General features: G+C 70.9%; 59 protein-coding genes, 1 tRNA gene, 2 pseudogenes and 1 riboswitch (2 of these 63 running past the window's edge). Of the genes and pseudogenes, 45 read left to right on the top strand and 17 right to left on the bottom strand.

Annotation, left to right across the window (positions count from 1 at the left end; translation table 11 throughout):
* The 10 genes from LRS14_RS20715 to LRS14_RS20670 form a co-directional block, all read left to right on the top strand.
* Positions 1–575 carry the 3' portion of a MurR/RpiR family transcriptional regulator gene (locus LRS14_RS20715; protein WP_046115124.1) on the top strand. It extends 358 nt beyond the left edge of the window, so the window shows 575 of its 933 coding nt (coding positions 359–933); its start codon lies beyond the left edge, outside the window; the stop codon is at positions 573–575.
* Complete coding sequence (locus LRS14_RS20710; RefSeq protein ID WP_257800893.1) at positions 572–1,576, top strand: isoaspartyl peptidase/L-asparaginase family protein; 1,005 nt, start codon at positions 572–574, stop codon at positions 1,574–1,576. The genes LRS14_RS20715 and LRS14_RS20710 overlap by 4 nt, the downstream gene beginning before the upstream one ends.
* Entirely contained in the window at positions 1,573–3,444 is a 1,872-nt protein-coding gene (locus tag LRS14_RS20705) for a dipeptide ABC transporter ATP-binding protein (protein ID WP_257800892.1), read from the top strand. Before LRS14_RS20710 ends, LRS14_RS20705 begins: the two co-directional genes overlap by 4 nt.
* 68 nt (positions 3,445–3,512) lie before the next feature.
* Positions 3,513–5,051 (top strand): glutathione ABC transporter substrate-binding protein GsiB, encoded by a 1,539-nt coding sequence (gene gsiB, locus LRS14_RS20700; RefSeq protein WP_257800891.1) that lies wholly within the window; start codon positions 3,513–3,515, stop codon positions 5,049–5,051.
* A 1-nt stretch (position 5,052) separates the two neighbouring features.
* Positions 5,053–5,973 carry a glutathione ABC transporter permease GsiC gene (gsiC, locus tag LRS14_RS20695; protein ID WP_046115121.1) on the top strand — a complete coding sequence of 307 codons (921 nt, stop codon included), beginning with the start codon at positions 5,053–5,055 and terminating at the stop codon, positions 5,971–5,973.
* Positions 5,970–6,851, top strand: a complete 882-nt coding sequence (gene gsiD, locus LRS14_RS20690; protein ID WP_404977599.1) for a glutathione ABC transporter permease GsiD — start codon at positions 5,970–5,972, stop codon at positions 6,849–6,851. The genes gsiC and gsiD overlap by 4 nt, the downstream gene beginning before the upstream one ends.
* Positions 6,820–7,935: a P1 family peptidase gene (locus tag LRS14_RS20685; protein WP_257800890.1), complete on the top strand. Its 1,116-nt coding sequence runs from the start codon at positions 6,820–6,822 to the stop codon at positions 7,933–7,935. Before gsiD ends, LRS14_RS20685 begins: the two co-directional genes overlap by 32 nt.
* The gene (locus tag LRS14_RS20680; RefSeq protein ID WP_257800889.1) at positions 7,932–8,777 is read left to right on the top strand and encodes a M55 family metallopeptidase; all 846 of its coding nucleotides are present in this window, start codon (positions 7,932–7,934) and stop codon (positions 8,775–8,777) included. Before LRS14_RS20685 ends, LRS14_RS20680 begins: the two co-directional genes overlap by 4 nt.
* An 11-nt stretch (positions 8,778–8,788) precedes the next feature.
* Complete coding sequence (locus LRS14_RS20675) at positions 8,789–9,421, top strand: hypothetical protein (protein ID WP_046115118.1); 633 nt, start codon at positions 8,789–8,791, stop codon at positions 9,419–9,421.
* Positions 9,421–10,053 (top strand): flavin reductase family protein, encoded by a 633-nt coding sequence (locus LRS14_RS20670; RefSeq protein ID WP_257800888.1) that lies wholly within the window; start codon positions 9,421–9,423, stop codon positions 10,051–10,053. Before LRS14_RS20675 ends, LRS14_RS20670 begins: the two co-directional genes overlap by 1 nt.
* A gap of 27 nt (positions 10,054–10,080) precedes the next feature.
* Here the strand turns inward: LRS14_RS20670 and LRS14_RS20665 are convergent, their stop codons facing one another.
* The 3 genes from LRS14_RS20665 to hpaR form a co-directional block, all read right to left on the bottom strand.
* Positions 10,081–11,841, bottom strand: a complete 1,761-nt coding sequence (locus LRS14_RS20665) for a diguanylate cyclase (protein ID WP_046115116.1) — start codon at positions 11,839–11,841, stop codon at positions 10,081–10,083.
* A gap of 277 nt (positions 11,842–12,118) precedes the next feature.
* On the bottom strand, positions 12,119–12,658 hold the full coding sequence (locus LRS14_RS20660) for a type 1 glutamine amidotransferase domain-containing protein (protein ID WP_257800887.1): 540 nt from the start codon (positions 12,656–12,658) through the stop codon (positions 12,119–12,121).
* Between the two features lie 106 nt (positions 12,659–12,764).
* The gene (gene hpaR / locus LRS14_RS20655; protein ID WP_257800886.1) at positions 12,765–13,274 is read right to left on the bottom strand and encodes a homoprotocatechuate degradation operon regulator HpaR; all 510 of its coding nucleotides are present in this window, start codon (positions 13,272–13,274) and stop codon (positions 12,765–12,767) included.
* Positions 13,275–13,332: 58 nt separating this feature from the next.
* Here hpaR and LRS14_RS20650 point away from each other — a divergent pair, with 58 nt between their 5' ends.
* From LRS14_RS20650 to LRS14_RS20600, 11 genes are all read left to right on the top strand, one after another.
* Complete coding sequence (locus LRS14_RS20650; RefSeq protein WP_257800885.1) at positions 13,333–14,022, top strand: fumarylacetoacetate hydrolase family protein; 690 nt, start codon at positions 13,333–13,335, stop codon at positions 14,020–14,022.
* Positions 14,019–14,786: a fumarylacetoacetate hydrolase family protein gene (locus LRS14_RS20645; RefSeq protein WP_257800883.1), complete on the top strand. Its 768-nt coding sequence runs from the start codon at positions 14,019–14,021 to the stop codon at positions 14,784–14,786. The genes LRS14_RS20650 and LRS14_RS20645 overlap by 4 nt, the downstream gene beginning before the upstream one ends.
* Before the next feature lie 29 nt (positions 14,787–14,815).
* The gene (hpaE, locus tag LRS14_RS20640; protein ID WP_257800881.1) at positions 14,816–16,276 is read left to right on the top strand and encodes a 5-carboxymethyl-2-hydroxymuconate semialdehyde dehydrogenase; all 1,461 of its coding nucleotides are present in this window, start codon (positions 14,816–14,818) and stop codon (positions 16,274–16,276) included.
* Between the two features lie 20 nt (positions 16,277–16,296).
* Positions 16,297–17,214 carry a 3,4-dihydroxyphenylacetate 2,3-dioxygenase gene (hpaD, locus tag LRS14_RS20635; RefSeq protein WP_257800880.1) on the top strand — a complete coding sequence of 306 codons (918 nt, stop codon included), beginning with the start codon at positions 16,297–16,299 and terminating at the stop codon, positions 17,212–17,214.
* 13 nt (positions 17,215–17,227) lie between these two features.
* A complete protein-coding gene (locus tag LRS14_RS20630; RefSeq protein ID WP_257800879.1) occupies positions 17,228–17,656 on the top strand; it encodes a 5-carboxymethyl-2-hydroxymuconate Delta-isomerase in 429 nt (142 codons plus the stop codon).
* Positions 17,657–17,658: 2 nt separating this feature from the next.
* The gene (gene hpaH, locus LRS14_RS20625; RefSeq protein WP_257800878.1) at positions 17,659–18,462 is read left to right on the top strand and encodes a 2-oxo-hept-4-ene-1,7-dioate hydratase; all 804 of its coding nucleotides are present in this window, start codon (positions 17,659–17,661) and stop codon (positions 18,460–18,462) included.
* Between the two features lie 12 nt (positions 18,463–18,474).
* A complete protein-coding gene (hpaI, locus tag LRS14_RS20620) occupies positions 18,475–19,296 on the top strand; it encodes a 4-hydroxy-2-oxoheptanedioate aldolase (RefSeq protein ID WP_257800877.1) in 822 nt (273 codons plus the stop codon).
* Between the two features lie 72 nt (positions 19,297–19,368).
* Positions 19,369–20,346, top strand: a complete 978-nt coding sequence (locus LRS14_RS20615; RefSeq protein WP_257800876.1) for a tripartite tricarboxylate transporter substrate binding protein — start codon at positions 19,369–19,371, stop codon at positions 20,344–20,346.
* 66 nt (positions 20,347–20,412) lie between these two features.
* Positions 20,413–20,991, top strand: a complete 579-nt coding sequence (locus LRS14_RS20610) for a TspO/MBR family protein (protein WP_257800875.1) — start codon at positions 20,413–20,415, stop codon at positions 20,989–20,991.
* 52 nt (positions 20,992–21,043) lie between these two features.
* Positions 21,044–21,388, top strand: coding sequence for a cupin domain-containing protein (locus LRS14_RS20605; RefSeq protein WP_046115106.1), 345 nt, complete (start codon positions 21,044–21,046; stop codon positions 21,386–21,388).
* Between the two features lie 5 nt (positions 21,389–21,393).
* Positions 21,394–21,537 (top strand): hypothetical protein, encoded by a 144-nt coding sequence (locus LRS14_RS20600; RefSeq protein WP_157039700.1) that lies wholly within the window; start codon positions 21,394–21,396, stop codon positions 21,535–21,537.
* A gap of 53 nt (positions 21,538–21,590) precedes the next feature.
* Here the strand turns inward: LRS14_RS20600 and LRS14_RS20595 are convergent, their stop codons facing one another.
* A complete protein-coding gene (locus tag LRS14_RS20595) occupies positions 21,591–21,812 on the bottom strand; it encodes a hypothetical protein (RefSeq protein ID WP_046115105.1) in 222 nt (73 codons plus the stop codon).
* Between the two features lie 230 nt (positions 21,813–22,042).
* Between LRS14_RS20595 and ctaD the strand changes: the two genes are divergently transcribed.
* The 18 genes and pseudogenes from ctaD to LRS14_RS20505 all read left to right on the top strand — a co-directional run bounded on the left by ctaD (position 22,043) and on the right by LRS14_RS20505 (position 38,102).
* Positions 22,043–23,695 (top strand): cytochrome c oxidase subunit I, encoded by a 1,653-nt coding sequence (ctaD, locus tag LRS14_RS20590; RefSeq protein WP_404977598.1) that lies wholly within the window; start codon positions 22,043–22,045, stop codon positions 23,693–23,695.
* 11 nt (positions 23,696–23,706) lie between these two features.
* On the top strand, positions 23,707–24,207 hold the full coding sequence (locus tag LRS14_RS20585) for a DUF2244 domain-containing protein (RefSeq protein ID WP_257800874.1): 501 nt from the start codon (positions 23,707–23,709) through the stop codon (positions 24,205–24,207).
* A gap of 1,209 nt (positions 24,208–25,416) precedes the next feature.
* Positions 25,417–25,656: riboswitch (cobalamin riboswitch) on the top strand.
* A 127-nt stretch (positions 25,657–25,783) separates the two neighbouring features.
* Positions 25,784–27,067 carry a cobyrinate a,c-diamide synthase gene (locus LRS14_RS20580; RefSeq protein ID WP_257800873.1) on the top strand — a complete coding sequence of 428 codons (1,284 nt, stop codon included), beginning with the start codon at positions 25,784–25,786 and terminating at the stop codon, positions 27,065–27,067.
* An 18-nt stretch (positions 27,068–27,085) separates the two neighbouring features.
* The gene (locus LRS14_RS20575) at positions 27,086–27,721 is read left to right on the top strand and encodes an energy-coupling factor ABC transporter permease (protein ID WP_046115888.1); all 636 of its coding nucleotides are present in this window, start codon (positions 27,086–27,088) and stop codon (positions 27,719–27,721) included.
* A complete protein-coding gene (gene cobM / locus LRS14_RS20570) occupies positions 27,718–28,500 on the top strand; it encodes a precorrin-4 C(11)-methyltransferase (protein WP_046115887.1) in 783 nt (260 codons plus the stop codon). The genes LRS14_RS20575 and cobM overlap by 4 nt, the downstream gene beginning before the upstream one ends.
* Positions 28,497–29,402 carry a sirohydrochlorin chelatase gene (locus LRS14_RS20565; RefSeq protein WP_257800872.1) on the top strand — a complete coding sequence of 302 codons (906 nt, stop codon included), beginning with the start codon at positions 28,497–28,499 and terminating at the stop codon, positions 29,400–29,402. Before cobM ends, LRS14_RS20565 begins: the two co-directional genes overlap by 4 nt.
* Entirely contained in the window at positions 29,386–30,078 is a 693-nt protein-coding gene (locus LRS14_RS20560; protein WP_257800871.1) for a precorrin-8X methylmutase, read from the top strand. Before LRS14_RS20565 ends, LRS14_RS20560 begins: the two co-directional genes overlap by 17 nt.
* 2 nt (positions 30,079–30,080) lie before the next feature.
* Positions 30,081–31,199 carry a cobalt-precorrin-5B (C(1))-methyltransferase gene (locus tag LRS14_RS20555; RefSeq protein ID WP_046115885.1) on the top strand — a complete coding sequence of 373 codons (1,119 nt, stop codon included), beginning with the start codon at positions 30,081–30,083 and terminating at the stop codon, positions 31,197–31,199.
* Positions 31,196–32,485 (top strand): annotated as a pseudogene (cbiE, locus tag LRS14_RS20550) (precorrin-6y C5,15-methyltransferase (decarboxylating) subunit CbiE); the annotation flags it as partial. The gene LRS14_RS20555 and the pseudogene cbiE, both read left to right, overlap by 4 nt.
* Before the next feature lie 6 nt (positions 32,486–32,491).
* Positions 32,492–33,268 (top strand): precorrin-2 C(20)-methyltransferase, encoded by a 777-nt coding sequence (gene cobI, locus LRS14_RS20545; RefSeq protein WP_257802187.1) that lies wholly within the window; start codon positions 32,492–32,494, stop codon positions 33,266–33,268.
* Complete coding sequence (locus tag LRS14_RS20540; protein WP_257800870.1) at positions 33,265–34,020, top strand: cobalamin biosynthesis central domain-containing protein; 756 nt, start codon at positions 33,265–33,267, stop codon at positions 34,018–34,020. Before cobI ends, LRS14_RS20540 begins: the two co-directional genes overlap by 4 nt.
* A complete protein-coding gene (locus LRS14_RS20535; RefSeq protein ID WP_257802186.1) occupies positions 34,020–34,421 on the top strand; it encodes a cobalamin biosynthesis protein in 402 nt (133 codons plus the stop codon). Before LRS14_RS20540 ends, LRS14_RS20535 begins: the two co-directional genes overlap by 1 nt.
* A gap of 8 nt (positions 34,422–34,429) precedes the next feature.
* Positions 34,430–35,386, top strand: a complete 957-nt coding sequence (cobJ, locus tag LRS14_RS20530; protein ID WP_257800869.1) for a precorrin-3B C(17)-methyltransferase — start codon at positions 34,430–34,432, stop codon at positions 35,384–35,386.
* The gene (locus LRS14_RS20525) at positions 35,379–35,726 is read left to right on the top strand and encodes a ferredoxin (RefSeq protein ID WP_046115881.1); all 348 of its coding nucleotides are present in this window, start codon (positions 35,379–35,381) and stop codon (positions 35,724–35,726) included. The genes cobJ and LRS14_RS20525 overlap by 8 nt, the downstream gene beginning before the upstream one ends.
* Position 35,727: 1 nt before the next feature.
* A complete protein-coding gene (cobO, locus tag LRS14_RS20520) occupies positions 35,728–36,294 on the top strand; it encodes a cob(I)yrinic acid a,c-diamide adenosyltransferase (RefSeq protein ID WP_257800868.1) in 567 nt (188 codons plus the stop codon).
* A 5-nt stretch (positions 36,295–36,299) separates the two neighbouring features.
* On the top strand, positions 36,300–37,277 hold the full coding sequence (locus tag LRS14_RS20515) for an aminotransferase class I/II-fold pyridoxal phosphate-dependent enzyme (protein WP_257800867.1): 978 nt from the start codon (positions 36,300–36,302) through the stop codon (positions 37,275–37,277).
* Positions 37,278–37,373: 96 nt separating this feature from the next.
* Positions 37,374–37,592 (top strand): hypothetical protein, encoded by a 219-nt coding sequence (locus LRS14_RS20510; RefSeq protein WP_257800866.1) that lies wholly within the window; start codon positions 37,374–37,376, stop codon positions 37,590–37,592.
* A gap of 3 nt (positions 37,593–37,595) precedes the next feature.
* On the top strand, positions 37,596–38,102 hold the full coding sequence (locus tag LRS14_RS20505) for a hypothetical protein (protein ID WP_257800865.1): 507 nt from the start codon (positions 37,596–37,598) through the stop codon (positions 38,100–38,102).
* Here the strand turns inward: LRS14_RS20505 and LRS14_RS20500 are convergent.
* From LRS14_RS20500 to LRS14_RS20480, 5 genes and pseudogenes are all read right to left on the bottom strand, one after another.
* Positions 38,035–39,334: pseudogene (locus LRS14_RS20500) on the bottom strand (MFS transporter). The gene LRS14_RS20505 and the pseudogene LRS14_RS20500 overlap by 68 nt on opposite strands.
* A gap of 16 nt (positions 39,335–39,350) precedes the next feature.
* Complete coding sequence (locus tag LRS14_RS20495; RefSeq protein WP_257800864.1) at positions 39,351–39,620, bottom strand: hypothetical protein; 270 nt, start codon at positions 39,618–39,620, stop codon at positions 39,351–39,353.
* Between the two features lie 169 nt (positions 39,621–39,789).
* Positions 39,790–39,863, bottom strand: a tRNA-Arg gene (locus LRS14_RS20490).
* A 17-nt stretch (positions 39,864–39,880) separates the two neighbouring features.
* A complete protein-coding gene (locus LRS14_RS20485) occupies positions 39,881–40,168 on the bottom strand; it encodes a hypothetical protein (RefSeq protein WP_046115876.1) in 288 nt (95 codons plus the stop codon).
* 79 nt (positions 40,169–40,247) lie between these two features.
* On the bottom strand, positions 40,248–40,943 hold the full coding sequence (locus LRS14_RS20480; protein ID WP_257800863.1) for a glutathione S-transferase family protein: 696 nt from the start codon (positions 40,941–40,943) through the stop codon (positions 40,248–40,250).
* A gap of 65 nt (positions 40,944–41,008) precedes the next feature.
* Here LRS14_RS20480 and LRS14_RS20475 point away from each other — a divergent pair, with 65 nt between their 5' ends.
* Entirely contained in the window at positions 41,009–41,752 is a 744-nt protein-coding gene (locus LRS14_RS20475) for a hypothetical protein (protein ID WP_157039791.1), read from the top strand.
* 15 nt (positions 41,753–41,767) lie between these two features.
* Here the strand turns inward: LRS14_RS20475 and LRS14_RS20470 are convergent, their stop codons facing one another.
* On the bottom strand, positions 41,768–42,856 hold the full coding sequence (locus tag LRS14_RS20470) for a phosphotransferase (RefSeq protein ID WP_257800862.1): 1,089 nt from the start codon (positions 42,854–42,856) through the stop codon (positions 41,768–41,770).
* A 3-nt stretch (positions 42,857–42,859) separates the two neighbouring features.
* On the bottom strand, positions 42,860–43,564 hold the full coding sequence (locus tag LRS14_RS20465; protein WP_046115873.1) for a Crp/Fnr family transcriptional regulator: 705 nt from the start codon (positions 43,562–43,564) through the stop codon (positions 42,860–42,862).
* Between the two features lie 87 nt (positions 43,565–43,651).
* Between LRS14_RS20465 and LRS14_RS20460 the strand changes: the two genes are divergently transcribed.
* A complete protein-coding gene (locus LRS14_RS20460) occupies positions 43,652–44,422 on the top strand; it encodes a class II aldolase/adducin family protein (protein WP_046115872.1) in 771 nt (256 codons plus the stop codon).
* On the opposite strand, the gene LRS14_RS20455 is transcribed toward LRS14_RS20460, so the two are convergent.
* Positions 44,419–45,042, bottom strand: coding sequence for an enoyl-CoA hydratase-related protein (locus LRS14_RS20455; protein WP_257800861.1), 624 nt, complete (start codon positions 45,040–45,042; stop codon positions 44,419–44,421). The two genes, LRS14_RS20460 and LRS14_RS20455, sit on opposite strands and share 4 nt — an antisense overlap.
* A 137-nt stretch (positions 45,043–45,179) precedes the next feature.
* On the opposite strand from LRS14_RS20455, the gene LRS14_RS20450 reads away from it, so the two are divergent.
* On the top strand, positions 45,180–46,484 hold the full coding sequence (locus LRS14_RS20450) for a hypothetical protein (RefSeq protein WP_257800860.1): 1,305 nt from the start codon (positions 45,180–45,182) through the stop codon (positions 46,482–46,484).
* A gap of 16 nt (positions 46,485–46,500) precedes the next feature.
* On the opposite strand, the gene LRS14_RS20445 is transcribed toward LRS14_RS20450, so the two are convergent.
* Genes LRS14_RS20445 through lptF form a run of 5 tightly spaced genes read right to left on the bottom strand, consistent with a single transcriptional unit; the run spans position 46,501 to position 51,227 of the window.
* Entirely contained in the window at positions 46,501–47,667 is a 1,167-nt protein-coding gene (locus LRS14_RS20445) for a pyridoxal phosphate-dependent aminotransferase (protein ID WP_257800859.1), read from the bottom strand.
* A gap of 7 nt (positions 47,668–47,674) precedes the next feature.
* Positions 47,675–48,625 carry a CysB family HTH-type transcriptional regulator gene (locus LRS14_RS20440; protein WP_046115869.1) on the bottom strand — a complete coding sequence of 317 codons (951 nt, stop codon included), beginning with the start codon at positions 48,623–48,625 and terminating at the stop codon, positions 47,675–47,677.
* Positions 48,626–48,649: 24 nt separating this feature from the next.
* Positions 48,650–49,033 carry a sirohydrochlorin chelatase gene (locus LRS14_RS20435; RefSeq protein WP_257800858.1) on the bottom strand — a complete coding sequence of 128 codons (384 nt, stop codon included), beginning with the start codon at positions 49,031–49,033 and terminating at the stop codon, positions 48,650–48,652.
* Positions 49,030–50,136: an LPS export ABC transporter permease LptG gene (gene lptG / locus LRS14_RS20430; RefSeq protein WP_257800857.1), complete on the bottom strand. Its 1,107-nt coding sequence runs from the start codon at positions 50,134–50,136 to the stop codon at positions 49,030–49,032. Before lptG ends, LRS14_RS20435 begins: the two co-directional genes overlap by 4 nt.
* Entirely contained in the window at positions 50,133–51,227 is a 1,095-nt protein-coding gene (lptF, locus tag LRS14_RS20425) for an LPS export ABC transporter permease LptF (RefSeq protein ID WP_257800856.1), read from the bottom strand. Before lptF ends, lptG begins: the two co-directional genes overlap by 4 nt.
* Before the next feature lie 27 nt (positions 51,228–51,254).
* Here lptF and LRS14_RS20420 point away from each other — a divergent pair, with 27 nt between their 5' ends.
* The 3 genes in view from LRS14_RS20420 to LRS14_RS20410 are tightly spaced (at most 28 nt apart) and all read left to right on the top strand, a layout consistent with a single transcriptional unit that may run on beyond the window.
* Positions 51,255–52,712: a leucyl aminopeptidase gene (locus LRS14_RS20420; protein WP_257800855.1), complete on the top strand. Its 1,458-nt coding sequence runs from the start codon at positions 51,255–51,257 to the stop codon at positions 52,710–52,712.
* Between the two features lie 28 nt (positions 52,713–52,740).
* Positions 52,741–53,202 carry a DNA polymerase III subunit chi gene (locus LRS14_RS20415; RefSeq protein WP_257800854.1) on the top strand — a complete coding sequence of 154 codons (462 nt, stop codon included), beginning with the start codon at positions 52,741–52,743 and terminating at the stop codon, positions 53,200–53,202.
* Positions 53,203–53,226: 24 nt separating this feature from the next.
* On the top strand, positions 53,227–53,542 hold the 5' portion of the coding sequence (locus LRS14_RS20410; RefSeq protein WP_052736638.1) for a hypothetical protein. The gene runs 23 nt beyond the window's last position; only the first 316 of its 339 coding nucleotides appear in the window; the start codon lies at positions 53,227–53,229; its stop codon lies beyond the right edge, outside the window.

Raw genomic sequence — 53,542 nt, 5'->3', positions numbered from 1 at the left:
AGACCCTGGGCAACCTGGAGCACACGCTGCAGGCGCTGCAGCAGCAGCCTTGCGAAGCCGCGGTGCGGCTGATCGCCGAGGCCGAGCAGGTGCTCACGCTGGGCTGGGGCAGCAGCGCCTACCTGGCCGGGCTGCTGCAGCATGAGCTGGAGCCGTACTGCTCCCGCGTCAGCAGCCTGGCCCAGGCCGGCGGGCCTTCCCATGCGGCGCGGCAACTGGTCAAGCGCGGGCCGGCCGACGTGCTTATCGCACTGGCCTTCCCGCGGTACGTGGAAGACACCATCCTGCTCACCCGGCTGGCGCGCGAGCGCGGCGTCAAGGTGCTGGCGCTGACCGACGAGCCCACTTCGCCGCTGGTGCCGCTGGCCGACGTGGTGCTGTATGCCCGCGTCAACCGCCAGATCGCCTCCACCAGCAATGCCACGGTGCTGGCGCTGCTGGAAGCGCTGGTGGCGGCCCTGGTGCACAACACGACCGGCGCGGTGCAGCGCGCCGAGGAGATGGCCAGTGGCGTGCTGCCCTGGCTGCAGATCGGGCCGGGCCGCAGGCCCTCGGCCCGCAAGGAATCGCCATGAGTTCTTCGAGTTCCCGTCCCGTGCCGGTCATCGCGCTCCATGGCGGCGCCGGCACCCTGTCGCGCGCCACCATCTCCGCCGAGCAGCAGGCCGCCTACCGCGATGCGCTGGGCACCATCCTGCGTGCCGGCCAGGCCATGCTGGCCGAGGGCGCGGATGCGCTCGACGTGGTCACCGAAGCGGTGCGCCAGCTGGAGGAATGCCCGCTGTTCAATGCCGGGCGCGGCGCGGTGTACACCGCCGAGGCACGGCATGAGCTCGATGCCTGCGTGATGCGCGGCAGCGACCTGGCCGCCGGCGCGGTGGCCGGCGTGCGCACGCTGCGCAATCCGGTGCTGGCCGCGCGGGCGCTGCTGGAAGAAGGCGGCGCGGTGATGCTGATCGGCGAGGGCGCCGAGCGCTTCGCGGTGCGGCAGGGCTGCGAGACGGTGTCGCCCGACTGGTTCGGCACGCCGGCGCGGCTGCAGCAACTGCGCACGATGCAGGCCGCCCAGGCCGGCGACACGATGGCGCTGGACCACGACGGCGCCGCGGCGCAGGCGGCGCAGGCCGCCCCCTTGGACGAGCGCGCCAAGTTCGGCACCGTCGGCGCGGTGGCGCTCGATGCCCAGGGCCACCTGGCCGCCGCCACCTCCACCGGCGGCATGACCAACAAGCGGCCCGGTCGCGTCGGTGATTCACCGCTGATCGGCGCCGGCTGCTATGCCAACGACCGCACCGTCGCCGTGTCCTGCACCGGCGCGGGCGAGGCCTTCATGCGCGCGCTGGCCGCGCACGACATCTCCGCATTGATGGCCTACGCCGGCCTGCCGCTGGAAGAGGCCGCGCGCCGCGTGGTGATGGACACCCTGCCGCCGCTGGGCGGCCGCGGCGGGCTGATCGCGGTGGATGCGCAGGGCCATGTCACGCTGCCCTTCAACACCGAAGGCATGTACCGCGGCTGGGCCCGCGTGGGCCAGCCAGTGCGGGTGGCCATCTATGCCGACGAGGAGGGCGCATGAACAACAAGCCCGCCGTGCCGGCGGCGCTGCGCCGCGTGCTGGAGGTGGAAGACCTCAGCGTCAGCTTCAAGACCGAGCAGGGCCGCTTCCAGGCGGTGCGGTCCCTGGGCTTCCACGTGGACGCCGGCGAGACGCTGGCCATCGTGGGGGAGTCGGGCTCGGGCAAGTCGGTTTCGTCACTCGCGTTGATGCGGCTGGTGGAGCATGGCGGTGGCCGCATCGACAGCGGCCGCATGTGGCTCACCCGCCGCGATGGCGAGCGCATCGACCTCGCCCAGGCGAGCCCGGCACAGATGCGCTCGCTGCGCGGTGCCGACGTGGCCATGGTGTTCCAGGAGCCGATGACCTCGCTGAACCCGGTGTTCACCGTCGGCCAGCAGGTGGCCGAGAGCATCGTGCTGCACCAGGGCCGCAGCCAGGCCGAGGCACTGGCCGAAGCGCTGCGCCTGTTCGACCTGGTGCGCATTCCGGAATCGCGCGAGGTGCTGGGCCGGCACCCCCACCAGCTGTCGGGCGGCATGCGGCAGCGGGTGATGATCGCGATGGCGCTGGCCTGCCGGCCCACGCTGCTGATCGCCGACGAGCCCACCACCGCGCTCGACGTCACCATCCAGGCGCAGATCCTGGCGCTGATCCGCCAGCTGCAGCAGGAGCTGGCGATGGGCGTGATCTTCATCACCCACGACATGGGCGTGGTGGCCGAGATCGCCGACCGCGTGCTGGTGATGAAGCGCGGCGACAAGATCGAGGAGGGCGATTGCCGCTCGCTGTTCGCGCAGCCGCGGCAGCCCTACACCCAGGCCTTGCTGGCTGCGGTGCCGCAGCTGGGCGCGATGCAGGGCCAGGACCTGCCGGCCCGCTTCGCGCTGCCGGGCGAGGCATTGGTCGATGCGGCCCGCGAGCAGATCCTGATGCCCGACAGCGTGCGCCGCGACCTGCCTCCGGTGCTCAAGGTCGACAAGCTCGTCACCCGCTTCCCGCTGCGCAGCGGCGTGTTCGGCCGCGTCAAGCGCCAGGTGCATGCGGTGGAGCAGATCAGCTTCGAGCTGCAGGCCGGCGAGACGCTGGCCCTGGTGGGCGAATCGGGCTGCGGCAAGAGCACCACCGGCCGCTCGCTGGCGCGCCTGATCGCGCACCAGGGCGGCCACGTGGAAGTGGCCGGCCGCGACATCGCGCCGCTGGAAGGCGCGGCGCTGCAGGCGCTGCGGCGGGACATCCAGTTCGTGTTCCAGGACCCGTATGCCTCGCTCGACCCGCGGCTGACGGTGGGCTATTCGGTGATGGAGCCGCTGCTCATCCACAAGCTGATGCCGGCCGACAAGGCGCAGGAGCGGGTGCGCTGGCTGCTGGAGAAGGTGGGCCTGCCGGCCGAGGCCGCGCACCGTTATCCGCACGAGTTCTCGGGCGGGCAGCGGCAGCGCATCGCCATCGCCCGCGCGCTGGCGCTCAACCCCAAGGTGGTGATCGCCGACGAGGCGGTGTCGGCGTTGGACGTGTCCATCCGCGCGCAGATCATCAACCTGCTGCTCGACCTGCAGCAGGAGTTCGGCATGGCCTACCTCTTCATCTCGCACGACATGGCGGTGGTGGAGCGCATCAGCCACCGGGTGGCGGTGATGTACCTGGGCCAGATCGTGGAGATCGGCCCGCGCCGCGCGGTGTTCGAGAACCCGCAGCATCCCTACACCCGCCGGCTGATGTCGGCGGTACCGGTGGCCGACCCCACCCGGCGCAAGCAGCGCGAGCTGCTGTCCGACGAGATCGCCAGCCCGGTGCGTGCACTGGGCGACCCGCCCACCGTCGCGCCGCTGGCGCAGGTGGCGCCGGGGCATTTTGTCGCCCGCCATCCGGTGGGCGGCGCGTATTGAAAGCAAGGCCGGCTTCGGCCCGGACCCGTTTCTGAAGTAGCAGTAGCAGTCGTAGTAAGGAGTACCAGATGTATAGACAACAGCTCACCCGCCTGGCCGCCGCGCTGGCCATCGCCGGCACCGCCGTGGCCGCGCACGCCGCCAAGGACGTGGTGGTGGCCGTGCCGTCCACCTTCACCACCACCGACCCGTACGACGCCAACGACACCCTGTCGCAGGCCGTGGCCAAGTCCTTCTACCAGGGCCTGTTCGGCTTCGACAAGGACATGAAGATGGTGCCCGTGCTGGCCGACAGCTACACCGCCAGCAAGGACGGCCTGGTGTTCACCGTCAAGTTGAAGACCGGCATCCAGTTCCATGACGGCACGCCCTTCAATGCCGAGGCAGTCAAGGCCACGTTCGACCGGGTGACCAACCCCGAGAACAAGCTCAAGCGCTACAACCTCTACAAGAACATCGCCAAGACCGAGGCGGTGGACGCGGCGACGGTGCGCTTCACGCTGAAGGAGCCGTTCTCGCCCTTCATCAACTCGCTGGCGCATCCGTCGGGCGTCATCATCTCGCCGGCCGCGCTGGCCAAGTACGGCAACAAGGGCATCGCGCAGAACCCGGTGGGCACCGGCCCCTTCAAGTTCGTGGAATGGAAGGCCACCGACTACCTGAAGGTGGAGAAGTTCGACAACTACTGGCGCAAGGGCTACCCGAAGGTGGACTCCATCACCTGGCGCCCGGTGGTGGACAACAACACCCGCGCCGCGGTGATGCAGACCAACGAGGCGCACTTCGCCTTCCCGGTGCCGCCGGAGGCCGTGGCCACGCTGCAGAAGAAGCCCAGCCTGGAGGTGACGGCCGCGCCGTCCATCATCCACCGCTACCTGTCGATGAACACGCAGCACAAGCCGTTCAGCGACCCGCGGGTGCGCGAGGCCATCAACTACGCCATCAACAAGGAAGCGCTGATCAAGGTCGCCTTCTCGGGTTACGCCATCCCCGCCGAAGGCGTGCTGCCGCAGGGCGTGGAATACGCGGCCAAGCTGGGCCCGTGGCCCTACGACCCGGCCAAGGCGCGCGAGCTGCTGAAGCAGGCGGGCTATCCCAACGGCTTCGAGAGCACGCTGTGGTCGGCCTACAACCACACCACCGCGCAGAAGGTGATCCAGTTCGTGCAGCAGCAGCTGGCCCAGGTGGGCATCAAGGTGCAGGTGCAGGCGCTGGAAGCCGGCCAGCGGGTGGAGCGCGTGGAAAGCGCGCAGGACCCGGCCACCGCCCCGGTGCGCATGTACTACGTGGGCTGGTCGTCCTCCACCGGCGAGGCCGACTGGGCCATGCGCCCGCTGCTGGCCTCGGAATCCTTCCCGCCCAAGCTGTTCAACACCGCGTACTACAAGAACGATGTGGTGGACCAGGCCATTGCCAAGTCGCTGGTGACCACCGACAAGGCGGAGAAGGCCAGGCTGTATGCCGATGCACAGAAGCAGATCTGGAAGGACGCGCCCTGGGCCTTCCTGGTGACCGAGCGGCTGGTGTCGGTGCGTGCGCGCAACCTGGCCGGCTTCTACGTCATCCCCGACGGCAGCTTCAATTTCGACGACGTCGAGCTGAAGTGACATGCTGAGCTATCTGCTGAAGCGGCTGCTGGGCCTGGTGCCCACGCTGCTGCTGGTGGCGGTGTTCGTGTTCGGCTTCGTGCACCTGCTGCCCGGCGACCCCGCGCGGCTGGCCGCGGGGGTGGACGCGGGCCCGGAGACGGTGGAACTGGTGCGCCGCGACCTGGGCCTGGACCAGCCGCTGCACATCCAGTTCGTGCGCTTCTTCAGCCATGCGCTGCAGGGCGACTTCGGCAAGTCCATCCGCACGCAGCGGCCGGTGTCGGCCGAGATCGCAGAGCGCTTCGCGCCCACCTTCTGGCTCACCGTCGCGGCCATGGGCTGGTCGGTGCTGCTGGGGCTGGTGCTGGGCATCGCCTCGGCGGTGTGGCGCAACCGCTGGCCTGACCGGGCCGGCATGTCGCTGGCCATCTCGGGCATCTCGTTCCCGCCGTTCGCACTCGGCATGCTGCTGATGCAGCTGTTCTCGGTGCAGCTGGGCTGGCTGCCCACGGTGGGCGCGGACACCTGGCAGCACTACATCCTGCCTTCGCTCACGCTGGGTGCCGGCGTGGCCGCGGTGATGGCGCGCTTCACCCGCAGCTCGTTCATCGACATCCTGAAGGAAGACTACGTGCGCACCGCCCGGGCCAAGGGCCTGGATGAGGCGCGGGTGATCTTCAAGCACGGTCTGCGCAATGCGCTGATCCCGGTCGTCACCATGATGGGCCTGCAGTTCGGCTTCCTGCTGGGCGGCTCCATCGTGGTGGAGGTGGTGTTCAACTGGCCCGGCATGGGCCGGCTGCTGATCGACTCGGTGGAGATGCGCGACTACCCCGTGATGCAGGCGCTGGTGCTGCTGTTCTCGCTCGAATTCATCCTCATCAACCTGGTGGTCGACGTGCTGTATGCCGTGATCAACCCGACCATCCGATACCAGTGAATACCCCATCTGTTGCCACGGCCACGCCGGTGCGCACGCCGGCCGCCGAGTTCTGGCGCAAGTTCAGGAAGCAGCGCGTGGCGCTGGTGGCCGGCGGCTTCGTGCTGCTGCTGGTGCTCGTCGCCGCGCTGGCGCCCTGGCTGGCGCCGTATGACGCCGAGAACTTCTTCGACTACGACGCGCTCAATTCGCCGCCTTCGGTCACCCACTGGTTCGGCGTCGATCCGCTGGGCCGCGACATCTTCAGCCGCATCCTGATGGGCGCGCGCGTCTCGCTGGCCGCGGGCTTCATCTCGGTGGCGGTGGGCGCGGTGGTGGGCACGCTGCTGGGCCTGCTGGCCGGCTACTACCAGGGCTGGTGGGACCGCATCGTCATGCGCATGAGCGACGTGCTGTTCGCCTTCCCGGGCATCCTGCTGGCCATCGGCATCGTGGCCATCCTGGGCAGCGGCATGATCAACGTGATCCTGGCGGTGGCGGTGTTCAGCGTGCCGGCCTTCGCGCGGCTGGTGCGGGGCAACGTGCTGTCGCTCAAGCACCAGACCTACATCGAGGCGGTGCGCTCCATCGGCGCGCCCGACTCGGTCATCATGCTGCGCCACCTGCTGCCGGGCACCGTGGCCTCGGTGGTGGTGTATCTCACCATGCGCATCGGCACCTCCATCATCACCGCGGCCAGCCTGAGCTTCCTCGGCCTGGGCGCGCAGCCGCCCACGCCGGAGTGGGGCGCGATGCTGAACGAGGCCCGGGCCGACATGCTCAACGCGCCGCACGTGGCGCTGTTTCCCAGCCTGGCGATCTTCGTCACCGTGCTGGCCTTCAACCTGCTGGGCGACGGCCTGCGCGATGCACTCGACCCCAAGCTCGACCGCGCCTGAGGCCGGCGGCGCCGCGGCCCGCAGCCGGCTGGGCGCGCCGCAGGTGGGCACGCTGCCCAGCGGCCCGCGGGATGCCATCACCGACGTGGCAGGGGTCTCTGTGGCCCATTGCACGCTGGCCGACGGCCCGGTGCAGACCGGCGCCACCGTGCTGCTGCCGCAGCCGGGCAACCTGTTCCTGCAACAGCTGCCGGCCGGCGTGGCGGTGATCAACGGCTTCGGCAAGAGCGCGGGCCTGGTGCAGGTGCAGGAGCTGGGCACGCTGGAGTCGCCCATCGCGCTGGTGAGCACCCTGGCCGTAGGCACCGCCTTCACCGCCCTGGTGCGCGATGCCATTGCCCACACGCCCGAGCTGGCGCGCAGCCTGCCGACGGTGAATCCGCTGGTCTTCGAATGCAACGACGGCTGGCTCAACGATGCGCAGGCGCTGCCGCTGCAGGAGGCCCATGTGCTGCAGGCGCTGGCCGCCGCGCGGCAGGGCGGCGGCAGCTTCGACGAAGGCAGCGTGGGCGCGGGGCGGGGCATGTCCTGCCACGGGCTGAAGGGTGGCATCGGCAGCGCCTCGCGCTGCGTGCGCTGGCAGGGCCGCGGCTACACGCTGGGTGCGCTGGTGCTGGCCAACCAGGGGCGGCCGGGCGCGCTGACGGTGGCCGGGCAGCGCATCGCGGTGCCGATGCAGCTGCCGGGCAGGCCGCCGCAGGCGCCCGCCGCCGAGCGCGGCTCCATCATCATGTTGCTGGCCACCGATGCACCGCTGGATGCCCGCCAGCTCACCCGCGTGGCACGTCGTGCGGCGGCCGGGCTGGCCCGCACCGGCAGCGACTATGGCCACGGCAGCGGCGACATCGCGCTGGCCTTCAGCACCGCGATGCGGCTGCCCCAGCGGCCCACCGAACCCATGCCGGCGCTGCCGCTGCTGCACGAGGCGGCGCTGGACGGCCTGTTCCAGGCCGCGGCCGAGGCCACCGAGCAGGCCATCCTGCATGCGCTGTTCGCGGCCACCGCCGTCACCGGCCGCGAAGGCCACCACCGGCTGTCGCTGCGCGACGTGGCGCCTCACCTGTTCCCCAAGGATTCCGCATGAAGCAGCAGCCCACCGTCCTGGTCGCCGTGGACATCGAAGGCGTGGCCGGCGTCTGGCGGCCCGAGCAGACGCAGGCCGGCAACGGCGACTACGAACGCGCGCGCCGCTGGATGACGCTGGAGGCCGATGCCGCGGTGCGCGGTGCCTTCGCCGGCGGCGCCGGCACGGTGCTGGTCAACGATTCGCACGGCCACTTCGGCAACCTGCTGGCCGACGAGATCGACCCGCGGGCCCAGCTCATCCAGGGCAAGCCGCGGCAGCTGGGCATGATGGCCGGTGTCGACCAGCAGGTGGACGGCGTGCTGATGATCGGCTGGCATGCCCGCGCCAAGGCGCCCGGCGTGCTGGCCCACACCACCAACAGCTTCGCCTTCGCCCGTGTGTGGCTCAACGGGCTGGAGGTGGGCGAGATCGGCCTGTATGCCGCGCTGGCCGGCCAGTTCGGCGCGCCGGTGCTGATGGTCAGCGGCTGCGACGTCACCGCCGCCGAAGCCGCGGCCCTGATGCCGCAGGTGGCCTGCACCGTGGTGAAGTGGTCGGAAGGGGCGCGCAGCGGGCGATCGATGTCGCCGCCATCCTCGCGCACGCTGATCGAGGCGGCCGCGAAGGAGGCGGTGCAGCGCCTGGCCAGCGATGCGCCGGCACCCCTGCAGCTGCCGGGCGGCGAGGGACGCATCGCGCTCAGGCTGCAGTGCCAGACGCCCGCGCTGGCCGATGCCTTCGCCCTGTGGCCCACGGTGCGGCGCGAAGCCACCGACACCCTCACGATCGACTGCGCCACGGTGCACGAGGCGGTGCGCTGCCTGAACGCGCTGTCCCTCATGGGCAACGCGCTGCGCTGAGCGCCAAGGCCATGCGCGGGCTCGACTTCAGCTCCTGGCAGGCCCTGCTCACCACGCTGGCCGGCGTGGTGGCGATCACGCTGGTGGTGGTGGGCATCCGGCTGGTGGTGATGCAGGCGGTGCAGGAGCGCCGGCAGCGCGAGAACCGGCAGATCAACGAGCGACTGCGCACGCTGATCGCCGCCTACAAGACGCTGGGCGGCTCCTTCACCGGCACCCTGGCGGTGGACCCGGCGCACCGGCGCGAGCTGCGTGCGCTGGGGCCCGAGGCCGACGGCGCCGCGGGCACCGAGCGCCGGCGCCGCATCCGCGACGCGGTGGAGGCCGCGCTGTCCGACATCATCCTGCTGGGCACCGAGGAACAGGTGCGGCTGGCGGTGCAGGCGGCCAACGACATGGCCGCCGGCCGGCCGGTGGAAACCGCGGAGATCGTGGTCTCGCTGCGCAACTTCATCCGCGAGGTGCTGGACCTGGACCCGGTGCCCAGGGAACTGGCCATCCCGCGCCAGGGCCCGCTGCGCCCGCCGGCCGGCGGTGCCCGCGGCGGCGGCAGCGGCACGCGGGGCGGCCAGGGCCGCGGCGCGCAGGACGGCGGCGGCGGCGGCCTGGGCGGCGGCATCGACATCGACACCGGGAAACACTGATGGACATCGACTTCGGCCAGCTCGACGCCTATGCCCGCTACAAGCTGATGGCCAGCCTGATCGTGCCGCGGCCGATCGCGCTGGTGACCACGCTGGGCGCGGACGGCACGGTGAACGCGGCGCCCTTCAGCATGTTCAACATGGTGGGCGAGGATCCGCCGATCGTGATGATCAGCATCAACCGGCTGACCGACGGGCAGCTCAAGGACACCGCCGCCAACATCCTGGCGCGGCGGGAGTTCGTGGTGCACATCACCGACGAGGCGATGGCCGGGCGCATGCATGCCTGCGGCGACCGGCTGCCGCCGCACGAGAGCGAGCTGGCGCATGCCGGGCTGACGCCGGTGCCGTCCCGGGCGGTGGCGCCGCCGCGCATCGCCGAGGCGCCGGTGGCCTTCGAATGCGTGCTGCACGAGACGATGGAGACGCCCAGCCGCTACGTGTTCATCGGCCGCGTGGTGTGGCTGGCCGCGCGGGAAGGGCTGATCGACACCGAGCGCTGGCGCGTGCGCCTGCAGGACTACCACCCGGTGGGCCGCTTCGGCGCCAGCTTCTACGTGACCACGCGGGACCGCTTCGCGGTGGATGGCAGCGACAAGCCGAGTACGCAGACGGCGATCGACGAGATGTGACCCCGGGCGAGGCCACCCGGTGGCGCCTCAGGCCGGTGCCATCACGGGGCGCCCGCGCTGGGCCCGGCGGCGGCCGGCCTGCTTGCCGGCATACATGGCCGCATCGGCCTGCTTGATGAGGTCGTCGGCCGCCAGGCCGTCCAGCGGCGCCAATGCATAGCCGATGGTCAGGCCCACCCGGCACACATGACCCGCGGCATCGAAGGGCACGTCGAAGGCCTGCAGCAGCTTCTGGCTCAGCGCCTGGGCGGCGTCGGCATCCGGCAGGCCGGTGGCGAGCACCACGAACTCGTCGCCGCCCAGGCGGGCCACCACGTCGGCGCTGCGCAGCTCCTGCTGCAGCCGCTGGCCCACCGACACCAGCAGCGCATCGCCCACGTCGTGGCCGTAGAGGTCGTTCACCGGCTTGAAGCCGTCCAGGTCCAGCAGGAACACGGCCAGCAGCTGCTCGCTGCTGCAGGCCTGCAGCGCCGGTTCCAGCCGGTCGTGCAGGCCGCGCCGGTTCGGCAGGCCGGTGAGGGCATCGGTGTGGGCCAGGTTGCGCAGCGCATGCGATTCGATGCGGGTGCGCTCCGCATGTCGGTGGATGGCCTGCACGCGCATCGCCAGCACCACCATCCACACCGCCATCTCGCACATGGTGGCCAGCGGGTACAGATGCAGCGGCCAGAAGGTGGCTTCCAGCTTGCCGAGGATGGTGCCCACCAGCGCCGCGGTGCCCACCAGGAAGATGCTCCAGCCGGCCACCATCACCATCGCCGTGCGGTCGCGCCGGCGGGCGCGCACCAGGGCCACCGGCAGCGCCACGCTGGTGGGCAGCAGGCCCATCATCGTGGCCAGTCCCTGAACCGCGCGGAAGTCCATCAGCCCGAGCTGGTAGGCGGCCAGGCCGGCCAGCGCCGTCCAGCCGATGGCCCGCAGCGCCCAGGCCGCCCAGCGGCTGACGTCGCGCACCTGCAGCGCCCGCGCCATGAAGCCCGAGCCGCCGAATACCGCCACCAGCACCGCCTGCGGCGAGATCTCCTGCGCCAGCGCCGGATCGTCCGGCCACACATGCTGGGCCAGGATGCCGAAGTAGGACAGGAAGAACACGGCATTGGCCGCCAGCATCAGCGCATAGAAGCCGAACATCGCGTCGCGCAGCGCCACGCCGTGGGCCAGGCTGTAGATCAGCATGGCGATGGCCAGGCCGGCCAGCAGGCCCTGGAGCAGCTGGGCCCGCGACTCCTGCTGCGCGAAGGCGGGCGGGGTGCGCAGGGTCATCGGCAGCACCACCGAACTGCGCGCCCACACCCGCACGATCAGCTCGCTGCCGCCCGGCGGCAGGTCCAGCGGCGCGGCCAGGGTGCGCGAGCGCAGCGGCCGCTGGTCATGCGGCATCGAGCTGCCCATCCGCACCTGCGACAGCAGCCGGCCATCGGCCACCAGGTACACGTCCACCCGGTCCAATGGTGGGTAGTTGATCTCCAGCACCCGCTGCTGCGGCGCGGGGCCGGCCACCTGCAGCGGAATGCGCAGCCACACCGTGGCGGGCATGCGGCCCAGATTGCCGGGGGTGCCGGCATGCGGTTGGAAGGTCGCGGGGCTGGCCAGCACGTCGGCCAGCGTCAGCGTGTGCTCGGCATCCAGGCGAAGCGTGACGGCCGGCCACAGCGGGATGGCTTCACGCTCGTCCACCGCCAGCGGCTGCGCGGCGGCCGGTGCCATCACGGCCAACCCCATACCCATCACCAGGCAGCAGGACAACAACAGCAGCAGGCAGTGGCGGTACAACGGGTGCAGGGGCATGACGGAGCCCTGCGGCGCGGCCGGGCGCTTGCGACACGCCTCGGCACGCCGGCGGGCGGCGCGGTGGAAAGACGGGCGCTATTTGGCCACAGCCCCGGCACGTCCGAGGGCCAGCCGAGTGCCGATGCGGCCTTCGTGACCGGTGCGGTGCTGGTGGCCGACGGCGGGGCCAGGGTGCCGGCGGCCGCACGCGCGGGGTAGGGGCCTGCACGAGGACTTCCTCGTGACCGGGCTGCCCCTGCAGCTGCCCGGCGGCACATGCCCCTGGCGCCCCGCCTCAGGCCAGCTGCGAAGCGATCGCAGCCACGAAGTCGTGCAGGTCCTCTGGCTTGCGGCTGGTGATGATGCCGCGGTCGACCACGGCCGACTCGTCGACCACCTCACCGCCCGCATTCGCCAGGTCCGTGCGCACCGAGGGCCACGAGGTCACCTTGCGGCCCTTGACCAGGCCCGCGTCGATCAGCAGCCAGGGCGCGTGGCACACGGCGGCCACCGGCTTGCCGGCCGCGGCGAAGGCCTTGATCAGGGCGATGGCGTCCGGCTCCAGACGCAGCGCGTCGGGGTTCATCTGGCCGCCCGGGAGCACCAGCGCGTCGTAGTCCGTGGCGTCGGCGTCCGACAGTGCCAGGTCGACCTTCACGCTCTGGCCCCAGTCGGTGTGGTCCCAGCCCTTGATGGAGCCGCTCTTCGGAGAGGCGACATGCACGGTGGCACCCAGGTCCGTCAGCTCCTGTTGAGGAACGAGCAGCTCGGACTGTTCAAAGCCATCGGTGGCGACGATCAGGATGCGGCGGTTGGAAAGCTTTTGGGCGGACATGGTCGGTGCTCCAGGCAGGGTTCGTTGTCAGCAGAAAAGCTTAGGTTCGATCCTGCGCGCTGCTGTCGGACAAAGCCGGCGCCTGGCCTCGGTCAACGGATCGAATTCACTCCCCACCTGGCTCCGGCAGCTCCCCCAGCACCCCGATCAGCTCGTCCAGCGTTGCGTAGAAGCGGTCCATCAGCTCGCTGCCGATGTGGGCCTCGATCTCGGCATACACCGCTTCGATCTGCGGCGCCATCGTCTCGGCCAGGGCGCGGCTGCGTGCGGTCAGGCTCACCATCACGCGCCGCTGGTCGGTGGGCAGGCGCTCGCGCGCCACCAGGCCCAGCTCGTCCATCCGCGCCAGGATGCCGGCCAGGCTGGGGCTGGAGATGCGGCACACCTGCACGATCTGCCGCGGCTCCAGCGGCCCGCCTTCTTCCAGCAGCGCCTGCACGATGCGCCATTGCTGCTCGGTGATGCCATGGGCATGCAGGATGGGCCGGAAGTGCGCAAACACGCCTTCTCGCGCCTGCAGCAGCAGCAGCGGCAGGTTGCGGTGGGTGAAGACTGGCGGCGTGCCGCGCCGTGAGGGCTTGCGCTGGCTGCGCCCGCTCGTTCTTTCGGTTGACATGCTCACATCTTAGCGAATACATTGCTCACATCTTAGTGATCAAGCCGGATGCTCCGCCATGGCCCGCTGCCTGCCCGATCTGGAAGTGCCGCCCTATCGCCTCACCGGCACGGTGTACGGCGCCCTGCTGAACCACCGGGCGCAGCTGGAGGCGCTGGGGCAAGCCGCCTCGCAGCCGCCCTACAAGGCCCCGCCGCAGGCGCCGGTGCTGGCGGTTCGGCCGCGGCACATGCTGGCCGCCGATGGCGACCCGCTGGTGCTGCCCGCGGGCTTCGATGCGCTGGAGTGCGGGCCTTCGCTGGGCATCGTCATCGGCCGCGCGGCGTGCCGCGTGGCGGCATCGCAGTCTCTGTCGCATGTGGCTGGCTACCTGCTGGCCGGCGAGGTGCGGCTGCCGCTGGCCAGCCACTACCGGCCGGCAGTGCGCTTCGTCGCCCGCGACGGCTTCTGCCCACTGTCCACGCGCTTCGTGCCGGCCGCACAGGTGCCGCAGCCGGATACGCTGCAGGCCACGGTGCATGTCGATGGCGAGCGCATGCAGCTCACCCACACCGGCGACCGCCTGCGCGGCGTGGCGCAGTTGATCGCCGACGTCACCGAGTTCATGACGCTGCAGCCCGGCGACCTGCTGCTGCTGGGGGCCTCGCACGGCGCACCGCAGGCCAGGGCAGGGCAGCGCATCACGCTGGCCATCGAAGGGCTGGGCCAGCTGAGCCACACCGTGGTGACCGAGGAGGAGCTTGCATGAAGACCGCCCGTGTCGCCTACCAGGGGGCGGTGCACGCCGCCGTGCCGCATGAAGCCGGACTGCAGCTGGCCGACGGCCGCGTGCTGGCCGAGCAGCAGGTGGTGTGGCTGCCGCCTTTCGAGGTGGGCACCGTCATCGCGCTGGGCCTGAACTATGCCGACCATGTGAAGGAACTGGCCAAGGAGCTCACCGTCACCACGCAGGACGAGCCGCTGGTCTTCTTCAAGGGCCCGGGCAGCCTGCTGGGCCACCGCGGCGCCACGCGCCGGCCGGCGGGCGTGCAGTTCATGCACTATGAATGCGAGCTGGCCGTGGTCATCGGCGCCACCGCCCGCCGCGTCCGCCGTGCGGACGCCATGCGCCACGTGGCCGGCTACACCGTGTGCAACGACTACGCAGTGCGCGACTACCTCGAGAACTGGTACCGCCCCAACCTGCGCGTGAAGAACCGCGACGGCGCCACCGTGCTGGGCCCGTGGTTCGTGGAGGCGGCCGACGTGCCCGACCCGCATGCGCTGGCGCTGCGCACGCTCGTCAACGGCCGCGTTACGCAGCAGGGCTGCACCGCCGACTTCGTCAACGACATCCCGGCATTGATCGAGTACCTGAGCAGCTTCATGACGCTGCGCGCCGGCGACGTGATCCTCACCGGCACGCCCGACGGCGTGGTGAACGTGAACATGGGCGACGAGGTGGTGACCGAGATCGACGGCATCGGCCGGCTGGTCAACACCATCGTCGGCGACGACGACCACGGCCGTTGAGACCGGCCACACGACAAGGAGACCCGCGCATGCGCATCCAGCACCTGATCGACGGCCGCGCCGTCGAAGGCCGCGACTACTTTGAGACCGTCAACCCTGCCACCCAGGACGTGCTGGCCGAAGTGGCCGCTGGCGGCGAGGCCGAGGTCCACGCCGCGGTGGCCGCGGCCAAGGCCGCCTTCCCAAAGTGGGCCGGCCTGCCCGCCACCGAGCGGGCGCGGCTGATGCGCAGGCTGGGCGAGCTGATCGCCGCGGACGTGCCCGAGATCGCGCGCACCGAGACGATGGACGCCGGTCAGGTGATCTCGCAGACGGCAAAGCAGCTGATCCCGCGGGCGGCCGACAACTTCCACTACTTCGCCGAGATGTGCACGCGGGTGGACGGCCACACCTATCCCACGCCCACGCACCTGAACTACACGCTGTACCACCCGGTGGGCGTGTGCGCGCTCATCAGCCCGTGGAACGTGCCCTTCATGACGGCCACGTGGAAGGTGGCCCCGGCGCTGGCCTTCGGCAACACCGCGGTGCTGAAGATGAGCGAGCTGTCGCCGATGACGGCCGCGCGCCTGGGCGAGCTGGCGCTGGAGGCGGGCATTCCGGCCGGCGTGCTGAACGTGGTGCACGGCTATGGCCGCGAGGCCGGCGAGCCGCTGTGCCGCCACCCGGACGTGCGCGCCATCAGCTTCACCGGCTCCACTGCTACCGGCAACCGCATCGTGCAGTCCGCGGGCTTGAAGAAGTTCAGCATGGAGCTGGGCGGCAAGAGCCCCTTCGTGGTGTTCGACGATGCCGACATGGACCGCGCGCTCGACGCCGCGATCTTCATGATCTTCAGCAACAACGGCGAACGCTGCACCGCGGGCAGCCGCATCCTGGTGCAGAAGAGCGTGTATGCGCAGTTCGTCGACCGCTTTGTTGAGCGGGCACGCCGCATCACGGTGGGCGATCCGATGGACGAGAAGACGATCGTCGGCCCGATGATCAGCCCCGCGCACCTGGCCAAGGTGCGCAGCTACATCGAGCTGGGCACGCAGGAGGGCGCGACGATGCTGTGCGGCGGGCTCGAAGCGCCCGAGCTGCCGGCCGCGATGGCGCGCGGCAACTTCGTGCGGCCCACCGTGTTCGCCGACGTGCACAACCGCATGCGCATCGCGCAGGAGGAGATCTTCGGCCCGGTGGCCTGCCTGATTCCCTTCGCCGACGAAGCCGATGCGGTGGCCCAGGCCAACGACATCGCCTACGGCCTGTCGAGCTACGTGTTCACCGAGAACATCGGCCGCGCCCACCGCGTGGCGGCCGGCATCGAGGCGGGCATGTGCTTCGTCAACAGCCAGAACGTGCGCGACCTGCGCCAGCCCTTCGGCGGCACCAAGGCCAGCGGCACCGGCCGCGAGGGCGGCACCTGGAGCTACGAAGTCTTCCTGGAGCCGAAGAACGTGGCGGTATCGCTGGGTTCGCACCACATTCCGCATTGGGGCGTGGCCTGAAGCCACGGCAGGAGCACACCATGGGCAAGCTGGCATTGGCCGCCAAGATCACGCATGTGCCGTCGATGTACCTGAGCGAGATCGACGGCCCGGGCAAGGGCAGGCGGCAGGCGGCCATCGACGGCCACCACGAGATCGAGCGCCGCTGCCGGGCGCTGGGCGTGGACACCATCGTGGTGTTCGACACCCACTGGCTGGTGAACGCGGGCTACCACATCAACTGCGCGCCGCGCTTCGAGGGCGTGTACACCAGCAACGAGCTGCCGCACTTCATCAGCAACATGGCCTATGCCTACGACGGCAATGCGCCGCTGGGCCACCTGCTGGCCGAGGCTGCCAATGCCGCCGGCATCCAGGCGCTGGCGCACAGCAACACCACGCTGCCGCTGGAATACGGCACGCTGGTGCCGATGCGCTACATGAATGCGGATCGGCATTACCGGGTGGTGTCGGTCTCGGCGCTGTGCCAGGTGCACACCCTGGCCGAAAGCGCCAGGCTGGGCTGGGCCTTCCGCCGCGCGATCGAGGACCGCTACGAGGGCACGGTGGCGATGCTGGCCAGCGGATCACTCTCCCACCGTTTCGCGCAGAACGGCACCGCCGACGACTTCCGCGACCGCATGTGGAGCCCCTTCCTGGAGCGGCTGGACCACGGCGTGGTCGACATGTGGCAGCGCGGCGAATGGGCCGACTTCTGCGACATGCTGCCCGAGTACGCCGCCAAGGGCCATGGCGAAGGCTTCATGCACGACACCGCGATGCTGCTGGGCGCCCTCGGCTGGAACCACTACGCCGGCCAGGTGGAGGTGGTGACGCCGTTCTTCCCCAGCTCGGGCACCGGCCAAATCAATGCCCTGTTCCCGGTGCAGCCGATGCCGGCCGACCTGCGCGGCATCGGCGAGCCGCGCCACCGCGCGCTGGCCGCGCCGCGGCTTTGAAGGGGCGCCCGCCATGCCGCACATCGTGGTGCTGTACACCGCCAACCTCGACCAAGCCGCGCCCACCACCGGCGCCTCGGCCGACATCGGCCGCCTGTGCCGCAGCCTGGCCGACGCGCTGCTGACGGTGCGCGACGAAGCCGGCGCGCAGGTCTTCCCCACCGGCGGCGTGCGGGTGCTGGCCTATCCGACCGCGCACTTCGCGGTGGCCGATGGCAGCGTGGCCGATGCCGGCTTCGTCTACATCACGCTGCGCATGGCCCGCGGCCGCAGCGCGGCGGTGCAGCAGGCCACCGGCGCGGCGCTGCAGGCGGCCACCGCGGCGCACTTCGGGCCGCTGCTGGCCGAGCGCCGCTTCGGACTGACGCTGCAGATCGACGAAGGCCCCGAGGTGTTCGACGCCAAGCTGGGCAACCTCCATCCCCTGTTTGCAAGGCCCTGACCATGCTGCCCCCCGACACCACGCAAGCCCTGGCCCGCGAGCTCTTCGAAGCCCGCCGTGAGCGCCGCCAGCTGCGCCACTTCTCGCAGCGCCATCCGCAGATGACGGTGGACGACGGCTATGCCATCCAGCGCGAATGGGTGAAGCTGGAACAGGCTGAGGGCCGCGCGATCAAGGGCCGCAAGATCGGCCTGACCTCGCGTGCGATGCAGCTGTCCAGCCAGATCACCGAGCCCGACTACGCGCCGCTGATGGACGACATGTTCTTCGAGCAGGGCAGCGACATCCCTTTCAACCGCTTCATCGCGCCGCGGGTGGAGGTGGAGCTGGCTTTCGTGCTCGGCCGGCCGCTGGCCGGGCCCGGCGTCACGCTGTTCGACGTGCTGGCCGCCACCGAGTACGTGTGCCCCGCGCTGGAGATCATCGACGCCCGCATCGAGCAGTTCGACCGCGAGACCAAGGCGCCGCGCAAGGTGTTCGACACCATCTCCGACTTCGCGGCCAATGCCGGCATCGTGCTCGGCGGCCGGCCGGTGCGGCCGGATGCGGTGGACCTGCGCTGGGTGGGCGCAATGCTGTTCAAGAACGGCGTGATCGAGGAAACCGGCCTGGCCGCCGGCGTGCTGAACCACCCGGCCACCGGCGTGGCCTGGCTGGCCAACAAGATCGCGCCGCACGACGAGCGCCTGAACGCCGGCGACGTGGTGCTGGCCGGCAGCTTCACACGGCCCACGCCGGCGGTGGCGGGCGACAGCCTGCATGCCGACTATGGTCCGCTGGGCACCGTCAGCTTCCGTTTCGCCTGAGCGGACCGCCCGATGCAGATCCCGCGCAATACCTTCCGCGATGCGCTGGCCGCCGGCCGGCCGCAGATCGGCCTGTGGGTGGGCCTGGCCGACGCCAATGCCGCCGAGGCCCTGGCTGCCACCGGCTTCGACTGGCTGCTGTTCGACGGCGAGCATGCGCCCAACGATCCGCGCAGCGTGCTCGCGCAGTTGCGCGCCGCAGCGCCGTATCCGGTGCATCCGGTGGTGCGGCCGGTGCAGGCCGACGTCGCGCTGGTCAAGCAGTACCTGGACATCGGCGCGCAGACGCTGCTGCTGCCGATGATCGACACGCCCGAGCAGGCCGCGCTGATGGTGCGCGCGATGCGTTACGCGCCGGCCGGCATCCGCGGCATGGGCGCCGCGCTGGCGCGGGCTTCGCGCTGGAACCAGGTGGACGACTACATCGCCCAGGCCGATGCGCAGATGTGCCTGCTGGTGCAGGCCGAGACGGTGCAGGCGATGCAGCAGCTGCCGGCCATCGCCGCGGTGCCGGGCGTGGACGGCGTGTTCTTCGGCCCGGCCGACCTGTCGGCCTCGATGGGCTACCGCGGCCAGCCCGGCCACCCCGAGGTGCAGCGCGCGCTGCTCGACGGCATCGCCACCGTGCGTGCCGCGGGCAAGGCGCCGGGCGTGCTGGCGGCCGACCCGGCGCTGGCGCAGCAGTACCTCGATGCGGGTGCGCTGTTCGTGGCGGTGGGCGTGGACACCACGCTGCTGGTGCGCGCGGCCACCGCGCTGTGCCGGCGCTTCAAGCCGCCGGATGCCGCTGCGGCGCCGGCTTCCCGCGCCGGCGCCGCCACCAGCGCCTATTGAGTCACCCGTTGTTCCTGCCAGGCGGCCGGCACAGGCTGCCGGCCCCGTCACGCCCTTTGCATTGGAGACACCATGACCGCATTCTTCCTGCACCGCCGCCACCTGCTGGCCCTGGCCGCCACGCTGCTTGCCGGCCCCCGGCCCAGCCTTGCCCAAGGCAACAAGCCGATCGAATGGGTGGTGGGCATGGCGCCGGGCGGCGGCTCCGACATCGTGGCCCGCACCGTGGCCGAGGCGATGGGAAAGATCCTCGGCCAGACCATCATCGTCAACAACAAGCCGGGCGCCGGCACCAACATCGCGGCCGACTACGTGGCCAAGTCGCGCGACCCCGACCATGTGCTGTTGACGGGCGACTTCGCCACGCTGGCCAGCAACCCCTGGCTGTACGGCAAGCTGCCCTACAACGCCGAGAAGGACCTGGGCAGCGTGGGCATGCTGGTGCGGTTCCCGCTGATCGCGGTGGTCGCGCCGGACCATCCGGCCAGGTCGTTCAAGGAGCTGGTGGCCTGGCTCAAGGCGCAGCCCAACGAGGTGGCCTATGCCTCGCCCGGCGCGGGCACGCCGCACCACCTGGCCACCGAGGCGCTGCTGCGCCGGCTGGGCCTCAAGGGCAGCCATGTGCCGTACCGCGGCGCCGCGCCGGCGCTGCAGGACGTGATGGGCAGCCGCGTGCCCTGGATGCTGGTGGAGTCGGCCGGCGGCATGCCGCTGATCACCGGCGGCAAGCTGCGGGCGCTGGCGGTGGGCACCGCCCAGCGCATGAAGACGCTGCCCGAGGTGCCCACGCTGCAGGAGCAGGGTGTCGCGGGTTTCGAGGCCTTCGCCTGGCAGGGGCTCTCGGTGCCCGCCGGCGCTTCCCCCGCCAACGTGGCGCGGCTGAGCAAGGCCCTGGCCGAGGCGCTGGACAGCACCTTCGTCAAGGCCCGGTTCCAGGCGCTGGGCGTGGAGGCGATGCCGGGCACGCCCGACGACATGAACCGCTTCGCCCGCAGCGAGCGGGAGCGCTGGGGCGCCTTGATCCGCGACTTGCAGCTGAAGCTCGACTGATCTCCCGCCCGCACCACCCGACCGCAGGCGCCGTGCCCCGTGCCGGCACGGTGATTGCCGCTTGCGGTGCATGACACCGGCCCCGCATCGCGCCTTTGCCAGCAGCTCGCGGCTGACGCTGCCCAACCTGCATCGGGGGAGCCCTGGCCGCCGCTGGCGGCCGCGGCCCTGGCCAGCGGGGCGCTGCTGCTGCCGGTGGCGGCAGGCTGGGCCTTCGGGCCGCAGCGTCCGGCGGCCTTCGTCTGGTATGCCACGCTGCGCATGCCGCGGTGGAAGCCGCCGGACCCGGTCATTCCCGCGGCCTGGACCTTGATCGACTGCGGCCTGGCCGTGGCCGCCTATCGGCTGCTGCGCGCCCCGGGCGGACCCGGCCTGCCGCAGCAGCAGGCCCGGCACGAGGCACTGGCCTGGCTGGCGCTCAATGTCTCGTTGATCGGCGGCTGGAGCGCGGTGTTCTTCGGCGCCCGCCACCTGCCGGCCAGCTTGCTGGTGGCCGCGGCCATGGTGGGCACCGGCAGCGCCGCGGTACGCGCCGCCGCCCGGGTGGACGGCGTGGCCGCACGTGCCACCCTGCCTTTCGTCGGCTGGGTGGGCTTCGCCACCGCGCTCACTGCCGCCATCTGGTGGCTCAACCGCAGGCGCTGATGCCGTCGGCGCCCGGCCTCTTCTTCGTCATCCCACAGGAGTAACGCAGCCCATGGCCCTGCCGCATGCCCAACCCGTCGAACCCGTGGACGTGCGCCCGCTGGGCGACCGCCTGGCCAGCGAGCGCAACACCGCGCTGTTCAAGTCCGAGGACCTGGAGGTGATCCGCCTGGTGCTGCCCACCGGCGAAGGCGTGCCGCCGCACCAGGTGGCCGGCGAAGCCACGCTGCAGTGCCTGGAAGGCCGGCTGCGGGTGGACGCCCAGGGCCAGCAACAGGTGCTGGAGGCCGGCCAGCTGCTGTACGTGCCGGGCGGCATGCCCTACGCCATCACCGCCCTCAGCCCGGCGTCGGCGCTGCTCACCATTGCGCTCAAGCCGCCTTCGAAGAAGGAGTGACCCGCATGCAGCCCCACCGCCCCGACGAGCGCCCGGCCCGCCACGGTCCGCGGCAGGAAAAGCGCCTGCGCCAGTGGGAGCACCGGCCGGAGCCGGCCCGCCCGCTGTTCCCCGAGCCCGATCCGCCGATCTACAAGCCGATGGGCTGAGCCAGCACGGCGGCCGCACCTGGGCGGCTGACGCCGCCGTCCGGCGCGTGGCGTCACACCCGGACCACCACCGGCGCGGCGTACTCGCGGCCCACCAGCGACAGCACGCGGTGGTAGCTGGCGCGGGCCGCCTCGCTCAGCGCCGCGTCGTCCACGGTGCCCACGGCGTCGCAGGGGAAGGAAAAGCGCCGGCCCGGATCGGTCAGCGACTCGAAGCGCAGTTCGTAGCCGACCGGCCCTTCGCCGGTGGGCGGGTCGGAATGCAAGGTGTTCATGGTCCATCCACTTCAGTCGGGCACCGGCAGGAGCTGCCGCAGGATCCCCGTTGCCCCAGAACGTGGCAACGGCCATGCCGGCTGACCGCCGCAGGTTTTGCCGCATGCGGTGGCCGCCCGCGGCGTGCGTCGGCGTGCGCTGCGCGGCGATGCGATGCCGCCTCCGGCACCTGCCTTGCCGTCAGCGCCCGGGCCCCATGGGGAGGGGCGACATGCGAAGGAGCGTCGAAATGAGCACGGTCTTGTATCCACCCGCCGATGCCGGCGGCACCACGCACGGCACGCCGCACGGCGAAGTGCACGACGAGCACCACGAGATGCCGCATGGCTGGCGGCGCTGGCTGTTCGCCACCAACCACAAGGACATCGGCACGCTCTACCTGCTGTTCTCGTTCACCATGTTCATGGTGGGCGGGGTGCTGGCGCTGCTGATACGGGCCGAGCTGTTCCAGCCCGGGCTGCAGTTCTTCAACCCGGAGCTGTACAACCAGTTCGTCACCATGCACGGCGTGATCATGGTGTTCGGCGCCATCATGCCGGCCTTCGTCGGCTTCGCGAACTGGATGCTGCCGCTGCAGATCGGCGCCAGCGACATGGCCTTCGCCCGCATGAACAACTTCAGCTTCTGGCTGATGGTGCCGGCGGCCGTGCTGCTGGTCATCAGCTTCTTCGTGCCGGGCGGCGCGCCCGCGGCAGGCTGGACGCTGTACCCACCGCTGACGCTGCAGATGCCGGCCAGCATGGACATGGCCATCTTCGCGCTGCACCTGCTGGGCATGAGCTCCATCATGGGCTCGATCAACATCATCGTCACCCTGCTGAACATGCGCGCGCCGGGCATGACGCTGCTGAAGATGCCGCTGTTCTGCTGGGGCTGGCTCATCACCGCCTACCTGCTGATCGCGGTGATGCCGGTGCTGGCAGGCGCCATCACGATGACGCTGACCGACCGGCACTTCGGCACCAGCTTCTTCAACCCGTCGGGCGGCGGCGACCCGGTGCTGTACCAGCATGTGTTCTGGTTCTTCGGGCACCCCGAGGTGTACATCATGATCCTGCCGGCCTTCGGCATCATCAGCCAGGTGGTGCCGGCCTTCGCCCGCAAGCGCATCTTCGGCTACACCTCGATGGTGTATGCGCTCGGCGCCATCGGCATCCTGTCGTTCATCGTGTGGGCGCACCACATGTTCGCCACCGGCATGCCGGTGACGGGGCAGCTGTTCTTCATGTACGCGACGATGCTGGTGTCGGTGCCCACCGGCGTGAAGGTGTTCAACTGGATCGCCACCATGTGGCGCGGCTCCATGACCTTCGAGACGCCGATGCTTTTCGCGGTGGGCTTCATCTTCGTGTTCACCATCGGCGGGCTCACCGGCGTCATCCTGTCCACTGCGCCGGTGGACATCCAGGTGCACGACACCTACTACGTCATCGCGCATTTCCACTACGTGCTGGTGGCCGGCTCGCTGTTCGCGATGTTCTCCGGCTTCTACTACTGGTCGCCCAAGTGGACCGGCGTGATGTACGACGAGCGGCGCGGCCAGATCCACTTCTGGGTCTCGATCATCAGCTTCAACATCACCTTCTTCCCGATGCACTTCCTGGGGCTGGCGGGCATGCCGCGGCGCTATGCCGACTATCCGATGCAGTTCGCCGACTTCAACGCCATCGCCTCGGTGGGCTCCTTCGTGTTCGGGCTGGCGCAGGTGTACTTCCTGCTGTTCGTGGTGATCCCGGTGATGCGCAAGCGCGGCGCCCGTGCGTCGCAGCGGCCCTGGGAAGGCGCGGCGGGGCTGGAGTGGGAAGTGCCGTCGCCAGCGCCGTTCCACACCTTCGAGACGCCGCCCAAGCTGGACGCCACGGCCTCCCACGTCACCGGCTGAGGGAGGCGGCCATGCAGTGGGTGCTGAGGCGCAACTGCTCGCTCACGCCGCGGCAGGTGGCCACCTCGTTCGCGGCGGTGGCCGGCTTCACGCTGGCGCTGGGCGCAGTGTTCAGCTGGATGGGCTATCCGCTGGTGATGGCCTTCGTGCTGCTGGAGATCACCGCCCTGGCCGCTGCGCTGCTGGCCTATGCACGCTGCGCCGGCGACCGCGACATCCTGTCCATCGAAGGCGAACAGCTGGTGGTCGAACAATGGCATGCCGCCCGCGTGCAGCGCACCGTGCTGCCCGTGGCCTGGGTGCGTGTCAGCCCGGCCGAAGCACCCGCGGTGGGGCTGCAGCTGGCAGCAGGCGGCGTCTCGGTGGCCGTCGGGCGGCATGTCACGCCGCGCCAGCGCGAGCGGCTGCTGCAGGAGTTGCGGCAGGTGTTGCGGGGGCGGGCTTTGGCTGGTTCGTTCGAAGTGGGGCGCAGCGGTGTCGTGCAGGAGGGGCGCTTGATACCACTGCCGTAGGTGCTGTTCTTGTTCGGCCGCTGCGCGGGGGGCGGTGCTCGCAAAGCTCATGTATTCATTGTTCGGCCGTTGTAGAGGCCGAAGGTTCTGTTCTTGTTCGGCCGCCACGCGGGGGCGATGCCCGGCGGGGCTCATGCTGGGGTGGTCCGGCCCTGCGGGCCGGACTTCGCTGCGGTGCTCGCGCCGAGGTCGCGCGGCCCAACTCGCTACGTTCACTGCGTTCACTGCGCTCGGACAGCGGCCGCGAGTCAGTTCACGAAGCGCGCTGCGCGCGCCGACCTCGGCACTGCGCTCCTCGCCACCCCACAAATCGCCCCACCGGGCACCGCCCCCGCGCGGCTGTGCTCTGCTGTGGGGAAAGCTGCTGCAACGGCCTCGCTGGCGAGCATGCTCTGCCGCGCCAAGGCCGACGGCGCCAGCGCAGCACATTCGTCGCAAACCGTGGCGCCGTGCCAGGGCACCTCCATGCGCAGCACCACCGCTCCGACATTTGCGCAGGGCCGTGCGGGCCGGCTCGGGGGCGCATGTGGAGCGCCGACCAGCGCAGCGCCGGTGGCCGCGCGCGCAGCGCGCCTCGTGAACTGACTTGCGGCCGACTGTTTGAGCCGCAGTGAGCGAAGCTTACGGAGGCGAGTTGGGCCGCGGGCCACCGGCGTGAGCAGCGCAGGGCAGTTCGCGCGAAGCGCGAACCGCGGAAGCTAAGCCCCCGGGCCGGCCCGCACGGCCCTGCGCAAACAGCACAACACCAGCAAGTCGCCACCCCGCAAACAGCGCCGCTCAAAGGCCGACGGCGCCAGCGCAGCACGTCCATAGCAGACGGTGCCGCCGTGCCAGGGCACCTTAATGCACAGCACCACCGCTGCGACATTTGCGCAGGGCCGTGCGGGCCGGCCCGGGGGCGCATGTGGAGCGCCGAGCAGCGCAGCGCCGGTGGCCGCGCGCGCAGCGCTTCGTGAACTGACTTGCGGCCGACTGTTTGAGCCGCAGCTCGCGTAGCGAGCGGAGGTGAGTTGGGCCGCGGGCCACCGGCGCGAGCAGCGCAGGGCAGTCGGCGCAACGCGCCGACCGCGGAAGCTAAGCCCCCGGGCCGGCCCGCACGGCCCAGCGCAAACCGCCCACACCACGCAGGTCACCACCACCTTGTCTAGACAAGCGCAGAACCACGACTCCCACCAAACCAGCGCACGCTTCCACAACCAGCCACACCTCGTTATAGTGCGCCCCGTTGGTGCTCGCACCGGCCCTCCGGCTGGTGCAGTGAAACTGGGAATCAGGAAGAGACGTTCCAACGGAACCGATCCAACCTGAGCTGCCCCCGCAACGGTAAGTGGATGGCGCGTGGCAACACGCGCCGGCTCGTGCAACACACCCACTGGGCTTGAGACGCCTGGGAAGGGTGCCCGAGGACATCCACCAGCCCGGAGACCGGCCAACAGGGTGGGTGCATCGCGCGCTGCAAGGCGCGCGGCGCAACCTGTGTCGGCAACCTGCGGGGAGGCAGGAGGCCGGTGGTGTCCGTCGTCCGTCGTCCCCTGCCATGCTTCCGTTCCAGGAGCGCCCTGCGCGCTGTCCTGCGATGCTCATTGCCGCGCCCGCCTCGGGCCAAGGCAAGACGAGCGTCACCGCCGCCCTGGCGCGCCTGCACACCCGTGCGGGCCGCCGCGTGAGGGTGTTCAAGACCGGGCCCGACTTCCTCGACCCGATGGTGCTGGCACATGCCTGCGGCCACGCGGTGCAGCAGCTCGACCTGTGGATGGGCGGCCAGGCCCATTGCCAGGCCCTGCTGCACGAGGCGGCACGAACCGCCGACCTGATCCTTGTCGAAGGCGTGATGGGCCTGCACGACGGCGACCCGTCCAGCGCCGACCTGGCGCTGCGCTTCGGCCTGCCGGTGCTGGCCGTGATCGACGGCAGCGCGATGGCGCAGACCTTCGGCGCGCTGGCGCTGGGCCTGGCGCAGTACCGGCCGGGCCTGCAGTTCGCCGGCGTAGTCGCCAACCGCGTGGCTGGCGAGGGCCATGCCCGGCTGCTGCGCGACAGCCTGCCGCCGCACCTGGCCTGGTGGGGCGCGCTGCCGCGCGACGAGGCGATGGCGCTGCCCGAGCGCCACCTGGGCCTGGTGCCCGCAGCGGAGCTGGCCGATCTGGAAGCCCGCATCGAGCGCGCCGCCGATGCGCTGGCCGCCGGCAGCGACGTGGCCGCGCTGCTGCCGCCGGCCGTCGACTTCGCGCCGCCCTCCGGCCACTCGCCTGGACGAGCGGACGCAGCGCTGCAGGGGCTGCGCATCGCCATCGCCCGCGACGCCGCCTTCTGCTTCCTGTATCCCGCCAACCTCGACCTGCTGCGCGCGGCCGGGGCCGAGCTGCACTTCTTCTCGCCGCTGGCCGACACCGCGCTGCCGCCCTGCGATGCCGTCTGGCTACCCGGCGGTTACCCGGAGCTGCACCTGGACGCGCTGGCCACCAACACGCCGATGCACCGCGCGCTGCGCGACCACCATGCCGCCGGCCGCCCGCTGCTGGCCGAATGCGGCGGCCTGCTGTACCTGCTCGACGGCCTGGCCGACGTGCACGGCCGCCGCCAGCCGATGGCCGGCCTGCTGCCCGGCGAGGCGGCGATGCAGCCGCGGCTGGCGGCCATCGGCCTGCACGAAGCCGCCTTGCCCGAAGGCACGCTGCGCGGGCACAGCTTCCATTACTCGCGCCTGGCCACGCCGATGGCGCCGCTGCTGCACACGCGCCCGGCACGCACCGGCCGCCGTGGAGAGGCGGTGTACCGCCAGGGCCGGCTCACGGCCAGCTACTTCCACGCCTATTTCCCTTCCAACCCCGTGGCGGCCTGCGCGCTGCTGCGCCCTTGACCCACCGCAGGAGCAACCATGCACATCGAACCCGGCCTGCTGGCCACCCCCAAGCTGATGGCCGCCAACCTGGCCGCGGTGGCGCTGATGGCCGCCCATGCACCCGCCTGGCTCAAGCAGCCGAAGCTGTGGCTGCGCACCGTGCTGGCCGCGCTGTTCTTCACCGTGTTCATGCAGTCCTTCCACCGGCCGGTGGGGCCTTCGGAGCTGCACTTCATCGGCGCGATGCCCATCTACCTGACGCTGGGTTTCCTGCCCACGCTGTTCGGCTTCGCGGCCGGGCTGCTGCTGCAGGGCCTGGTGTTCGAGCCGCAGGACCTGTTGCACCTGTCGGTCAACTTCCTGTCGCTGTCGGTGCCGCTGGCGGTGCTGCACCACACGCTGGGCCAGCGCCGGTCCGGCGGCGCGCTGTCGGTGGGCCGCATCCTGAAGCTGGACGCGGTGTACTACACCGGCGTCACGGTGATGGTGGGCTTCTGGCTGGCCATCGGCAACGACGCGACGGCACTGGCCGACTGGGGCCTGTTCGCCGCTTCCTACCTGGCCATCGTCGCGCTGGAGCCGCTGTTCACCGTGCTGGTGGTCAAGGGCGTGCGGACCTTGCAGCCGCAGCGCTGGGCGCGTCTGTGCTTCGATGAGCGGCTCACCGCATGACGATGGGCACGGTCTGGTTCGTCGGCGCCGGCCCGGGTGATCCGGAGCTGATCACCGTCAAGGGCCGCGGCCTGATCGAGCGGGCCGGGGCCATCCTCTACGCCGGCTCGCTGGTGGACGAGGCCGCCACGCGCTGGGCCCCACCGGGCTGCGTGATCGCCGACAGCAAGGGCATGACGCTGGACGAGATGTCGGCCTGGCTGTTGGCGCAGGCCGCCCGCTGCGAGACGGTGCTGCGACTGCAGACCGGCGACCCCGCGCTGTACGGCACGCTGATCGAGCTGGTGCAGCCCCTGGATGTCGCCGGCGTGCCCATCGGCGTGGTGCCGGGCGTGTCGTCGGCCATGGCCTCGGCCGCCGCGGCGGTGGAGAGCTTCACGCTGCCCGAGGTGACGCAGACCACCATCTTCACCCGCGTGGCCGGCCGCACGCCCATGCCCGAAGGCGAAGACCTGGCGGCGCTGGCCGCCCACCGCTGCACGCTGTGCATCTTCCTGTCGATCACGCTGCTGCACCGGGTGGAAGCCGGCCTGCGCGCCGCCGGCTGGGCCGAGGACGCGCCGGTGCTGGTGGTGCACAAGGCCAGCTGGCCGGGCGAGGAACGCATCGTGCGCGGCACGCTGGCCACCTTCAAGCAGCTGTGCCGCCAGGCCGGCATCGTCAGCCAGGCCATGGTGATCGCCAGCCCCACGCTGGGCGCGCGCCAGTGGCCCCAGCTCACCAAGTCGCGGCTGTACGACGCCGCCTTCACCCACCGCTTCCGGCAGGCCAGCGCATGAAACACCTCGCACCCGACGACACCACCACCGTGCTGCTCATCGGCCACGGCTCCCGCGAAGACAGCGGCAATGTGGAGATCCGCCAGTTCACCGATCAGTGGCGCCAGCGCTGCCCCGGCTGGCGCATCGAGCTGTGCTTCATCGAATTCGCCGCCCCCGGCCTGCACGACGGCCTGCTGGCTGCGGCCCGCGGTGCGCGGCGCGTGCTGGTGCTGCCGCTGATCCTCAATGCCGCCGGCCACGTGAAGATGGAAATCCCCGAGGCCATCGAGCATGCCCGCGCGCACCTGCCGGGCGTCGAGTTCCTCTACGGCCCGCACCTGACCGCCTGCGACCCCATCCTCGCCATCCTGCAGCGGCGGCTGCGCCGCGCGATGCAGGCGCTGGACATGCCCGACCCCACCACCACCGGCGTGGTGCTGCTGGGCCGCGGCTCGTCCGACCGCGGCGCCAACGGCGACATGGCGAAGATGGCGCGCTGGCTGTTCGAGCAGGCCGACCATGAACTGGTGGACCTGGCCTTCACCGGCATCGCCTGGCCGCGGCTGGAGCGGGTGGTGCAGCGCCAGGCGCTGCTGGGCATGCGGCAGGTGGTGGTGCTGCCGTACTACCTCTACACCGGCACGCTGATGGAGCGCATCCACCGCCAGGTGGCGCACCTGCAGCAGCAGTATCCGCAGCTGCGCCTGCACTGCGGCACGCACTTCGGCTTCGAGCCCGAAATCTTCGGCCTCCTGGAGCAGCGCGTGGCCGACCTGCTGGCCGGCGTGCCCGACAGCAAGCTGCCCTGCGACGGCTGCCGCTTCCGCGAGATCGCGCACGACGCGGGGCATGGGCATTCGCATGGCCATGCCCACGAGCACACGCACACGCACACGCACATCCATGCCGTGGCTGCTTGACATCATGCGCAGCCAGGCCAACACCGTCACCGAGCAGCTCACCGCCGCCGGCCAGGCGATCGAGCACGACAGCTTCGCCATCATCGACGCCGAGGTCGGCCCGCATGCCTATACAAGCGAGCAGTGGCCGGTGGTGCGGCGGATGATCCATGCCAATGCCGACTTCGACTTCAACGGCCTGACCGCCTTCCACCCGCAGGGGGTCGCTGCCGGCATCGCCGCGATCCGCCGCGGCGGCACGCCGGTGGTGGCCGACGTGGAGATGATCTGCTCCGGCCTGTCGAAGCCGCGGCTGGCGCACTTCGGCATGGCGGCGCACCACTTCATCGGCGATGCCGACGTCATCGCCCAGGCCCAGGCCGAGAACACCACGCGCGCGGTGCAGGCCATGCGCAAGGCCTGGCGGCAGGGCCTGCTGCAGGGCGCGGTGGTGGCCATCGGCAATGCGCCGACCGCGCTGCTGGAAGTCGTGCGGCTCATCCGCGAGGAAGGCCTGCGGCCGGCGCTGGTGGTGGGCATGCCGGTCGGCTTCGTGTCGGCGGCCGAATCGAAGGCGGCGATGGCCGAGCTGGCCGAGGTGCCGTGGATCGTGATCCGCGGGCGCAAGGGCGGCTCCACGCTGGTGGTGGCGGCGCTGCATGCGCTGCTGTCGCTGGCCGAGGCGCAGCGCGCGTGACGATGGAAGCGGCCAAGCCGCGCGGCACCCGCACCGGTTTCACCACCGGCGCCTGCTCGGCCGCGGCCGCGCGGGCGGCGGCCATCGGCCTGGTGGAAGGCGCGGTGCCCGCCCACATCGACTGCCTGCTGCCCAACGGCGAGACCGTGCGCTTCGAGGTGCACGACGGCCGCTGCGATGCCCAGGCTGCGCATGCGATGGTGGTCAAGTTCGCCGGCGACGACCCCGACTGCACCGATGGGGCCCACCTCACCGCCGACCTGCGGCGCCTGCGCGGCCAGGCCGGCCAGGTGCTGCTGAAGGGAGGTACGGGCGTGGGCACCGTGACCATGGCGGGCCTGGGCCTGGAAGTGGGCGGCCCCGCGATCAACCCGGTGCCCCGCCGCAACATCGAGGACAACGTGCGTGCGGTGGCCGACGAGCTGCTGCTGCACGACGGTCTGGAGGTGTGCATCTCGGTGCCGCAGGGCGAGGCCATGGCCCGCAAGACGCTGAACGCGCGGCTGGGCATCCTGGGCGGCATCTCCATCCTGGGCACCACCGGCATCGTCAAGCCCTACAGCACCTCGGCCTACCGGGCCAGCGTGGTGCAGGGCGTGCAGGTGGCGGCCACGCTGGCGGCGCAGACCGGCCGCAGCATCGTGGTGCTGACCACCGGCGGCCGCACCGAACAGTTCGCGATGCGCGAGCACCCCGACCTCCCCGCCGCCTGCTTCGTGCAGATGGGCGACTTCCTGCGCTATGCACTGGACGAAGCCGTGGCCCAGGGCCTGCAGCAGGTGGTGATCGGCGGCATGGTGGGCAAGCTCACCAAGATCGCGCAGGGCGAAACCATCACCCATGCCAACCGCGCCGAGGTGGACACCGGCCTGCTGGCCCGGCTGGCCGCCAGCGTGGGCGCGCCCGCCGCGGATTGCGAAGAGATCGCCGCGGCCGAGACCGCGCGCTTCGCGGCCGAGCGCATGCAGGCGCTGGGCCTGCTGCCGGCCTTCCATGCCGCGCTGGCGCAGCAGGTGGTGCGCACGCTCACCGCGCCCGACCGCTACGGCAGCCGCTTCCGGCTGCAGGTGCTGGTGTGCGATTTCGACGGCCACAAGATCGCCGAGGCTTCTTCTCCATGACCCTGCGCAAAGACCCATCCCCCGCCCGCATCGTCGGCGTGCTCGACGACGGCGCGGCCAGCCTCACCGCCACTGCGCTGGCCCACCTGCGGCATGCCGATCTGGTGATCGGCGGCCACCGCACGCTGGCGCTGTTCGACGACGACATCGCGCCCCGCGCGCTCCGGCTCGACATGACCGGGCGGCTGGCCGAGGTGCCCGAGTGGATACGCGCCGCCCGGGCCGATAGGCTGCAGGTGGTGGTGCTGGCCACCGGCGACCCGCTGTGCCACGGCATCGCCGCCTACCTGGCCAGCCACTTGTGCGTCGAGGCGATCGAGGTGCTGCCCAACGTCAGCACGCTGCAGCTGGCCTGCGCCCGCGTCGGCCTGGCCTGGCAGGAGATGAAGATCGTCTCGGTGCATGCGGCCGATGCCGGCGAATGGACACCCGGCGCACCGCCCGCGCACGGCCTGCATGCGCTGGCGCAGGCGCTGCGTGCGCACGACCGGCTGGCCCTGCTCACCAGCCCGCACAACACGCCCGACCGCATCGCCCGGCTGCTGCTGGCCGAGGGCCTGGGCGAGCAGTTCCAGATGGCGGTGGCCGAGCGGCTGTGCAGCGCCGACGAGCAGGTGCATGCCACGCTCAGCCCCGCCGAAGCCGCCGGCCGCCGCTTTGCCGATCCCAACGTGGTGCTGCTGTGGCGGCTGCAGCCGCGCCCACGGCCCGTGCTCTTCGGCCTGCCCGATGCGGACTACGAACAACGCCAGCCCGACAAGGGCCTGATCACCAAGCAGGAGGTGAGGGCGGTGTCGCTGGCCCGGCTGCAGCTGCGCGCCGACAGTCGCGTGTGGGACATCGGCGCCGGCAGTGGCTCGGTGGGGCTGGAGGCGGCGCGGCTGTGCGGCGCCGGCCATGTCTGGGCCATCGAGAAGAACGAGGCCGACCATGCCATCGCGCTGCGCAACCGCGCGGCCTTCGGCGTGGCCAACCACACGCTGGTGCTGGGCCGGGCACCCGACGGGCTGGCCGACTGGCCCGACCCCGATGCGGTGTTCATCGGCGGCTCGGGCGGCGAGCTGGCGGGGTTGATCACGCTGTGCCTGCAGCGGCTGCGGCCGGGCGGCCGGCTGGTGATGAACTTCGTGACGATCGAGAACCTGGCCACCGCCACCGCGGCGCTCACGGCCTGTGGTGCCGCATGGGACGTGCTGCAGCTGCAGGCCGCGCGCAGCAGGCCCATCCTGCAGATGCACCGGCTGGCCGCCGAGAACCCGGTGTGGATCGTCTGCGCGCAGCGGGGGCGGGCGATGACTGAGCGCTTCGGCCGCCTGATCGGCATCAGCCTGGGGCCCGGCGACCCCGGCCTGATCACCCGCCGCGCCTGGGCCCTGCTGCAGCGGCGCGACGCGGTGTGGGTGTACCCGGCGCGCAGCACCCGCACGCCCAGCTATGCCTTCGACATCGTGCAGCGCGCCGGCCTGGCGCCGCCCGGCGAGCACCAGTGCCTGCTGTTCCCGATGACGCACGACGGCGACAAGCTGGCCCGCGCCTGGCTGCGCGCCGCCGACGCGGTGCTGCCCTGGCTGCAGGCCGGCCGCGACGTGCTGTTCCTGGTGGAAGGCGATGCCGGCACCTACGCCACCTTCGGCCACCTGGCGCGCACGCTGCGTGCGCACGAGCGGCGCATCGGCATCGAGATCGTGCCGGGGGTGCAGGCCTTCAGCGCCGCCAGCGCCGGCCTGGGCCAGCCGCTGGCGGAGCAGGACGACACCGTGGCCGTGGTGCCCGCGGCCTACGGCGTGAGCGCGCTCGACCGGCTGCTGCCCGACTTCGACACGCTGGTGCTGCTGAAGGTCAAGCCGCTGATGGATGCGCTGATCGACTGGCTGCAGCAGCGCGGGCTGCTGGAAGGCGCAGCCTTCGTGGAGCGCAGCGGCGCGCCCGACGAGCGCAGCTTCCGCGGCGCCGAGCTGCTGGCGCTGCGCGGCCAGAAGGTGAGCTACCTGTCGCTGCTGATCGTGAAGAATCCGCTGCGGGTGCGCGGCGAGCGCATCCGCGGATGCCTGAAGAAGGAAGCTGCATGACTTGTCTGGACAAGCCCACGCCCCGCGTGGTGCTGGTGGCGATCACCAAGCACGGCGCCGGCCTGGCCCGCCGGCTGGCCGAGGCGATGCCCGGCGCTGAAGTGTGCGTGTCGGCCAGGTTCGCCGAAGCCGTGGCCGGGCTGCCGCAGCCGGTGCACGCCTACGAAGGCGCGTTCAAGGACCAGATCGGTGGGCTGTTCCAGCGCTACGACCAGATTGTGTTCTTCGTCTCGCTGGGCGCGGTGGTGCGGCTGATCGCGCCGCACCTGAAGACCAAGGACGAGGACCCCGGCGTGCTGGTGGTGGACGATGCAGCGGCCTTCGTCATCCCGGTGTTGTCGGGCCATGTGGGCGGTGCCAATGCCATGGCCGAGGAGGTGGCCCGGCTGCTGGGCGCCACGCCGGTGCTCACCACCGCATCCGACGTGGGCCGCACCATCCCGGTGGACATCCTGGGCCGCGAGCTGGGCTGGACGGTGGAGGCGCCCAAGCTCAACATCACCCGCGTCTCGGCCCATGTGGTCAACGGCAATCCGATCGCGATGGTGCAGGAGGCGGGCAGCCCGCATTGGTGGATGCGTCCGACGCCGCTGCCGGCCAACATCCACTGCTACCAGCGGCTGGAGGACGTGGACCTGGCCCGCCATGCCGCGGTGCTGTGGGTCACGCACCGGCCGGTGCCGCCGGCGCTGTGGCAGCAGCTGCACGAGGCGCTGGTGGTGTACCGGCCGCCGGTGGAGGCCGCGCCGTGATGCCGATCGCCATCGGCTTCGGTTGCGACCGCGGCACGCCGATGCAGACGCTGGCGCAGGCGCTGGCCGAGGCGCTGCAGCAGGCCGGTGCCACCCTGGGCGACGTCACCGGCGCGGCCAGCATCAACCTCAAGGCCGACGAGGCCGGGCTGCTGGCCCTGGCGGCGCGCCACGGCTTTCCGCTGCGCTTCTATGCACCGGCCGAACTGGCCGCGGTGCCGGTGCCCCATCCGTCGGAAGTGGTGCGCCGCCACACCGGCACGCCCTCGGTCAGCGAGGCCGCCGCGCTGCTGGCCGCCGGTGGCGCCGGAGCGCGGCTGCTGGTCGAAAAACACAAGCTTCGCGGCGCCGACGGCCGCCACGCCACCGTCTCCATCGCCGCATGCGCGGCCACGCCATGACCGAACACATGTTGCAAGCAGCCCCCGGCAAGATCACGCTGGTGGGCATTGGCCCCGGCCATGTCGAGCACATGACCGCCCGCGCCCGCGCCGCCATCGCCGAAGCCGACGTCGTGGTGGGCTACGTCACCTACATCAAGCTGGTGGCCGACCTGATCGACGGCAAGGAGGTGGTGCGCAAGGGCATGACCGAGGAGCTGGACCGCGCGGTGAGCGCGCTGGAAGCCGCCCGCGCCGGCAAGAAGGTGGCGCTGATCTCCAGCGGCGACGCCGGCGTGTACGGCATGGCCGGTCCCACCTACGAGGTGCTGTTCCAGGCCGGCTGGACACCCGACGACCCGGTGGCGGTGGAGATCGTCCCCGGCGCCTCGGCACTCAACGCCTGTGCCGCGCTGGTGGGCGCGCCGCTGACGCACGACTTCTGCGCCATCTCGCTGAGCGACCTGCTCACGCCGTGGCCGGTGATCGCGCGCCGGCTGGACGCGGCCGCGGCGGCCGACTTCGTGGTGGCGCTGTACAACCCCAAGAGCGGCCGCCGCACGCGGCAGATCGTGGAGGCGCAGCGCCTGTTCCTGCGCCACCGCCGGCCCGACACGCCGGCCGTGGTGGTCAAGAGCGCCTACCGCCGCCGCCAGGCCGTCCACCACACCACGCTGGACCGGCTGGTGGAGGCCGACATCGGCATGCTGAGCACCGTGCTCATCGGCAACAGCGCCACCTTCGTGCGCGACGGGCTGATGGTCACGCCGCGCGGCTACGCCAACAAGTACGACACGGAGCACGAGGCGCGCGAGGGCGAGCGGCCCGGCCGCTCGCTCAGCACCGGCCTGCTGGGCTGGCTGGACACGCTGCGCGCGCAGGCCGCCGCCGGCCACACCGCGGCCGACCTGGCTTGCCTATACAACCTGCCGGCCGACTACATCGCCGCCACCCTGGCCGAACCCGAGGACCCTGCCCATGACTGAACCGCAAGCCGTCAAGCCCAAGATCGGCGCCTACCGGCGCCACCTGCTGGTGTGCACCGGCCCCCGCTGCTCGGAGGGCGGCGCCTCGCAGGCGCTGTTCGACAGCCTGGGCGACAAGCTCAAGGCCGCGGGCCTGAACGAGGGCGAGCTGCGCATCAAGCGCAGCCGGGTTAGCTGCTTCGCGGCCTGCAAGGGCGGGCCCATCGTGTGCGTGCAGCCCGATGGCACCTGGTACTACGACGTGACGCCGGGCAACATGGACCGCATCATCGAGCAGCACCTGCTCGGCGGCGAGCCGGTGGCGCCGCTGGTGTTCCACCAGGCCGGGGAAGCAATCTGACATGGACATCGTCGCACCGCCCACCGCCGCAGCGCCCAAGCCCGAAGGCGAACGCCGCGGCCTGCTGATCGTGCACACCGGCCACGGCAAGGGCAAGAGCACCGCGGCCTTCGGCCTGGCGCTGCGCGCCCACGGCCGCGGCAAGCCGGTGAAGATCTACCAGTTCATGAAGGTGCCTTCGGCCCGCTTCGGCGAGCACCGCGTGTTCGAGCAGCTGGGCGTGCCGATCGAAGGCCTGGGCGACGGCTTCAGCTGGAAGAGCAAGGACCTGGCGCACAGCGCGCATCTCGCGCGTGAAGGCTGGGCCCGCGCCGAGGCCACCCTGCGCGAGGGCGCGCATTTCCTGGTGGTGCTGGACGAGATCACCTACCCGCTGCGCTACGGCTGGATGCCGCTGGCGCCGGTGCTGCAGGCGCTGCGCAAGCGGCCGCCGCATGTGCACGTGGTCTTGACCGGCCGCGACGCGCCGCAGGAGCTGATCGAGCTGGCCGACACGGTGACCGAGATGAAGCTCGTCAAGCACCACCACCAGGCCGGCGTGCCCGCGCAGCGCGGCATCGAGGACTGACGGGCATGCGCATGCACGGCGGCCCCGACGCCCGCGGCCCGGCGCCCCACGACTTCTCGACCAATGCCAATGCCGCGGGACCTTGCCCCACAGCGCTGGCCGCCGTGCAGGCCGCGGACGCGACGCGCTATCCCGACCCCGGCTATACCGTGCTGCGCGACCGGCTGGCCGACTTTCATGGCGTGGACCCCAGCCGCATCCTGTTGGCTGCCAGCGCCAGCGAATTCATCCAGCGCATCACCGCCGTGGGTGCCCGCCTGATGCCGGGCCCGGTGGCCGTGCCCACGCTGGCCTACGGCGACTATCGCGCCGCGGCGCTGGCCTGGGGTCGCCCGGTGGTCGACGAAGCCGACCCCACGGCCACGCTGCGCTGGCAGGCCGAGCCCGGCAGCCCGCTGGGCCAGGATGCGGCGCCGCCGCCGCGGCCTGGCGACCGCCCCACGGTGCTGGATGCGGTGTATGCACCGCTGCGGCTGCAGGGCCCCGGCCTGTGGCGCGACGAGCAACGCGAGCAGGTGTTCGTGCTGCACAGCCCGAACAAGGCGCTCGGCCTGTGCGGCGTGCGCGGGGCCTACGCGGTGGCGCCGGCGCCAGGCGCGGTAGTCGCGTGGGACGTGGCCGCGTGGTGCCAGGCGTTGCGGGATGCGGAGGCGTCGTGGCTGCTGTCAGGGCAGGGTGTGGCGATGCTGGGCAGCTGGGCGGAACCGGCGACGCAGGCCTGGTTGAGGGACTCGCTGGAGGTCTTGCAGGCCTGGCGCGCAACCCTGGTGCAGGTGCTGGCGCAGCGAGGCTTCGAGCCGCTGCCGAGCACGACGCCATTCCTGGTCGTGTGCACGCCGGCGGGCGCATCGCCGGAAGCGCTGCGGCCGACCGGGGTGGCGGTGCGCGACCTCACCTCCTTCGGCTTGCCAGGGCACTGGCGCTTGTCTGCACAGGCACCAAGGGCGGTGGGTGCGTTGGCGAGAGCGCTGGACGCCTGTTGAGCAGGCCAGCGTTTGCACGGCGCATCGGCGGACGCCACGAGACTGGCTACGCGCCAGTACGATGCCTTTCCTCAACACCGATGGAAGCAGGCTGCCATGGGAACCTGGACCCCCAGACGCGTCATCACTGTCGCCTCCCTTGCAGCGCTTGCGTACCTTGTTGCCGTGGTCGGCATGTACGTTGCCTTCCTTGGCGGCCTCCGCATCAGCCGGACCGATCCCGAGCCGTGGGGCCAGTTCGCGGACTATGTCGGTGGCCTGGTGAACCCGTTGATCGCTTTGGCGAAGGTCGCGGTCGTCGCCTACCTGGCGTAGGTGGTGCAGAACTGGAATGAATTGAAGCGGAAGCAGGAACTGGAATCGGAAGAGCGTGTCCGCACGGTGCTCGACCTGCACAGGGAATGGAATAGCGAGTCCAACTACAGGTCGCGCGTGCTCGCCGGTCAACTGGTGCGCAAGCATCCATCCGCGACGATGCTCGACCTCGAGAAACTCACGGCGCCGGAAGACGCCGTCCACGTCTGGATCGTGATCGGCTTCTTCCTGCGCCTCGGCTACCTCGCGAAGCACCACAAGCTGCACAACGACATGGCGATCGAACTGTTCGGCGAGTTGTTCGTCTGGTGGTGGGTGGTGTCTTTCGAAAGGCAGCTGCTGCCGGTGGACTGGGATGCGCGGGACCAGATCACCGATCTGCATGAGTGGCTGCGCTCACTCACGACCGAGGCGCAGCGGGCGCCCTGGGTGCGGCGGGCGCTCAACGATCTGTCCGTGGTACCGCTTGGGTCGCCGCCAGCGCCGACCGTGCAGGCGCCGCTGGCTTGATTCCCGCCGGCAGGCGCATGGACACGCCCGCGGCCATCAGCAGCAGCACGCCGGCGCCGCCGAAGGCCAGCGTGGCTGCCGAAGGTGTCGAAGCCCCAGCCGCCCAGCCAGCTGCTGACGGTGGCGCCCAGCTGGTGGCTGACGTAGGCCCAGCCGTACAGCACGCCTACCAGCCGCACGCCGTACACGTCCGCCAGGATGGCCGACGACAGCGCGATGCTGCCGGCCCACACCAGCCCCCCGATGGCGGCCGCCCCATACAGCTCCAGGTGCGTGCCGACCGCCAGCAGGGCGAAGAAGCCCAGGCCGCGCACGCCGTAGATGGTGGCCAGCATCCAGCGGCGCGGCAGCCGGTCCGCGACCTTGCCCAGCACCAGCGTGCCGCCGATGGCCACCAGGCCGATGGTGCCGATGCCCATGGCGCTGGTGCCGGCGTCGAAGCCGTGGTCCATCAGCATCGGCACGCCGTGGGTGCCCAGCAGGTTCATGCTGAAGCCGCAGGCGAACAGGCCCAGGCAGATCTGCCAGAAGGGCCAGGTGGCCACGGCCTGGCCGAAGCTCAGCGCGGCCGCTGGCACCGCAGGGGCGGCGCGTTGCGCGGCCACCTGCTCGGGCAGCAGGTCGGTGTGCGGCGGCGCGTCGTCGCGCACCACGAACAGCGCCGCCGGCACCGTCACCGCCGCGAACACCGCGGCCAGGCCGAGCAGGCTGTGCTGCCAGCCGAAGCGGCCAATGGCCTGCATCGACAGCGGCGTCATGACCGCCATGCCGGCCATGGAGCCGGTGGACAGGTAGAACAGCGCCATGCCGCGCTGCCGGGTGAACCAGCGGCTGAGCACTGGCGTCAGCGCCACCGGGCTGGTGAAGCCCAGGCCCACCGACAGCAGCACGCCGAACGAGAGTCCGAAGGTCAGCGGCGTGCGCGCCTGCACCGTCCACAGCGAAGCCGCCACCACGATGGCGGTGCCCAGCAGCAGCACCGCACGGGTGCCGATGCGTGCCACCAGCCAGCCGGCCACCGGCATGGCCAGCCCGTAGCACAGCATGCCCACGCCGACGATGCCCGCCAGCAGGCTGCGGCTGAAGCCGAGGTCCTGCGCCATCGGCAGGAAGAAGGGGCCGATGCCCAGCCGCAGGCCCACCGTCAGCAAGGTGATGGCGGTGGCCGCGGCCACGATGTTCCAGCCGGCATACCAGCCGGCGTGCAGGCCTGCCTGCCGATGCGCGTGCATGCCTTGAGCGGCCGGTTCAGCCGGCCGGCGGCAGCTGGTCCAGCTCCAGCACGCCTGCCTGGCGCAGCACGTCGGCGGCCTGGGCGGCCTGGCGGTCTTCCACCTCCACCGTGAGCACTGTCCAGCCCTGTCGCAGCGCCCGGCTGTAGCGGGCACCGCGGCCGGCCTCGTCCAGCGGATCCTCGTCCGCATCGTCCGTGAACAGGGGGCCGTCCGCATGCGGCGGCCAGGCGATGTTGGCGTCGTTGCGCACGGCGGGAGACAGCGAGATGTGGGTCTTGGCCACGCCCGCGGCGGTCAGGCCGTCGGCGGCCAGCTCCGCCTTTTTCGGTGCGGGTGAAGATGCCGACCAGGGTGCGCGTCATGGCGATGACCTCGTTGTGCGGTGGTGCACTTGCGGCAATCGCCGTGCCCCTGGGGGCCGGACTTTCCCTGCCCGCGCGGCAGGCACGATGCGCGACGTAGAGGGCTCGAACCTCTGACCTATTGCTTAGAAGGCAATTGCTCTATCCAGCTGAGCTAACGTCGCCCTGGCGAGCGCGGATTCTAGCCAGTGGCCCTTCCGGCTTCGGGTTCGGCCTTCGGTTCGGCCTCGGTGTCGTTCTTCCGGGCACCGCGGATGTTCATGAAGGCCAGGCACACCTGCAGCAGCAGCAGCGCCCAGGCCTGCGTGTGCAGGCCCCAGACCACCCACAGCGCATTGCTCACCAAGAACAGCCAGAAGCCTGCCTGGCGGCGGCCCTTGCTCAGCGAGGTCACCAGCCAGGAGGCGGCCACGGTGGCCACCATCGCCGGCCACTGCACGGCGTCCAGCAGCGTGCTCCAGTCTTCCATCACATCCGTCCTCGGCGCAGCTTCATTGGCTGCGGCAAGGCAAACGGCGATCCTGCGTGCGGGCAGCGATGCGGCGCGGTCAGTCGCGGCGCTGATACTGGTCCTTGCCGAACAGCGTCTGCCGCGCCTTGTCGTCCATCAGCGGCTTGCGCAGGTCGGCCAGCACCTCCACGCCGCGCTGCACCGCGGGCCGCTGGCCGATCTCGTCGAACCAGCCCTTGAGGTGCGGATAGTCGTTCCAGTCGATGCCCTGGTTCTTCCAGGAGCGCAGCCACGGGAACACCGCGATGTCGGCGATGCTGTATTCCGGCCCGGCGAGATAGGTGCTCTTGGCAAGCCGCTTGTCCATCACGCCGTACAACCGGCGGGCCTCGTTGGTGTAGCGCTCCACCGCATACTCGATCTTCTGCGGCGCATAGATGCGGAAGTGGTGCGCCTGGCCCAGCATCGGGCCCACGCCGCCCATCTGGAACATCAGCCACTGCAGCACGTCGTAGCGGCCGCGGGTGTCGGCCGGCATCAGCTTGCCGGTCTTGCCGGCCAGGTACAGCAGGATGGCACCGGACTCGAACAGCGAATACGGCCGGCCATCGGGCCCGTCGGGGTCGGTCATCGCCGGGATCTTGTTGTTGGGGCTGATGGCCAGGAATTCGGGCTTGAACTGGTCGCCGGCACCGATGTCCACCGGATGCGCGCGATAGGGCAGGCCGCACTCCTCCAGCATGATGTGGACCTTGTGGCCGTTGGGCGTGGGCCACGAATACACTTCGATCATCCGCGCATCTCCTCGTCTGGCAGGGTGCCGCGACTCTAGTTCAACCCTGCTTCTTGCACATCTTCATGTTCCAAACCCTCAAGCGCTGGATATCCGGTGGTGCAGAACGTGCCGGCTGGTCCGCGGTGGCCACCTGGGCCGATTCGGCCGGCCATGCCTTCAAGCGCGCACGGGACGGCAGCGGCTTCGTCATCGAGTCCGGCGTGCCCGCCCAGGGCTGGCGGCTGGAGTGGGGTCCTTCGCAGCGCAGCTACATCGCAGGCAATGAGCTGCGCCTGCGCGGCGACCTCAAGGGCGGCAACGACCTGCAGATGATGCTGATCTCGCGGGCATTGATGGAAACGCTGGAAAAGCAGGTGTTCGAGCAGTTCACCGAAGGCCTGCAGACCCGCATGGACACCGAGACGCCGGAGGAGATGCGCTGGCTGGTGCTGTTCCCCAAGGCGCCGCACATCGATTCCAAGCTGCTGAAGGAAGCCTTCGGCGCGGTGGGCAATACCACCGCCGCCATCGAGCAGTGGCTGGCCGGCCCGCTGTCGGCCCGGCTGCTGGAAGCTCGCGGCAGCTGGCTTTCGGCGAGCGATCCCTTGCTGCTGGTGGCGCTGCGCGGCCGGCTGACGCTGCGCACCGCCATGGCCGAGCCCGATGCCACCCGGTTGCGCGCGGTGGTCACGCTCTTCGAGACCAGCCTGCGCGAAGGCCGCCGCGCGGTGGAGCTGTGGACCCAGTCGGCCCATGCCAGCACCCATCCCAGCCTGTTCAGCAGCACGCCGGCCGATTCGCGGCTGGAGGGCGACGGCCCGCGCTGACGGGCGTCGCCGGCTTCAGCCCGGGGCGCCGGCCCGGCGGGCGAAGCCCCAGCCGATCTCGGCCAGCGGCCGCGCCGCCGCGGCCTGCAGCCGGGCCTCGTCGCTGGCCGCGGTGCCGTCTTCCACCCGCTTGGCGATGCCTTGCAGGATGGCCGCGATGCGGAACAGGTTGTAGGCCAGGTAGAAGTTCCAGTCGGCGCGCACCTGTTCGATGTCGGCGCGGCCGCTGCGCTCGCAGTAGCGGCGCAGGTAGGCGTCTTCATCGGGAATGCCCAGCGCGGCCAGGTCCAGCCCCTGGATGCCGCGGCCCACGGCATGCGGGATGTGCCAGCTCATCATGTGGTAGCTGAAGTCGGCCAGCGGATGGCCCAGCGTGCTCAGCTCCCAGTCCAGCACCGCCAGGATGCGCGGCTCGGTGGGGTGGAAGATGACGTTGTCCAGCCGGAAGTCGCCATGCACCACCGACACCTGCGCCACGTCGCGCGCGCTGTGCGGGATGTGCGCGGGCAGCCAGTCGATCAGCCGGTCCATCGCCTCGATCGGCTGCGTGATGGAGGCCTGGTACTGCCGGCTCCAGCGGCCGATCTGCCGCTCGAAGTAGTTGCCCGGCTTGCCGTAGTCGGCCAGGCCCGCGGCCTGCACGTCCACTGCATGCAGCGCGGCCATCACCCGGTTCATCTCGTCGTAGTGGGCCGCGCGCTCGGCCGGCTGCACGCCAGGCAGGGACTGGTCCCACAGCACCCGCCCTTCGATGAAGTCCATCAGGTAGAAGGCGCGGCCGATGACCGATTCGTCCTCGCACAGCAGGTGCATGCGCGGCACCGGCACCGGCGTGCCGGCCAGTGCATGCATCACACGGTATTCGCGCTCGATGGCATGGGCCGAGGGCAGCAGCCGCGCCACCGGCCCCGGCTTGCTGCGCATCACGTAGCGGGCGCCGGGCGTGCTCAGCAGGTAGGTGGGGTTGGACTGGCCGCCCTTGAACTGCGCCACCGTCAGCGGCCCTTCGAAGCCGGGCAGGTGCTGCGCCAGGTGCTGCTGCAGCGCCTGCAGGTCGAAGGCATGGCGGCCGCTGACATCCTTGGTGCCGGTGAACGCTTGCATGGGTCACTTCTCCGACAGGTTGAGCAGCTTCTCGCGCGAGAGCACCACCAGCCGCGTGGGCTCCACCCGCACCGCGCCTTCGCGCTCGAAGCCCTTGAGCTCCTGGTTAACGCGCTGGCGCGAGGCGCCCAGCAGCTGCGCCAGGTCTTCCTGCGCCAGCTGCAGGCTGATGCGGATCTCCTCGCCCTGCTCGATGCCGTAGCTCTTGGCCAGCAGCAGGATCTGCTTGGCCAGGCGGGCGGCCAGCGGGCGGGTGTTCAGGTCCTCGATCTGGTCGAACATCAGCCGCAGGCGGCGGCAGTTCAGGCGCAGCAGCGCCTCGTACAGCTCCACATGCTGCGACAGCAGTTCCTTGAAGTCGGGCTTGCGCACCTGCAGCACGGTGGTCGGGCCGTGCGCATTGCCGTCGTGCGTGCGCGGCAGGCCGTCGAACAGCGCGATGTCGCCGAACCAGGTGCCGGGCTCCACATACGTCAGCGTGATCTGCTTGCCCGACAGCGACACCGAGCTGACGCGCACCGCGCCCGCGGCCACGCCGCACCAGTCCTCGGCCGGCTGGCCGCGGGTGGACAGCAGCGCGCCGTCGGCATAGCGGCGCACGTTGGCACGGGCCAGGATGGCCTGCCGCAAGGGCAGCGACAGCCTGGAAAACCACGAGCCCTGTTCGATGTTCTGGCGCTCGGCAGGGGTAAGAATGAGGCTGGTCATGGCGTTGTCTCTGAGGCGACAGCAATCATCGCCGTGCGCTGGGTATTGTCCACATACTGAAGTTTCTAAATTTTGTGGAGGCAAGCAATGGCACCGATCGAGATCCCCAGCCTGAAAGGCAGCGTCAGCCCCGAGGAATGGCAGACGCGGGTGGACCTGGCGGCCGCCTACCGGCTGGTGGCGCTGTTCAAGTGGGACGACCTGGTCTTCACCCACATCAGCGCGCGCGTGCCGGGCACCGAGGACCAGTTCCTCATCAACCCCTATGGCCTGATGTTCGAGGAGATCACCGCCAGCAGCCTGGTGAAGGTGAACCTGGCCGGCGAGAAGCTGGAGGTCTCCCCGTTCCCGGTGAATCCGGCCGGCTTCACCATCCACAGCGCCATCCATGCGGCGCGGCACGACGCGGCCTGCGTGCTGCATGTGCATTCGCTCAACGGCATCGCGGTGTCGGCGCAGAAGGGCGGCGTGCTGCCGCTGTCGCAGCAGTCCATCTTCGTGATGGGCTCGCTGGGCTACCACGGCTACGAAGGCGTGGCCCTGCGCGACGACGAGAAGCCGCGCCTGGTGCAGAGCCTGGGCCGCAACACCTTCCTGATGCTGCGCAACCATGGCCTGCTGACGGTGGGCCGCGCGATCCCCGATGCCTTCCTGTCGATGTACCTGTTCGAGACCGTCTGCACGATCCAGGTCCGGGCGCAGGCCGGCGGCGGCGAGCTGATCCATGTGCCGCAGGAAATCATCGCCACCGCGCGGGAGCAGTCGCGCCAGGTGACGCAGGGCGTGGGCCCGGGCGCGCTGGCCTGGCCCGGCCTGCTGCGCCGGCTGGAGCGGCAGATGCCCGGCTTCGACCGCTAACTGCGGCTGCGGAACCACTCCTTGGCCGCGGCGATGCGGTCGGCCGGCACGCCGGCCAGCTTGCGGCCCCAGCGCAGGGCCTCGGCCAGGGCTTCGCCGGGCGGCACCACCTCGTTGGCCAGGCCCATGCCGTGCAGGCGACGGGCGCTCAGGGCTTCGGTCAGCCACAGCAGCTGCATGGCCAGCGGGCGCGGCAGCTGCAGCGTGAGCGCCGCTGCAGCCTGCGGCTGCGTCCAGGAGAAGCAGGCGTCGTCGGCTGCGATCACCACGTCGCAGGCCAGGGCCAGCACGAAGCCGGCGTCCACCGCATGGCCCTCGACCGCGGCGATGACCGGCTTGGGGCTGGAACGCATCACGTCGATCAAGCCATCGAAGGCGGCCTCGAAGCCGCCGGGGCCGGCTTCGTCATGGCCCAGCGCATGCGGGTCGGCGCCGGCGCAGAAGTGGGCACCGTCGCCATGCAGCACGATGCAGTGGACGCCGGGCTCGTCGGCCGCGTTGTTGATGGCCTCGATGCCGGCGGCGCAGGCCTGGGCCGACAGGCTGTTGCGGTTGGCGGCACCGCGAAGGGTGAGCACCAGCGTGGTGTCGCGGCGTTCGGTCAGCAGTTCGGAAGACATCGATTCATGCGGCACTGAAAGGCCGAAAAGCGCTGCGGATCATTGTGTCATGCGGCTTTGCGCCACCCCGGGGACAGGGGGGCGCATGCTAGAGTGAACCGCATCCCTCCAAGCCGTTTTCCAACGCAATCCGACGCATGAGCGATGCTGGCGTTCGACGCCATTTCCAGCCTTCGGCCATGCACCCCTGGTGGCTGGCCGCCGCCGTGGCCGCCAGCCTGGCCACCGCACCCGCCGCGGGCCAGCCGACCCCGGCCCCGACCGAGCCTGCCGCACTGCTGCCCGCCGCATCGGGCGCAGCCTCCAGCCCCGATGCCACGCCGCCCGCGCTGACCGACGCCCTGGCTGCCCTGCGCCGTGCGGACGAGGCCCGTGCCCAGCAGGTGGCGCAGCTGCAGGAACAGCTCAAGCACCTGCGTGGCCAGGTGGAATGGCACGAGGCCGTGCTGCCGTGGATGGGCGCCGCCCTGGCGCTGCTGGCCGGCGGCCTGGGCTTGCTGGCCTCCTGGTCGGCGCGCCGGCAGCGCTCGGCGCGGCCGGCAACCGGGTCGCCGCATGCACCTGCGTCGCCAGCGGCCTTCGGCGCGTCCACGTCACGCCCCGGCAGCCTGCCGGCCGCCGGTGATGCGGCCACCGCGTCGTCGGCCAGCGGCAGGCCTGCCGGCCCGGCCAGCCAACCGGCCGGCATGGCCGGTGCCGGCCCGCAAGGCGCCGCGGGCAGGCAGGGCCCAGTCAACCCCGCCGCAGCCAACCTGCCCGACGCGCCCACCGCCGCGCAGGTGCCGGCGCTGCTGGAGCGGCCCGAGTTCGTCTCCAGCACGCGGCCGGTGCCGCAGCTCTTCTCCACGCCGGCCACGCCGGCACCGCTGCTCAGTGCCGATGCCTTGATCGACCTGGAGCAGCAGGCCGACTTCTTCGTGGCCCTGGGCCAGGAACAGGCGGCGGTGGAACGGCTGCTGGCCGAACTGCGCACGGTGGAAGGCCGCAGCCCGATGCCCTGGTTGAAGCTGCTGGAGATCCATCGCCGGCAGGGCGACCGGGCTTCCTACCAGCGGGCGCTGGACCGATTCCGCCAGCGCTTCGGCCCGCATGGCGCGGAGTGGACCGACCCTCACCCCGAAGGCCGGCCGCTGGAGGACCATGCCGAGGCCATGGCCCGGCTGCAGGCGCTGTGGCCGGTGCCGCAGGACGTGATGGCGCTGCTGGAACGCCTGGTGGGCGGCTGCGAGCCCAACAGCGTGCTGTCGCTGGCCGCCAGCCAGGATGCGCTGCTGCTGTACCAGCTGGCGCGCAGCTTCCTGCCCGAGACCGCGGCGCAGCCGCCCGCACCCGACGTCGATCTGCTGCTGCCGATGGACAGCGCGGCCGCGCTGTCGGGCCGTGCGGCGCGCGGCGGGCGGGTGGACCTCGATCTGTCCAGCGGCGTGACCCCACTGGCCTGACGCCACGGGGCGTGCGCTACAGCCGCGCCAGCCGGTCCAGCGCGCGCTGCAGCGTCTCGTCCTTCTTGGCGAAGCAGAAGCGCACGATGCGCTGCTCGAAGCCGTCGGCATAGAAGGGCGACAGCGGGATCGCGGCCACGCCCACCTCGGTGGTCAGGCGCCGGCAGAAGTCGGTTTCGTTGACCGAGTCATCTATCGCCGAGTAGTCCACGCACTGGAAGTAGCTGCCTTCGCTGGGCAGCAGCTTGAAGCGCGTGTTGGCCTGCAGCCCGGCGCGGAACAGGTCGCGCTTGCGCTGGTAGAAGGCCGGCAGGTCCAGGTAGGGCGCCGGGTCGGCCATGTAGCTGGCCAGCGCATGCTGCACCGGCGTGTTGACCGTGAACACGTTGAACTGGTGCACCTTGCGGAACTCGGCCGTCAGCGCCGCGGGCGCCGCCACGAAGCCCACCTTCCAGCCGGTGACGTGGTAGGTCTTGCCGAAGCTGGACACCAGGAAGGTACGCGCCGCCAGCTCGGGGATGCTGGCCGCGCTCACGTGCGGGCGGCCGTCGTACACCATGTGCTCGTAGACCTCGTCGCTGATCAGCAGCACGTCGGTCGGGCGCAGCAGCGCGGCCAGCTGCTGCATCTCCTCGGCCGTCCACACCGTGGCACTGGGGTTGTGCGGCGAGTTGACGATGATGGCTCGCGTGCGCGGCGTCATCGCCGCGGCGATCAGGCCGAAGTCGGGGCGGAAGCTGCCGGGCGTCAGCGGCACGCGCACGATGGTGCCGCCGGCCAGCTCGATGTTGGGGCCGTAGCTGTCGTAGCAGGGCTCCAGCACGATGACCTCGTCGCCCGGGTGCACGCAGCACAGGATGGCGGTGAGGATGCCCTGCGTGGCGCCGGCGGTCACGGTGATCTCGGTGCCGGGGTCGTAGGCATGCCGGTACAAGTTGGCCAGCTTGGCCGCGATGGCTTCGCGCAGCGCGGGCACGCCGGGCATCGGCGGGTACTGGTTCAGGCCCTGCTGCATGGCCGCAGTCACCGCTTCCACGAGGCGGGGGTCGCAGTCGAAGTCCGGGAAACCCTGGCCGAGGTTGACGGCGCCATGTTCCTGGGCCAGCGCCGACATCACGCTGAAGATGGTGGTGCCCACGTTCGGCAGGCGGCTGGGCAGGGTGGGAGTGCGGGTCGTGCTCATGGAAGGTTCACAGCTGGTAGTCGTCGGCGTCCTGTTCGCTGCCCATCGCGCGGCTGATGAGGCTGCGGTTCAATCGGTCCGACAGCAGTTCGGCAAAGGAATAGACGAAGTTGCGCAGGTAGGCGCCGCGCTTGAAGGCCACGTGCGAGACGTTCTGGCCGAACAGGTGGCCCAGCGGCCGGGTCACCAGGTCGCCGCCGGGCGGATCGTCGCGCACCGCCATCTCGGCCACGATGCCCACGCCCAGGCCCAGTCGCACATAGGTCTTGAGCACGTCGGAGTCGATGGCTTCCAGCACGAAGTTGGGCGCCAGGCGGCGCTGGGCGAAGGCCGCGTCGATGCGCCGGCGGCCGGTGAAGGCGGCCTGGTAGCACACCAGCGGCTCGGCGGCCAGCTGCTCCAGCGTGGGCCGCTCCACCGCCGCCAGCGGATGCGCCGGCGGCACCACCAGCACATGCTGCCATTCGTAGCAGGGCAGGGTCACCAGGCCGTCGATCTCGTGGATGCTCTCGGTGGCCATGCCGATGTCGGCGCTTTCGTCCAGCAGCATGCGGGCCACGTCGTTGGGCGTGCCCTGGTGCATGCTCACGTTCACCTTCGGGAAGCGCTTGCGCAGCGCGGCCACCGGCTCGGGCAGCATGTAGCGCGCCTGGGTGTGGGTGGCGGCGATGGACAGCGTGCCGGCGTCCTGCAGGCTGAACTCCTCGCCGATGCGCTTCAGGTTGCCCACCTCGCGCATGATGATGTCGATCGACTTCAGCACCTGCTGCCCGGGCTCGGTGATGCGCTTCAGCCGCTTGCCGTGGCGGGTGAACACGTCCACGCCCAGCTCTTCCTCCAGCTCGAGGATGGCCTTGCTGACGCCGGGCTGCGAGGTGTGCAGGGCCTTGGCGGTCTCGGTGAGGTTGAGGCCGCGGCGGGCCGCCTCCTGCACGAAGCGGAACTGGTGGAGATTCATCGCAACCCCGTCATCGCAATGCGGTCACGCCAGCCGCGCCGCGGCCGCGGCCATCGCGTCGATCACGTCGGGCATCTCGCCGACGGCCGCATGCAGCCTGAACTGCACGCCGGCATGCTCGGCCTGCAGCCGCTCCATCAGGGCCGGCAGGTCCTTGCGGACATGGCCGCCGGCACCCAGGAACAGCGGCAGCACGTCGATGCGCCGGCAGCCCGCGGCCACCAGCGCGGCGGCCGCCGCGGGCAGCTCGGGCTGCATGAACTCCAGGTAGGCCAGCTGCACCCGCAGGCCGGGCCGCTGGGCGCGCACTCGCGCAGCCACCGCCTCGAAGGGCTCGGCCCAGCGCGGATCGCGCGCGCCGTGGGCGAACAGCAGCAGGCCGCCGCCATGGGAAGAAGGGTCGCTCATCGGTACCTCACGAGCCAGGTGAAGGCCGCCAGCGACATCAGCAGGTACAGCAGGCTGGGCGTGGCGGCGACCACCCAGGGTGTCCAGTTGCGCAGCAGGCCGAGGTGGCTGGCCACGTTGTTCAGCAGCACGAAGCTGATGCCCAGCAGGATGCCGCCGAACACCTTCAGGCTGACGCCGCCCGAGCGTGCATGCAGGTAGGCGAAGGGCAGGGCCAGGCCCATCATCACCAGGCAGGCGAAGGGATATAGCGCCTTCTTCCAGAACAGGATGGCATGGCGCTGCGCGGCCTGTTCCTGGTCTGTCAGGTGCATGCTGTAGCGCCACAGCTCGATGGTGGACATGGTGCTCACCGGCAGCACCGCCGCGGCCACCACGTCGCCGGTGAGGCTGGTGGGCCATTCGAGCTGCGCATGCTTCTCGTCCACCAGCCTGGCGCCGGCCACGTCGGTGGGCCAGTGGGTGACGGTGGCCTGCGCCAGCTGCCAGTGGCCGCCGTCGGTCACCCGGCCGCTCTCGGCGCCCACGCGGGTGAGCAGCCGGCCGTCGCGGTCGAACTCGAAGATGCGGATGCCCTGCAGCCGGCCGTCGGCGGTGGTGCGCTGCACGTTGACCGAGATGTTGCGCTCACCTTCCGGCGTGCTGCGGCGGTCCTTCAGCCAGGCGCCGGCGCGGCCCAGTTCGCGCCCGCCCTGGGTGCGCGACTGCACCGCCACCGCCTGCCGTTCCGAGGCCGGCGCCACGTAGTCGCCGATGACGAAGGTGACGATGGCGAAGGCCGCGCCCAGGCCGGCCAGCAGGGCCAGTGCGCGGCCCGGGCCCAGGCCACCGGTGCGCAGGATGGTGAACTCCGACGACTGCGCCAGCCGCGACATGGCGTAGATGGCGCCGATCAGCACGGCGATGGGAAACAGCTCGTAGAAGTGGCCCGGCATGTCCAGCAGGCCGGACAGCAGGGCCGAGCCGATCGTGAAGCCGGGCCGGCCCACCTTGTCCAGCGCATCCACGAAGTCGATGAAGAAGAACAGCGACAGGAAGGCCAGGGCCACGAACACCACGGCGCTGGAGATGTCGCGGTACAGCAGGCGGCGCACCGTCTTCATGCGGCAGCCCTCCGGGCGCTGCGCCAGCGCAGCGTGGTGCCATGGTCGCGCCACCACAGCAGCGCCAGGCCCACGCCGAACATGCTGCCGTGCAGCGCCAGCAGGGAGGGGCCCAGCGACAGACGGCCCGAGGCGATCCAGGCCTGCGACAGGTTGATGAGGTTGTAGTAGACGATGAAGCCCAGCAGCGCGAACAACAGGTTCCAGTTGCTGGCGCGGCGCGGGTTGGTGGCCGCCAGGCCGATGCCCAGCAGCAGCAGGTTGCCCGCGCCCAGCAGCAGGCCGAAGCGCCAGGCCAGCTCCGCCTGGTTCTTCAAGGTGGGGTTGTTCATCAGGTCGACGGTACGGGTGGCGCGGGGCGGTTGCTCGCCGGCACGCTGCACCGAGCGTTCGTCGGCCAGCACCCGGTAGGTCTCGAAGCGCGACAGCGTGCGGTTGCCGGTGGTCAGGTCGGTCTCGTTGCGCTGGCCGCTTTCCAGCACCAGCCAGCGGCCGTCGTCATGGGTTTCCAGCCGGCCGCTGCGCGCGGAAATCACCGACTCCTTCTCGCCGTCGTGCGTCAGCACGAACACGTTGCGGGCATTGGGCGACTGCTCGGTCTCGCGCTCGACGAAGAACACCCGGCTGCCGTCGCGCGAGGTCTGGAACACGCCGGGCGTCACGCGAGACAGGTCCGAGCGCTGCTGGTAGCGGTCGCGCAGGTCGGTGGAATTGCGGTTGCCCCAGGGCCAGACGAACAGCACCAGCGCGCCCACCACCACCAGCACCGGCCAGCAGGTGCGCAGCACCGGCTTGACGAAGCGCGACAGGCTGACGCCCGAGGCGCTCCAGATGGCCATCTCGCTGTCCCGGTAGATGCGCCCGAGCGTCACCACGATGGCCACGAAGAGGGACAGCGCCAGCATGGTGGGCAGGTGGCCCAGCGAGGTGTAGCCCAGCAGCAGCACCACGTCCTGCGGGCCGATCACGCCGCCGGCTGCCTGTCCGATGGTGCGGATCAGCATGATGGTCAGCACGATGGTGAGGATGACCACGAGGGTCGCACCGAAGGTCCTGGATAACTCTTTGCGCAGCGTCGTATCGAATAACATCGTGCGTTCTTCAAACCTGCGCGCATTATGGACTTCCGTTCTCTCTCCATCGGCCCGTCGGGGCTCGGTTCGCTGGCAGCCGATGCGCTGCTTGTCGTGGTGGTGGGCGAGGCCGTGCCGGCCACGCTCGACACCCCCGTGGCCGCGCTGTTGAACGATGCCATCGCGCAGGGCGACTTCGCCTTGAAGGCGGGCCGCAGCCTCTATCTCCACCGCCCGGCCGGCCTGAAGGTGCCGCGGCTGGCCTTCGCCGCCGCGCCGGCGTCCACCGTCAAGGCCTTCAAGGCCGCGGTGGCCGCGGGCGTGGCCACGCTGAAGGCGTTGGGCGCCAAGCACCTGGCCGTGGCCTGCGCCGGCGCGCCGCTCACGCCCGCGCATGCGGATGCCCTGGTGGGTGCGATCGGCGATGCGGTCTACCTCTATACCCAGTCCAAGCCCAGTGCGCCGCCGGCCTCCAGGCTGGCCAAGGTCACGCTGCTGTGCACCCGCGAGGAAGCCACCGGCCTGCAGAAGGGCCTGCTGCGCGCCGCCGCGGTGCATGAAGGCGTCACCCTGGCGCGCGAATGCGCCAACCTGCCGGGCAACATCGCCACGCCCACCTTCCTGGCGGAGCAGGCCAAGTCCATCGGCAAGCAGTTCGGCATGAAGGTGCAGGCCTTCGACCGCAAGGCCGTCGAGAAGATTGGCATGGGCTCCTTCCTGTCGGTGGCGCAGGGCTCGGACGAGCCGCTGCAGTTCATCGTCATGCAGTACCAGGGCGCCGGCAAGAACGACGCACCGGTGGTGCTGGTGGGCAAGGGCATCACCTTCGACACCGGCGGCATCTCGCTCAAGCCCGGTGCCGAGATGGACGAGATGAAGTTCGACATGGGCGGCGCGGCCAGCGTGCTGGGCACCATGCGGGCCATCGGCCAGCTCAAGCCCAAGGTCAACGTCGTGGCGCTGATCCCCTCGTGCGAGAACATGCCCAGCGGGCGCGCGGTCAAGCCGGGCGACGTGGTCACCAGCCTGTCGGGCCAGACCATCGAGATCCTGAACACCGACGCCGAAGGCCGGCTGATCCTGTGCGATGCGCTCACCTACGCCGAGCGCTTCAAGCCCAGGGCGGTGGTCGACATCGCCACGCTCACCGGCGCCTGCGTGATCGCGCTCGGCCACATCCACAGCGGCCTGTTCACCGCCGACGACCAGCTCGCCGCCGACCTGATGGCCGCGGCCGACAGCGCGCTCGATTCCGCCTGGCGCATGCCGCTGGACGAGGAATACGGCGAGGGCCTGAAGAGCAACTTCGCCGACATGGCCAACATCGGCGGCCGCCCGGGCGGCGCCATCACCGCGGCGATGTTCCTCAAGCGCTTCACCGCCAAGTACCGCTGGGCGCACCTGGACATCGCCGGCACCGCCTGGAAGGGCGGCGCGGCCAAGGGCTCCACCGGCCGGCCGGTGCCGCTGCTGACGCACTTCGTGCTGCAGCAGGCCCGCTGAAGCGCCCGGCCCGCCACACACGCCAGCCGTGCCTGCCACCGTCGAGTTCCACACCGGCATGGCCGACAAGATCGGCTTCGCCTGCCGGCTGCTGCGCAAGGCCTACGCCAGGGGCGCGCGGGTGGCGGTGACCGGTGCGCCCGAGCTGCTGCGCCAGCTCGACGATGCGTTGTGGCTGTTCGAGCCGCAGCAGTTCGTGCCGCATGTGCGGCTGAAGGCGGGGCAGCAGCCCGCACCGCGGCTGCTGCGCACGCCGCTGTGGTTGCTGGATGCCGGCGCCGAGCCCCCGCACCGGGAGGTGCTGGTGAACCTGGGTCCGGCGATGGCCGAAGGTCCCGACGATTTCCAGCGCGTGATCGAGCTGGTGGGCGGCACGCCCGAGGACCGGGACGCCGGCCGCCGCCGCTGGCGTGCCTGGGAGGCGGCCGGTGCGAAGATCGTGCACCACGCCCAACAGGCGACAGGCGGCCCGGCACCCGGCCCGGCCTGAGCGTTGCCCCCGAGGAGCTGCCCGATGAGCACGATGTCCCGCTCGGCCCTGCCCACCTTGACCGAGATCGTCCGCGTCGACGCGGCCGCGGACATCGCGCAGCTGCCCGAGCCGCCGCTGCTCGATGCGGTGATCGCACCCGGCCTGCCCACCGACCACCAGCTCACCCAGCGGGTGCTGGCCGACGTGCAGCGGCAGATCGACCTGATGCTGGAGTACCGGCTGCGCGAATCGCTGGCGCCGGCCATGGCGCGACTGACCGAGGCCCTGGTGCACGAAGCCCGCACCGAGCTGGCCAGCACGCTGCGCGACGTGGTGGCGCGCGCGGTGGCGCAGGAAC

Origin of the sequence: Aquincola sp. J276 (genome assembly GCF_024700035.1) — a bacterium.
Taxonomy (GTDB): Bacteria; Pseudomonadota; Gammaproteobacteria; order Burkholderiales; family Burkholderiaceae_C; genus Aquincola; species Aquincola tertiaricarbonis.
Note: the sequence above shows the minus strand (reverse complement) of the source record. Positions and strands in the feature narration are given on the sequence as shown.

Excerpts from the sequence above, each read along its gene's own strand:
- cobO (WP_257800868.1), top strand. The coding sequence starts at position 35,728 with ATGGACATCGTCGCACCGCCCACCGCCGCAGCGCCCAAGCCCGAAGGC.
- LRS14_RS20600 (WP_157039700.1), top strand. The coding sequence starts at position 21,394 with ATGCAGCCCCACCGCCCCGACGAGCGCCCGGCCCGCCACGGTCCGCGG.
- LRS14_RS20475 (WP_157039791.1), top strand. The coding sequence starts at position 41,009 with ATGTTCCAAACCCTCAAGCGCTGGATATCCGGTGGTGCAGAACGTGCC.
- LRS14_RS20685 (WP_257800890.1), top strand. The coding sequence starts at position 6,820 with ATGCACTCGACCCCAAGCTCGACCGCGCCTGAGGCCGGCGGCGCCGCG.
- LRS14_RS20645 (WP_257800883.1), top strand. The coding sequence starts at position 14,019 with ATGAAGACCGCCCGTGTCGCCTACCAGGGGGCGGTGCACGCCGCCGTG.
- LRS14_RS20455 (WP_257800861.1), bottom strand. The coding sequence starts at position 45,042 with ATGTCTTCCGAACTGCTGACCGAACGCCGCGACACCACGCTGGTGCTC.
- LRS14_RS20445 (WP_257800859.1), bottom strand. The coding sequence starts at position 47,667 with ATGAGCACGACCCGCACTCCCACCCTGCCCAGCCGCCTGCCGAACGTG.
- LRS14_RS20585 (WP_257800874.1), top strand. The coding sequence starts at position 23,707 with ATGCAGTGGGTGCTGAGGCGCAACTGCTCGCTCACGCCGCGGCAGGTG.
- LRS14_RS20525 (WP_046115881.1), top strand. The coding sequence starts at position 35,379 with ATGACTGAACCGCAAGCCGTCAAGCCCAAGATCGGCGCCTACCGGCGC.
- cobI (WP_257802187.1), top strand. The coding sequence starts at position 32,492 with ATGACTGAGCGCTTCGGCCGCCTGATCGGCATCAGCCTGGGGCCCGGC.
- hpaE (WP_257800881.1), top strand. The coding sequence starts at position 14,816 with ATGCGCATCCAGCACCTGATCGACGGCCGCGCCGTCGAAGGCCGCGAC.
- LRS14_RS20510 (WP_257800866.1), top strand. The coding sequence starts at position 37,374 with ATGGGAACCTGGACCCCCAGACGCGTCATCACTGTCGCCTCCCTTGCA.
- LRS14_RS20515 (WP_257800867.1), top strand. The coding sequence starts at position 36,300 with ATGCGCATGCACGGCGGCCCCGACGCCCGCGGCCCGGCGCCCCACGAC.
- LRS14_RS20565 (WP_257800872.1), top strand. The coding sequence starts at position 28,497 with ATGAAACACCTCGCACCCGACGACACCACCACCGTGCTGCTCATCGGC.
- LRS14_RS20680 (WP_257800889.1), top strand. The coding sequence starts at position 7,932 with ATGAAGCAGCAGCCCACCGTCCTGGTCGCCGTGGACATCGAAGGCGTG.
- hpaI (WP_257800877.1), top strand. The coding sequence starts at position 18,475 with ATGCAGATCCCGCGCAATACCTTCCGCGATGCGCTGGCCGCCGGCCGG.
- LRS14_RS20420 (WP_257800855.1), top strand. The coding sequence starts at position 51,255 with ATGGACTTCCGTTCTCTCTCCATCGGCCCGTCGGGGCTCGGTTCGCTG.
- LRS14_RS20440 (WP_046115869.1), bottom strand. The coding sequence starts at position 48,625 with ATGAATCTCCACCAGTTCCGCTTCGTGCAGGAGGCGGCCCGCCGCGGC.
- LRS14_RS20630 (WP_257800879.1), top strand. The coding sequence starts at position 17,228 with ATGCCGCACATCGTGGTGCTGTACACCGCCAACCTCGACCAAGCCGCG.
- LRS14_RS20660 (WP_257800887.1), bottom strand. The coding sequence starts at position 12,658 with ATGTCCGCCCAAAAGCTTTCCAACCGCCGCATCCTGATCGTCGCCACC.
- LRS14_RS20560 (WP_257800871.1), top strand. The coding sequence starts at position 29,386 with ATGCCGTGGCTGCTTGACATCATGCGCAGCCAGGCCAACACCGTCACC.
- LRS14_RS20670 (WP_257800888.1), top strand. The coding sequence starts at position 9,421 with ATGGACATCGACTTCGGCCAGCTCGACGCCTATGCCCGCTACAAGCTG.
- gsiB (WP_257800891.1), top strand. The coding sequence starts at position 3,513 with ATGTATAGACAACAGCTCACCCGCCTGGCCGCCGCGCTGGCCATCGCC.
- LRS14_RS20605 (WP_046115106.1), top strand. The coding sequence starts at position 21,044 with ATGGCCCTGCCGCATGCCCAACCCGTCGAACCCGTGGACGTGCGCCCG.
- LRS14_RS20460 (WP_046115872.1), top strand. The coding sequence starts at position 43,652 with ATGGCACCGATCGAGATCCCCAGCCTGAAAGGCAGCGTCAGCCCCGAG.
- LRS14_RS20595 (WP_046115105.1), bottom strand. The coding sequence starts at position 21,812 with ATGAACACCTTGCATTCCGACCCGCCCACCGGCGAAGGGCCGGTCGGC.
- cobJ (WP_257800869.1), top strand. The coding sequence starts at position 34,430 with ATGTTGCAAGCAGCCCCCGGCAAGATCACGCTGGTGGGCATTGGCCCC.
- cobM (WP_046115887.1), top strand. The coding sequence starts at position 27,718 with ATGACGATGGGCACGGTCTGGTTCGTCGGCGCCGGCCCGGGTGATCCG.
- LRS14_RS20480 (WP_257800863.1), bottom strand. The coding sequence starts at position 40,943 with ATGATCGAAGTGTATTCGTGGCCCACGCCCAACGGCCACAAGGTCCAC.
- hpaR (WP_257800886.1), bottom strand. The coding sequence starts at position 13,274 with ATGTCAACCGAAAGAACGAGCGGGCGCAGCCAGCGCAAGCCCTCACGG.
- gsiC (WP_046115121.1), top strand. The coding sequence starts at position 5,053 with ATGCTGAGCTATCTGCTGAAGCGGCTGCTGGGCCTGGTGCCCACGCTG.
- LRS14_RS20710 (WP_257800893.1), top strand. The coding sequence starts at position 572 with ATGAGTTCTTCGAGTTCCCGTCCCGTGCCGGTCATCGCGCTCCATGGC.
- LRS14_RS20705 (WP_257800892.1), top strand. The coding sequence starts at position 1,573 with ATGAACAACAAGCCCGCCGTGCCGGCGGCGCTGCGCCGCGTGCTGGAG.
- lptF (WP_257800856.1), bottom strand. The coding sequence starts at position 51,227 with ATGTTATTCGATACGACGCTGCGCAAAGAGTTATCCAGGACCTTCGGT.
- LRS14_RS20485 (WP_046115876.1), bottom strand. The coding sequence starts at position 40,168 with ATGGAAGACTGGAGCACGCTGCTGGACGCCGTGCAGTGGCCGGCGATG.
- hpaD (WP_257800880.1), top strand. The coding sequence starts at position 16,297 with ATGGGCAAGCTGGCATTGGCCGCCAAGATCACGCATGTGCCGTCGATG.
- LRS14_RS20540 (WP_257800870.1), top strand. The coding sequence starts at position 33,265 with ATGACTTGTCTGGACAAGCCCACGCCCCGCGTGGTGCTGGTGGCGATC.
- LRS14_RS20575 (WP_046115888.1), top strand. The coding sequence starts at position 27,086 with ATGCACATCGAACCCGGCCTGCTGGCCACCCCCAAGCTGATGGCCGCC.
- LRS14_RS20465 (WP_046115873.1), bottom strand. The coding sequence starts at position 43,564 with ATGACCAGCCTCATTCTTACCCCTGCCGAGCGCCAGAACATCGAACAG.
- LRS14_RS20675 (WP_046115118.1), top strand. The coding sequence starts at position 8,789 with ATGCGCGGGCTCGACTTCAGCTCCTGGCAGGCCCTGCTCACCACGCTG.
- hpaH (WP_257800878.1), top strand. The coding sequence starts at position 17,659 with ATGCTGCCCCCCGACACCACGCAAGCCCTGGCCCGCGAGCTCTTCGAA.
- LRS14_RS20650 (WP_257800885.1), top strand. The coding sequence starts at position 13,333 with ATGGCCCGCTGCCTGCCCGATCTGGAAGTGCCGCCCTATCGCCTCACC.
- ctaD (WP_404977598.1), top strand. The coding sequence starts at position 22,043 with ATGAGCACGGTCTTGTATCCACCCGCCGATGCCGGCGGCACCACGCAC.
- LRS14_RS20470 (WP_257800862.1), bottom strand. The coding sequence starts at position 42,856 with ATGCAAGCGTTCACCGGCACCAAGGATGTCAGCGGCCGCCATGCCTTC.
- lptG (WP_257800857.1), bottom strand. The coding sequence starts at position 50,136 with ATGAAGACGGTGCGCCGCCTGCTGTACCGCGACATCTCCAGCGCCGTG.
- LRS14_RS20450 (WP_257800860.1), top strand. The coding sequence starts at position 45,180 with ATGAGCGATGCTGGCGTTCGACGCCATTTCCAGCCTTCGGCCATGCAC.
- LRS14_RS20615 (WP_257800876.1), top strand. The coding sequence starts at position 19,369 with ATGACCGCATTCTTCCTGCACCGCCGCCACCTGCTGGCCCTGGCCGCC.
- LRS14_RS20555 (WP_046115885.1), top strand. The coding sequence starts at position 30,081 with ATGGAAGCGGCCAAGCCGCGCGGCACCCGCACCGGTTTCACCACCGGC.
- LRS14_RS20535 (WP_257802186.1), top strand. The coding sequence starts at position 34,020 with ATGCCGATCGCCATCGGCTTCGGTTGCGACCGCGGCACGCCGATGCAG.
- LRS14_RS20665 (WP_046115116.1), bottom strand. The coding sequence starts at position 11,841 with ATGCCCCTGCACCCGTTGTACCGCCACTGCCTGCTGCTGTTGTTGTCC.
- LRS14_RS20580 (WP_257800873.1), top strand. The coding sequence starts at position 25,784 with ATGCTCATTGCCGCGCCCGCCTCGGGCCAAGGCAAGACGAGCGTCACC.
- LRS14_RS20435 (WP_257800858.1), bottom strand. The coding sequence starts at position 49,033 with ATGAGCGACCCTTCTTCCCATGGCGGCGGCCTGCTGCTGTTCGCCCAC.